At 64.7% G+C, this 55,449-nt stretch carries 54 protein-coding genes, 2 tRNA genes and 1 pseudogene (1 of these 57 only partly in view); 28 read left to right on the forward strand and 29 right to left on the reverse strand.

Annotated elements, in window-relative coordinates:
* From AC58D2_RS06775 to AC58D2_RS06795, 5 genes and pseudogenes are all read left to right on the forward strand, one after another.
* Window positions 1–124 (forward strand): annotated as a pseudogene (locus AC58D2_RS06775) (IS5 family transposase); the annotation flags it as partial.
* 5 nt (window positions 125–129) lie between these two features.
* Window positions 130–354 carry a hypothetical protein gene (locus AC58D2_RS06780; protein WP_494228073.1) on the forward strand — a complete coding sequence of 75 codons (225 nt, stop codon included), beginning with the start codon at window positions 130–132 and terminating at the stop codon, window positions 352–354.
* A 36-nt stretch (window positions 355–390) separates the two neighbouring features.
* On the forward strand, window positions 391–744 hold the full coding sequence (locus AC58D2_RS06785; RefSeq protein ID WP_494228074.1) for a hypothetical protein: 354 nt from the start codon (window positions 391–393) through the stop codon (window positions 742–744).
* Between the two features lie 44 nt (window positions 745–788).
* Complete coding sequence (locus tag AC58D2_RS06790) at window positions 789–1,229, forward strand: hypothetical protein (RefSeq protein ID WP_494228075.1); 441 nt, start codon at window positions 789–791, stop codon at window positions 1,227–1,229.
* Window positions 1,230–1,289: 60 nt separating this feature from the next.
* Window positions 1,290–2,219: a LysR substrate-binding domain-containing protein gene (locus AC58D2_RS06795; protein ID WP_494228076.1), complete on the forward strand. Its 930-nt coding sequence runs from the start codon at window positions 1,290–1,292 to the stop codon at window positions 2,217–2,219.
* On the opposite strand, the gene AC58D2_RS06800 is transcribed toward AC58D2_RS06795, so the two are convergent.
* On the reverse strand, window positions 2,216–2,497 hold the full coding sequence (locus AC58D2_RS06800) for a helix-turn-helix domain-containing protein (protein WP_494228077.1): 282 nt from the start codon (window positions 2,495–2,497) through the stop codon (window positions 2,216–2,218). The two genes, AC58D2_RS06795 and AC58D2_RS06800, sit on opposite strands and share 4 nt — an antisense overlap.
* Window positions 2,498–2,625: 128 nt before the next feature.
* On the opposite strand from AC58D2_RS06800, the gene AC58D2_RS06805 reads away from it, so the two are divergent.
* The gene (locus AC58D2_RS06805) at window positions 2,626–2,811 is read left to right on the forward strand and encodes a hypothetical protein (protein ID WP_497388604.1); all 186 of its coding nucleotides are present in this window, start codon (window positions 2,626–2,628) and stop codon (window positions 2,809–2,811) included.
* On the opposite strand, the gene AC58D2_RS06810 is transcribed toward AC58D2_RS06805, so the two are convergent.
* From AC58D2_RS06810 to trbB, 10 genes are read right to left on the reverse strand one after another with little or no spacing between them, the layout of a single operon-like run.
* Window positions 2,783–3,919, reverse strand: coding sequence for a TraB/TrbI/VirB10 family type IV secretion system protein (locus AC58D2_RS06810; protein WP_497388606.1), 1,137 nt, complete (start codon window positions 3,917–3,919; stop codon window positions 2,783–2,785). The genes AC58D2_RS06805 and AC58D2_RS06810 overlap by 29 nt on opposite strands.
* The gene (gene trbG, locus AC58D2_RS06815; protein WP_497388608.1) at window positions 3,916–4,746 is read right to left on the reverse strand and encodes a P-type conjugative transfer protein TrbG; all 831 of its coding nucleotides are present in this window, start codon (window positions 4,744–4,746) and stop codon (window positions 3,916–3,918) included. The genes AC58D2_RS06810 and trbG overlap by 4 nt, the downstream gene beginning before the upstream one ends.
* Window positions 4,747–4,748: 2 nt before the next feature.
* Window positions 4,749–5,432 carry a conjugal transfer protein TrbF gene (gene trbF, locus AC58D2_RS06820; protein WP_497389299.1) on the reverse strand — a complete coding sequence of 228 codons (684 nt, stop codon included), beginning with the start codon at window positions 5,430–5,432 and terminating at the stop codon, window positions 4,749–4,751.
* Between the two features lie 2 nt (window positions 5,433–5,434).
* Window positions 5,435–6,733, reverse strand: coding sequence for a P-type conjugative transfer protein TrbL (trbL, locus tag AC58D2_RS06825; RefSeq protein ID WP_497388610.1), 1,299 nt, complete (start codon window positions 6,731–6,733; stop codon window positions 5,435–5,437).
* A gap of 4 nt (window positions 6,734–6,737) precedes the next feature.
* Entirely contained in the window at window positions 6,738–7,151 is a 414-nt protein-coding gene (gene trbK-alt / locus AC58D2_RS06830) for a putative entry exclusion protein TrbK-alt (protein ID WP_497388612.1), read from the reverse strand.
* A complete protein-coding gene (gene trbJ, locus AC58D2_RS06835; RefSeq protein WP_497389301.1) occupies window positions 7,063–7,806 on the reverse strand; it encodes a P-type conjugative transfer protein TrbJ in 744 nt (247 codons plus the stop codon). Before trbJ ends, trbK-alt begins: the two co-directional genes overlap by 89 nt.
* Before the next feature lie 2 nt (window positions 7,807–7,808).
* Window positions 7,809–10,271 carry a conjugal transfer protein TrbE gene (gene trbE / locus AC58D2_RS06840; protein ID WP_497388614.1) on the reverse strand — a complete coding sequence of 821 codons (2,463 nt, stop codon included), beginning with the start codon at window positions 10,269–10,271 and terminating at the stop codon, window positions 7,809–7,811.
* 5 nt (window positions 10,272–10,276) lie between these two features.
* Entirely contained in the window at window positions 10,277–10,543 is a 267-nt protein-coding gene (locus tag AC58D2_RS06845; protein WP_497388616.1) for a VirB3 family type IV secretion system protein, read from the reverse strand.
* The gene (locus AC58D2_RS06850; RefSeq protein ID WP_497388618.1) at window positions 10,543–10,854 is read right to left on the reverse strand and encodes a TrbC/VirB2 family type IV secretion system protein; all 312 of its coding nucleotides are present in this window, start codon (window positions 10,852–10,854) and stop codon (window positions 10,543–10,545) included. Before AC58D2_RS06850 ends, AC58D2_RS06845 begins: the two co-directional genes overlap by 1 nt.
* Window positions 10,851–11,780, reverse strand: a complete 930-nt coding sequence (gene trbB, locus AC58D2_RS06855; RefSeq protein WP_497389303.1) for a P-type conjugative transfer ATPase TrbB — start codon at window positions 11,778–11,780, stop codon at window positions 10,851–10,853. The genes AC58D2_RS06850 and trbB overlap by 4 nt, the downstream gene beginning before the upstream one ends.
* Window positions 11,781–12,086: 306 nt before the next feature.
* Between trbB and AC58D2_RS06860 the strand changes: the two genes are divergently transcribed.
* Both AC58D2_RS06860 and AC58D2_RS06865 read left to right on the forward strand, forming a co-directional pair.
* The gene (locus AC58D2_RS06860; protein WP_497388620.1) at window positions 12,087–13,259 is read left to right on the forward strand and encodes a hypothetical protein; all 1,173 of its coding nucleotides are present in this window, start codon (window positions 12,087–12,089) and stop codon (window positions 13,257–13,259) included.
* Window positions 13,243–16,905, forward strand: a complete 3,663-nt coding sequence (locus AC58D2_RS06865) for an ORC-CDC6 family AAA ATPase (protein ID WP_497388622.1) — start codon at window positions 13,243–13,245, stop codon at window positions 16,903–16,905. Before AC58D2_RS06860 ends, AC58D2_RS06865 begins: the two co-directional genes overlap by 17 nt.
* 178 nt (window positions 16,906–17,083) lie before the next feature.
* Here the strand turns inward: AC58D2_RS06865 and AC58D2_RS06870 are convergent, their stop codons facing one another.
* The 5 genes from AC58D2_RS06870 to AC58D2_RS06890 form a co-directional block, all read right to left on the reverse strand.
* A complete protein-coding gene (locus AC58D2_RS06870) occupies window positions 17,084–18,841 on the reverse strand; it encodes a response regulator receiver domain (RefSeq protein WP_497388624.1) in 1,758 nt (585 codons plus the stop codon).
* Entirely contained in the window at window positions 18,831–21,812 is a 2,982-nt protein-coding gene (locus AC58D2_RS06875; protein WP_497388626.1) for an ATP-binding protein, read from the reverse strand. Before AC58D2_RS06875 ends, AC58D2_RS06870 begins: the two co-directional genes overlap by 11 nt.
* On the reverse strand, window positions 21,809–23,479 hold the full coding sequence (gene vsr / locus AC58D2_RS06880; protein WP_497388628.1) for a DNA mismatch endonuclease Vsr: 1,671 nt from the start codon (window positions 23,477–23,479) through the stop codon (window positions 21,809–21,811). The genes AC58D2_RS06875 and vsr overlap by 4 nt, the downstream gene beginning before the upstream one ends.
* Window positions 23,476–24,825 (reverse strand): tyrosine-type recombinase/integrase, encoded by a 1,350-nt coding sequence (locus tag AC58D2_RS06885; protein ID WP_497388630.1) that lies wholly within the window; start codon window positions 24,823–24,825, stop codon window positions 23,476–23,478. Before AC58D2_RS06885 ends, vsr begins: the two co-directional genes overlap by 4 nt.
* A 256-nt stretch (window positions 24,826–25,081) precedes the next feature.
* Complete coding sequence (locus tag AC58D2_RS06890) at window positions 25,082–25,858, reverse strand: transglutaminase-like domain-containing protein (RefSeq protein WP_497388632.1); 777 nt, start codon at window positions 25,856–25,858, stop codon at window positions 25,082–25,084.
* A gap of 145 nt (window positions 25,859–26,003) precedes the next feature.
* On the opposite strand from AC58D2_RS06890, the gene AC58D2_RS06895 reads away from it, so the two are divergent.
* Complete coding sequence (locus AC58D2_RS06895; RefSeq protein ID WP_497388634.1) at window positions 26,004–27,257, forward strand: TCR/Tet family MFS transporter; 1,254 nt, start codon at window positions 26,004–26,006, stop codon at window positions 27,255–27,257.
* On the opposite strand, the gene AC58D2_RS06900 is transcribed toward AC58D2_RS06895, so the two are convergent.
* Entirely contained in the window at window positions 27,230–27,991 is a 762-nt protein-coding gene (locus tag AC58D2_RS06900; protein ID WP_497388636.1) for a competence/damage-inducible protein A, read from the reverse strand. The two genes, AC58D2_RS06895 and AC58D2_RS06900, sit on opposite strands and share 28 nt — an antisense overlap.
* Window positions 27,992–28,096: 105 nt before the next feature.
* Here AC58D2_RS06900 and AC58D2_RS06905 point away from each other — a divergent pair, with 105 nt between their 5' ends.
* Entirely contained in the window at window positions 28,097–28,726 is a 630-nt protein-coding gene (locus tag AC58D2_RS06905) for a glutathione S-transferase family protein (RefSeq protein WP_497388638.1), read from the forward strand.
* Between the two features lie 147 nt (window positions 28,727–28,873).
* On the opposite strand, the gene AC58D2_RS06910 is transcribed toward AC58D2_RS06905, so the two are convergent.
* Window positions 28,874–29,608 (reverse strand): Bax inhibitor-1/YccA family protein, encoded by a 735-nt coding sequence (locus tag AC58D2_RS06910; RefSeq protein ID WP_497388640.1) that lies wholly within the window; start codon window positions 29,606–29,608, stop codon window positions 28,874–28,876.
* Between the two features lie 138 nt (window positions 29,609–29,746).
* On the opposite strand from AC58D2_RS06910, the gene thpR reads away from it, so the two are divergent.
* A complete protein-coding gene (gene thpR / locus AC58D2_RS06915; protein ID WP_497388642.1) occupies window positions 29,747–30,361 on the forward strand; it encodes an RNA 2',3'-cyclic phosphodiesterase in 615 nt (204 codons plus the stop codon).
* Here the strand turns inward: thpR and AC58D2_RS06920 are convergent.
* Window positions 30,271–30,777, reverse strand: coding sequence for a low molecular weight protein-tyrosine-phosphatase (locus AC58D2_RS06920; RefSeq protein ID WP_497388644.1), 507 nt, complete (start codon window positions 30,775–30,777; stop codon window positions 30,271–30,273). The genes thpR and AC58D2_RS06920 overlap by 91 nt on opposite strands.
* 87 nt (window positions 30,778–30,864) lie before the next feature.
* Between AC58D2_RS06920 and AC58D2_RS06925 the strand changes: the two genes are divergently transcribed.
* The gene (locus AC58D2_RS06925) at window positions 30,865–32,475 is read left to right on the forward strand and encodes a spinster family MFS transporter (RefSeq protein WP_497388646.1); all 1,611 of its coding nucleotides are present in this window, start codon (window positions 30,865–30,867) and stop codon (window positions 32,473–32,475) included.
* A gap of 17 nt (window positions 32,476–32,492) precedes the next feature.
* On the opposite strand, the gene AC58D2_RS06930 is transcribed toward AC58D2_RS06925, so the two are convergent.
* From AC58D2_RS06930 to AC58D2_RS06950, 5 genes are all read right to left on the reverse strand, one after another.
* Window positions 32,493–33,059 carry a superoxide dismutase family protein gene (locus AC58D2_RS06930; protein ID WP_497388648.1) on the reverse strand — a complete coding sequence of 189 codons (567 nt, stop codon included), beginning with the start codon at window positions 33,057–33,059 and terminating at the stop codon, window positions 32,493–32,495.
* Between the two features lie 186 nt (window positions 33,060–33,245).
* On the reverse strand, window positions 33,246–33,671 hold the full coding sequence (locus AC58D2_RS06935) for an ExbD/TolR family protein (RefSeq protein WP_497388650.1): 426 nt from the start codon (window positions 33,669–33,671) through the stop codon (window positions 33,246–33,248).
* A 35-nt stretch (window positions 33,672–33,706) separates the two neighbouring features.
* Window positions 33,707–34,225, reverse strand: coding sequence for an ExbD/TolR family protein (locus AC58D2_RS06940; protein WP_497388652.1), 519 nt, complete (start codon window positions 34,223–34,225; stop codon window positions 33,707–33,709).
* A gap of 114 nt (window positions 34,226–34,339) precedes the next feature.
* Window positions 34,340–35,152, reverse strand: coding sequence for a MotA/TolQ/ExbB proton channel family protein (locus AC58D2_RS06945; protein ID WP_497388654.1), 813 nt, complete (start codon window positions 35,150–35,152; stop codon window positions 34,340–34,342).
* 72 nt (window positions 35,153–35,224) lie between these two features.
* Window positions 35,225–35,878, reverse strand: coding sequence for an energy transducer TonB (locus AC58D2_RS06950; RefSeq protein WP_497388656.1), 654 nt, complete (start codon window positions 35,876–35,878; stop codon window positions 35,225–35,227).
* 339 nt (window positions 35,879–36,217) lie between these two features.
* Here AC58D2_RS06950 and AC58D2_RS06955 point away from each other — a divergent pair, with 339 nt between their 5' ends.
* Window positions 36,218–37,033: a hypothetical protein gene (locus AC58D2_RS06955; protein WP_497388658.1), complete on the forward strand. Its 816-nt coding sequence runs from the start codon at window positions 36,218–36,220 to the stop codon at window positions 37,031–37,033.
* Between the two features lie 142 nt (window positions 37,034–37,175).
* On the forward strand, window positions 37,176–38,507 hold the full coding sequence (locus tag AC58D2_RS06960; protein ID WP_497388660.1) for a homoserine dehydrogenase: 1,332 nt from the start codon (window positions 37,176–37,178) through the stop codon (window positions 38,505–38,507).
* Here the strand turns inward: AC58D2_RS06960 and AC58D2_RS06965 are convergent.
* The gene (locus AC58D2_RS06965) at window positions 38,504–38,887 is read right to left on the reverse strand and encodes a hypothetical protein (protein ID WP_497388662.1); all 384 of its coding nucleotides are present in this window, start codon (window positions 38,885–38,887) and stop codon (window positions 38,504–38,506) included. The two genes, AC58D2_RS06960 and AC58D2_RS06965, sit on opposite strands and share 4 nt — an antisense overlap.
* A 123-nt stretch (window positions 38,888–39,010) precedes the next feature.
* On the opposite strand from AC58D2_RS06965, the gene glpX reads away from it, so the two are divergent.
* Window positions 39,011–39,982, forward strand: coding sequence for a class II fructose-bisphosphatase (gene glpX, locus AC58D2_RS06970; RefSeq protein ID WP_497388664.1), 972 nt, complete (start codon window positions 39,011–39,013; stop codon window positions 39,980–39,982).
* 25 nt (window positions 39,983–40,007) lie between these two features.
* Here the strand turns inward: glpX and AC58D2_RS06975 are convergent, their stop codons facing one another.
* Window positions 40,008–40,499, reverse strand: coding sequence for a flavodoxin family protein (locus tag AC58D2_RS06975; RefSeq protein WP_497388666.1), 492 nt, complete (start codon window positions 40,497–40,499; stop codon window positions 40,008–40,010).
* A gap of 92 nt (window positions 40,500–40,591) precedes the next feature.
* Between AC58D2_RS06975 and AC58D2_RS06980 the strand changes: the two genes are divergently transcribed.
* The 6 genes from AC58D2_RS06980 (at window position 40,592) to AC58D2_RS07005 (ending at window position 46,694) form a co-directional block, all read left to right on the forward strand.
* On the forward strand, window positions 40,592–42,553 hold the full coding sequence (locus AC58D2_RS06980) for an alkyl/aryl-sulfatase (protein ID WP_497388668.1): 1,962 nt from the start codon (window positions 40,592–40,594) through the stop codon (window positions 42,551–42,553).
* A gap of 25 nt (window positions 42,554–42,578) precedes the next feature.
* Complete coding sequence (locus AC58D2_RS06985; RefSeq protein WP_497388670.1) at window positions 42,579–43,109, forward strand: PH domain-containing protein; 531 nt, start codon at window positions 42,579–42,581, stop codon at window positions 43,107–43,109.
* The gene (locus AC58D2_RS06990) at window positions 43,106–44,668 is read left to right on the forward strand and encodes a PH domain-containing protein (RefSeq protein ID WP_497388672.1); all 1,563 of its coding nucleotides are present in this window, start codon (window positions 43,106–43,108) and stop codon (window positions 44,666–44,668) included. The genes AC58D2_RS06985 and AC58D2_RS06990 overlap by 4 nt, the downstream gene beginning before the upstream one ends.
* Entirely contained in the window at window positions 44,665–46,434 is a 1,770-nt protein-coding gene (recJ, locus tag AC58D2_RS06995; protein ID WP_497388674.1) for a single-stranded-DNA-specific exonuclease RecJ, read from the forward strand. Before AC58D2_RS06990 ends, recJ begins: the two co-directional genes overlap by 4 nt.
* A gap of 92 nt (window positions 46,435–46,526) precedes the next feature.
* A tRNA-Glu gene (locus tag AC58D2_RS07000) sits at window positions 46,527–46,602 on the forward strand.
* Between the two features lie 16 nt (window positions 46,603–46,618).
* A tRNA-Glu gene (locus AC58D2_RS07005) sits at window positions 46,619–46,694 on the forward strand.
* A 95-nt stretch (window positions 46,695–46,789) separates the two neighbouring features.
* Here AC58D2_RS07005 and AC58D2_RS07010 read toward each other — a convergent pair.
* Window positions 46,790–47,461 carry a response regulator transcription factor gene (locus tag AC58D2_RS07010; protein ID WP_497388676.1) on the reverse strand — a complete coding sequence of 224 codons (672 nt, stop codon included), beginning with the start codon at window positions 47,459–47,461 and terminating at the stop codon, window positions 46,790–46,792.
* Between the two features lie 271 nt (window positions 47,462–47,732).
* Between AC58D2_RS07010 and AC58D2_RS07015 the strand changes: the two genes are divergently transcribed.
* From AC58D2_RS07015 to AC58D2_RS07045, 7 genes are all read left to right on the forward strand, one after another.
* A complete protein-coding gene (locus AC58D2_RS07015; protein ID WP_497388678.1) occupies window positions 47,733–48,194 on the forward strand; it encodes a curli assembly protein CsgF in 462 nt (153 codons plus the stop codon).
* A complete protein-coding gene (locus tag AC58D2_RS07020) occupies window positions 48,191–49,291 on the forward strand; it encodes a CsgG/HfaB family protein (RefSeq protein ID WP_497388680.1) in 1,101 nt (366 codons plus the stop codon). Before AC58D2_RS07015 ends, AC58D2_RS07020 begins: the two co-directional genes overlap by 4 nt.
* Window positions 49,292–49,594: 303 nt before the next feature.
* Window positions 49,595–51,010: a hypothetical protein gene (locus tag AC58D2_RS07025; RefSeq protein WP_497388682.1), complete on the forward strand. Its 1,416-nt coding sequence runs from the start codon at window positions 49,595–49,597 to the stop codon at window positions 51,008–51,010.
* A gap of 59 nt (window positions 51,011–51,069) precedes the next feature.
* Entirely contained in the window at window positions 51,070–51,690 is a 621-nt protein-coding gene (locus tag AC58D2_RS07030; protein WP_497388684.1) for a hypothetical protein, read from the forward strand.
* A complete protein-coding gene (locus tag AC58D2_RS07035; protein ID WP_497388686.1) occupies window positions 51,687–52,142 on the forward strand; it encodes a hypothetical protein in 456 nt (151 codons plus the stop codon). The genes AC58D2_RS07030 and AC58D2_RS07035 overlap by 4 nt, the downstream gene beginning before the upstream one ends.
* Window positions 52,143–52,222: 80 nt before the next feature.
* A complete protein-coding gene (locus tag AC58D2_RS07040) occupies window positions 52,223–52,507 on the forward strand; it encodes a hypothetical protein (protein ID WP_497388688.1) in 285 nt (94 codons plus the stop codon).
* Between the two features lie 123 nt (window positions 52,508–52,630).
* Window positions 52,631–53,284 carry a response regulator transcription factor gene (locus tag AC58D2_RS07045; protein WP_497388690.1) on the forward strand — a complete coding sequence of 218 codons (654 nt, stop codon included), beginning with the start codon at window positions 52,631–52,633 and terminating at the stop codon, window positions 53,282–53,284.
* 169 nt (window positions 53,285–53,453) lie between these two features.
* Here AC58D2_RS07045 and AC58D2_RS07050 read toward each other — a convergent pair whose 3' ends face one another.
* Both AC58D2_RS07050 and AC58D2_RS07055 read right to left on the reverse strand, forming a co-directional pair.
* Window positions 53,454–54,509, reverse strand: coding sequence for an ACP S-malonyltransferase (locus AC58D2_RS07050; protein WP_497388692.1), 1,056 nt, complete (start codon window positions 54,507–54,509; stop codon window positions 53,454–53,456).
* Window positions 54,506–55,449, reverse strand: the 3' end of a protein-coding gene (locus tag AC58D2_RS07055; protein WP_497388694.1) for a thiamine pyrophosphate-dependent enzyme. Its footprint extends 1,258 nt past the window's final position; 944 of the gene's 2,202 nt are visible here — the last part of the coding sequence; its start codon lies off the right edge, out of view; the stop codon is at window positions 54,506–54,508. Before AC58D2_RS07055 ends, AC58D2_RS07050 begins: the two co-directional genes overlap by 4 nt.

Genomic DNA, 55,449 nt, shown 5'->3' on the forward strand with positions numbered 1-55,449 from the left:
GTTCAACAAACTCAAGAATTGGCGCAGGGTCGCCACCCGCTACGACAAAACCAAGGAATCCTACCTCGGCTTCGTCGCGCTCGCCTCAGTTAAACTCTGGATACCCTTTGTCCACGAAGCCTAGTAGCCATGCCCGACCTAGCGGACAGTGAAGGTGCGTTGGTAGAGGACGCGTTCTCAGCCAGCGCTCGGAATCGATACAATCTCAGCACCCTGCAGAGAATTGGTTTGATCGTTGCCATTGCTTTTGGCGCGGTGGCGCTGGCTGGCGCGCTGCTGGTTGGCGCCGAGGCGATCACTCGCATCTTTGTGGATTATGAGATCGACATTTCCGATCCCCCCTACCGCAATTAGCCGCCTTCCTTGCCGGAGGGCGGCGAGGAGACACTGATGTTGAAGCAAAGGAAAAATGCATTCCACACCATCCAGCCTCTGTTCCAGGCGGCCGAAAACGCAACCGATCGCGCTGCGGCGGACAACGCGACCTGCATCGCCGAGATGCTGCGCGTCCGCATCGAGGCCAATCTTCCCCTCGCGGCGGGCACCGAGATGCTCGACAAGCTGGTCGAAGCGCTGACCGCCAATGTCAGTGCGCGCAAGGCCTTCATCGAAGCCCATGCGCTCACGCCGCAATTGATCAAGGAACTGGGCCTCGAGCGGATGTTCGGCGACATCTCTCCCTGCCCTCCGACCCGCCACGCCAATGGCAGTGCCGATGTCGTTCCGATCGCTTCGGCCGCCTGACGACAGGAGCCCGTCCCGCCTCGCACCTGGCTCGCAGGACATAGATGCTGCGCATCACGATCTTCGTTGCGTTGCTGATTTTGACCTGCGGCTACGCGCTGTGGCGGGGCGGAGCGCCCGAACGTGCTGTCGGGACGGCTCTGCTCGCCGCGACTATAGCGTCAGCCATGGTGCGCGCCGACGTCGATCACCGGTTCGTCGAAATGGAAACGGGTCTGCTTATCGTCGACGGGCTTTTGCTGATCGTGCTTGTTATGGTCGCATCGCGGGCCGACCGTGGCTGGCCGCTTCTCGTCGCCGGTCTCCATCTCGTGACCGTCGGCGCCCATGTCACCAAACTCGTGGAACCCGGCATGATCCCGGTGACCTATGCCTTGCTGATTGCCTTGTGGAGCTACCCCATGTTGATCGCGCTCGGAATCGGAACATGGCGACATCACTGCCGCATCCGTCGTTATGGCGCCGACCGCGATTGGTGCGACTGACCAGATTGAACATCAAGGTAGCCGACCGGGCGCTTTGACAGTCGGAACGGGAAGACACTCATGTCTCGCCGCAATCCCGATCGCGGGCGCTCGGCACGGCCTGCGCTGCACCGGTTCGATACCTTCCTCAGGGTGGTCGAAACCCGCAGCTTTACCGATGTCGCCCACCAACTCGGTATCAGCCCGTCGGCCATCGCCCAGAGCATCGCGAGGCTGGAGGATTTCTTCGGAGGAGAACTTTTCGTCCGCAATCGGCGGGCGCCGCTTGATCTCACTCCCATGGGCAAGGCGATACTGCCCGGCGCGCGCATGATCGTCGACATCGTCGATCGTCAGATGGCCAATGCGGCGGCTGTTGCAACCAGCCGGTCGGGCTCGCTCACCCTCGGTTTCTACCCTGGCGTAGCGTCCGGACCGCTGCGCGACGGCCTTGCCGACTTCATGGCCGAATGTCCGAATGTCAAACTGCAGTTCGTCGAGGCGCCACCCGGCACATTGTACCGCCATCTCAACGATCGCACCATCGATGTCATCTTCTCCGCCTTCGTGCCCGACACCGATACGCCGACACTGGTAAGGGAGTCGCTATGGCGCGAGCAACTCCATGCCGTGCTCCCGAAAGGACATCCGGCGGCCGCCAGGGATTATTGTGGTTGGGCGGATATCACGGCTTCGCCGATCATCTTACGCACCCATCAGGGTGAACTGGCGGGTTATCGTGCCCTTCTCCAACGGATCGGCAATCGTCCACTCAACTGCGAACAGCATGATGTGTCGCGGGGCGTTCTCTTCGAAATGGTCGCGCTCGGACTCGGCGTCACCATTTCGTTTGAATCGGCCCTCGTCGATCGTCCCGGCGTCATTACCCGACCAATCGTGGACCAAGACTCCGCCGTCGCGATAGAAGCAATATGGTTCGCCAGCGACGCCAATCCCATTCGGCATCGGCTGGTCCGCCATATCCGCGAACGCGCTAACTTCACAATCTAACCGTTCGAGTGCCGTAGCTTGCGCTTGCTCGTCTGGTTTTTGACCACTTTCAGATGGAAGGGGCGGCTTGGGTCGTCTCCAACATCCTCGCCCGGATCGACGCTTTCGACAGTCAGATTGGGGAGCAACAGATACCAGGACTCGATTTCAAGAACCCCGGCGAGTTTGTCGATCATCTCCAAGGTCGCGCTGCTCGTCCCGCTCTTGAGGTTTGAGAGATGGGACCGGGTGACATCGGCATCGATCGCAAGATTTTCCTGCGTATAACCTTTCGCCACGCGAACGAGCTCAAGATTGCGCGCAAAAATCGAAGCAGAATCCATCCTGCATGCGCACACCGAGTGGCCCAAATTAACCACCCAATATACTGGACGTTAAATAGGGGAGAGGCTATGATCTCGCGCCTATGACTATGTTTCCTGACGACCCCGCCAAGCGTTACGTCGAGGCCGAGCGGCTGATCGGGCTTGCTCGGGCGATGCTCAACGAGCCCGCCGAGCAACTCGCGGTCGATTATCTCGACCATGCCGCTGCGGCGTTGGGCGACCTGCAGCAGCCCGAGATCAGCGCGGTGGATAAGGCTCCAGAATGAGATCGCGGCTGACGAGAACCCGCACTCGTGCGCCGGGCCTGACGGTGATCGTAGGCTGTATCTGAAGCTGCCGCTCGACGATCCGGTCGCCGGCGCGCCCGATCGTCTCGCCCGAACTGTCGCGGATCGCATCGGCGATCGCGTCATCCCTGCCGCTGTCGGCAAGCTCATTTCCGACCCCGAACAAGGTCGAGAGCAAGCCAGCGCGCACGATGCTGCCCCAGTGATTGTCGACCTTGCCCGTCACACCGCTCGCGCCGCTGCCGTCGGTCGCACTCATTCGGTCGAGGTCGATCGAACGGCCATCGGGCAGGATGAGCCGGGTCCAGAGGATATGGGCGCGCGTCTGCCCGTGCGCGTTTCTCGCGTCATAATCGCCGATCAACCGCGCGCCCTGCGGAATCAGCCGAACGCGGCCCGTCACCGTATCGAATACATCTTCGGTAACCTGTGCGATCACCTGCCCGGGCACATCGGATGAGAGTCCTGTGATCAGCGCAGCGGCAATGGTCGACCCGGCGAGAATGGTGTGGGGTTCGGGCGAGGTGCTGAGCCGCGCGGTATGGACAGGAACGTCGCTCGGCACTTTATCCGCACGATCCTTGTCGGGCGGGCCGGAAGGAGCGGACGCGGCAGGATAAGATGCCGTCGGTGGGCGCCGTGTCGGGCCATCGGCGGCGAACAGCTTGGCGCCGCGCGCCGCGTCGGCCTGCTGGCGCTGGCGCTGGGCTTCGGCCTCGGCAGGATCGGGACTAGGCGGGGGATCGACATCGGCGGTCGAAGGGGGTTCGGCTGAATCATCAGGGAGCTTGCTTGAGGGCGGCCCCATATTCGCTGCCGCCCATAAGGCTGGATCACCATAATTTTTTGGCGCATCGCCAAGAACCTCGGCGCCCTGCCGCGGTGCGACCGATACCGCTTCGGATCTCGTTTGCTCGCGGCGGTCGGACAGGCTCCACGCGAGCGTGCCGGCGATCGCGAACGCGCCGGCGGTGGTCAGCGTGACCAGCGCCTTGCGCGACAGGCGGCGTGGTTTCGGTGTCGGCGCTCGGGTCGCGATTGGCCGCTGGGTCGCGGGCTGATCGCGAGTGTCGTCACGGCCGTTCATGGCCGATGGCTCCGCGCGGCGATGCGCTCGATCCGCACCGTCTGGGGCCTCTTGGTGCCGAGCCGGAGTTCGGCGGCCGCGAACAACCGATCGACGATCATATAGCGACCCGACACGCGATAGTTGACGAGTTCGGCCTTGCCGCCCGCCCCGATCAAGAAAAGCGGCGGCAGTTCGCTCTGCGCGATGGTCGCGGGGAAGAGAATATAGGTCTTGGCGCCATCGTCGAAGACCTGGGTCGGCCGCCAGTCGGGTCCGTCGCCCTTTAGCCGATAGCCAAATTCGAGCCGTGCGGGGTCGAGGCCGCTTGCAACCTGTGTTTCAGCAATGCGAGCCGCCGCGTCGGTTCGTGCTTTGAGCGCGATCAGCTCATCCTGCGGATAGGACCAGGCGACGCTCGCCATATAGGTCGAGGCGGTCGACCGGAGCTCGACGATATAGGTGCGCCGGTCGGTGTTGATCACGAGATTCGTGACGAGCCCCGGCTCAGTCGGCTTCACCAGAATCTGCGTCCGGCGGCTGCTTCCGCTGCCGCTCGCAGCCTCGCCGATCACCCAGCGCACCGTGTCGCCCGCCGCGACCGCGCCGGTGTCGGACAGGCTCTCGCCTTGCTGAAGCTGGATCGTCGTCACCCGGCCTAACGCGGCAGTAACTTGATAGAGGCTTCCCGGCGCATAGGCGAAGACCTGCGTCGCGCCCTGCCAGCCCGCCGTACGCGGCGCGACGCGCGCCCTATCGGTTGCGGCTGCGACAGACGTCGGCGCTTTGACCTGCGCGAGTGCGGGTACCGCGAGCAGGAAGGAGGAACAGAGTAGAAAGGCGCGCATGATCATTCTCCAAGGTCCTGGGACCAGTTGATGGCGTGGACATAGAGCCCGAGCGGATTGCGGCTGAGCGTCTGCGCATCGCTTGGGCTGCGCTGCGCGATCGTGAGGATCGCCGACCAGTGCGTCGTGCCGGCGAGCCCCCCGCGCACATAGCGGCGTTCGTCCCAGGCGATGCGGAAACTGTCGGCCGAGGCGCGTACGACCTGCCGGACATCGACCGACACCTGGGTTTCGGCGAGATCGGCGAAGGGATCGCTGGCCCGCGCATAATCGTTGAGCGCGATGGCGCCCTGCTCCGTCACATAGTCATAGGCGCTCGCCAGATTTTGCCGGAGCACGACCGGATCGGCGGGACGGGTGCGGACATGTTCGATGAACCGCGCCAGATGCCATGCGATCTGCGGATCGGTCGGCCGATAGTCGGCGGCGGCCGGCGCGACGCTGCGCGCTGCGCCGAGCCGATCGACCTCGACGACATAAGGAACGATCTTCGCGCCGAAGCGCAAACGCAGATTGTCGGTGACCGACAGCGCGAGGAGTGCCCCCATGCCGAATGCCATCAGCCGCCAGCTATAGGCCTGCGCGCGCGCCGAGCCGATGCGCTCGTCCCAGACCTGGCCGGCGCGTTGATAGGGGGTCTCGGGAACAGGCTCGCGGCCGAAGCGCGACGAGGGACGGCGAAAGATATTCATGAGCGATCCTCCAGCGAAATATGCGCAGCACCCCCGCCATGATCGGACGAGCGCAGGCTGTGCGCGGCGAGCATCGTCCCCTGCTGCACCATCTGGCGCCGGCGCAGCGCGTTGGCCCAGGCCGGTGCCTCGGCCTGCGGAGCGGCCGCGGGTGCCGGAGAGTTGTCGCCACCGACCAGCAGTTCAGGCTCGCCGACGCCCGATGAAGCCGATGCCAGCGCCGGGCCAGATGCTACACCTCCCGTGGGCGCGCCCGCCGGAAGGGGAGCGGCGGGCGCGCCGCCCGTCGGCGCCTGGGGCTTGCTGCCGGGAGCGGGCGCCGGCGCCGGGGGCGAGCCGCCGCTGGAGCGCGCGGCGGACCGGGAGGAGAGCGAACCGGCGGCGCGGGTGCCGCTGCGGGTGGCGAGGCTCGCCGCGCCCGCGACTCCCGCGCCCGCCGCGGCGCCGACGCCGCTCGCGACGAGCGCGGTGCCGACCGCGGCGCCCGCGCCGAGCTGCGGGCCGCCCGAAATCAGCCCGGCAGCGATGCCGGGGCCGAAGATCGACAGGCCGAGCAGGGTCAGGCTTGCGAGCGCCAAGCTGCCGACCTCTTCGAGCGTCGGCCGCGTGCCGCCGAGTTCGGTCACGAACTCGTCGAAAATCGTCGAGCCGATGCCGATGATGATCGCGAGCACGAGTATCTTGACGCCGGTGGCCATGACATTGCCGAGCACGCGCTCGGCGAGGAAGGCGGTGCGGCCGAACAGGCCGAAGGGAACCAGAATGAAACCCGCAAGCGTGACCAGCTTGAACTCGATCAACGTCACGAAAATCTGGATTGCGATGATGAAGAAGGCGAGCAGCACCAGCGCCCAGGCGACGAGCAACATCGCGATCTCGGCGAAATTGACAAACAGGCCGACCGGCCCCGCAAGTTCCGACGCCTGTTCGAGCAGCGGCCGCCCCGCATCGATGCCGATCTGCGCGATGCGCCCGGGATGGAGCAGATCTTCCGCGCTTCCCGAGCCGGCGGCCTTGAGGCCGATCCCCGAAAAGCTGAGATAAATGATCTTCGCGAGCGCATTCCAGTTGCTGATCAGGAACGCGAAGAAGCCGACCTGCAGCGTCTTCTTGACCAGCCGCGCGATGATGTCCTCGTCGCCGCCCCAGGTCCAGAAGAGGAAGGCGAGCGTCACATCGATGACGATCAGCGCGCTCGCGAGAAAACCGACGTCGCCGCCGATCAGCCCGAAACCCGAATCGATATAGCGGCCGAACAGGTCGAGGAAACGGTCGATGACGCCGGGATTCTGCACCGCCTCACTCCCTTCCTTGTCGGCCCGTTGGGTTCGACAATGGCAGTCCGAAGAAGTGCCTGCGATTAGCCTCCCAAGCAGCATGACATTCGGCGCCTGCCGTCTCGGCGCTCGCCGTGCGGCAGCGCGCGAGGGTGTCGGCAAGCGCTTCAGGCGAAATATAGGGCGCGGGCGGCGCGTCGGTGACCGCGTAGCGTGCCGGCGTCACCGGCTCGCGCATCGCGATCAGCGCGCCCGTGACGAGGCCTGCGCCGGCGAACGCAAGGGCAAGCGCGCCCGACCCACTGGGGATTCGGCCGCGTCTTGCCGGCCGCGGATGATCATGCGGCTCAGTCATGGAAGATCGAGACGCTGCGCGGGGTGTAGGGGCTGCGCTCTCCGCGGAAGCGGCGGCCCGCCTCGCGCGCTTGGTGCTCATCGGCTGCGGCGCGCGCGGCCTCGATCGCCGCCGCCCGGCCCTGCGCCGCGACGAGCGCTGTGAGGTCGGCCAACTGCCGCGTCTGCAGCGCGACGAGCTGGTTGCCCGCCTGCGCCGCCTGCAGCGCGCCGACCGCATCCTGGCTCGCGCCGACCAGTGTGTCCAACTGCGCGCGCGTATCGCCCATATTGGTGACGATGGTCGCCTGCGTCTTAAGCGCGTCCTGGAAGGCCGCAACCGCGTCGCGCCAGCGATTGTCGGCATTTTCGACGAGCCGGCCGTGGCTCGTGCTGGCGAGCGACCCTGCCGGATAGCGCTGGTCGAACACCCGGTCGATGTCGCGAACATTGTACGCGATTTGCTGCGCCTCGCCGATAAGCTGGCGCGTGCGGTCCATCGACTGCTGCAGTTCGCTAAGCGTCGAGGTCGGCAGTGACGTCAGGTTGCGCGCCTGACCCAACAGCATCGCGGCTTCATTCTGCAGCGAGGTGATCTGATTGTTGATCTGTTGCAGCGCGCGCGCCGCGCTCAGCAGATTCTGCGAATAGTTGGTCGGATCATAGACGGTGATCTGTGCGGCCGCGGGCGGCGCGGCGATCAGCATCAGCGCCGCGGCGCCGGTCAGCAGCGGACGCAGGACAGGGGAACAGGGCATCATCATATCTCCTCTTCTTGGGGGGCGGGGGACGGGTTGCGCTCGGCGGCGACGATATCGGCAGCCCAGCCGAGACCGCGGTGGCGCAGCCAGGCTTCGGCGAAGCGCTCGGCGCCATGCGCGTCGACGAGCGTGGAGATCGCGTTCATGTCGGTTCGCGACGAAGCGGCGGTGAAGGCGAGCGTGAGCGGGCCGAGGCCGAGATCGAAGAGGCGGTTGCCGAGCGCCGACTGGCAATAATAGTCGCGCTTGGGCGACGCGCTCGCGATGATCTCGATCTGCCGGTCGTTGAGCCCGAAGCGGCGATAGATGCCCGCGATCTGCGGCTCGAGCGCGCGCTCATTGGCGAGGAAGATGCGCGTCGGGCAGCTTTCGATGATCGCGGGGGCGATTCTACTCCCCTCGATGTCGGCAAGGCTCTGCGTCGCGAAGACGACAGACGCATTTTTCTTGCGGAGCGTCTTCAGCCATTCCTTGAGCTGCCGGCCGAACATCTCGTCGTCGAGCGCGAGCCAGCCCTCGTCGATCAGGATCAGCGTCGGGTGCCCGTCGAGCCGCCGCCCGATCCGGTGGAAGAGATAGGCGAGCACCGCGGGCGCCGCCGGCGTACCGACGAGTCCTTCCGTCTCGAAGGCCTGCGCGTCGCTCGTCCCGAACCCCTCGCCCTCGGCGTCGAGCAGCCGGCCATAGGGACCGGCGAGCGTATAGGGTGCAAGCGCGCGCTTGAGCCCCGAGGCCTGGACGAGCACCGACAGGCCGGTGAGCGTGCGCTGCTGGACCGGCGCATCGGCAAGACTGCCGAGCGCGGTCCAGAGATGCTCCTTGACCTCGGGCGTAATCGCGAAGCCTTCGCGCGCGAGGATCGCGGCGAGCCAGTCGGCGGCCCAGGCACGCTCGTCGGGTGAGTCGATGCGAGCGAGCGGCTGCAATGCGACCGGCGGTGCGTCGCCGCCGAGGCTGCCGCCGAGGTCATGCCATTCGCCGCCGACCCCGAGCGTCGCGGCGCGGATCGAGCCGCCATGGTCGAAGGCGAAGATTTGTGCATCTTTATAGCGGCGGAACTGCAATGCCATGAAGGCGAGCAGCACGCTCTTGCCCGCGCCGGTCGGCCCAACGACGAGGCTGTGCCCGACGTCGCCGACATGGAGCGAAAAGCGGAACGGGGTCGTGCCCTCGGTGCGCGCGTGGAACAGCGGCGGCCCGCCGAGATGTTCGTCGCGTTCCTGCCCGGCCCATACCGCCGACACCGGCATGATGTGCGCGAGGTTGAGCGTCGAGACCGGCGGCTGGCGGACGTTGGCGTAGGCATTGCCGGGGATTGAGCCGAGCCAGGCTTCGACCGCGTTGAGCGTCTCGGCAAGGCACGCGAAATCACGCCCGCGCACGATCTTCTCGATGGCCTGGAGCTTGAGATCGGCGTCGCGCGCCGTCTCGCCCAAGACGGTGATCGCGGTGGTGACATAGCAATAGCCGGCGATGTCAGCGCCGAGATCCTGCAGCGCCGCATCGGCTTCGCCCGCCTTGTTCGCCGCGTCGCTGTCGACGAGCACGCTCGCCTCGTTGGTGAGCACCTCCTTGATGATCGCGCCGAGGCTCTTGCGCTTGGCGAACCACAGGCGGCGAATGCGGCCGAGCATCTTCTGTGCCGCGATCTTGTCCATACAAATGGCGCGCGTCGTCCAGCGATAGCCGAAGCCGAGCCGGTTGAGCTCGTCGAGCATCCCCGGCACGGTCGAGGACGGAAAGCCGGTAATGGTGAGACAGCGCAGATGCTTCTGCCCAAGCTGCGGCGCGAGGCCGCCGACCAGCGTCTCGTCGGCGAGCAGCGCGTCGAGATGCATCGGCGTCTCGGGCAGCGCGATACGCTGTTCGTGCGTCGAAATCGTCGAGTGGAGATAGGTCAGCGTCTCTTGCGGATCGAGCCACGCCGCCTCGGGCATCACGCCGTCGATCATGTCGAAGAGCCGCGCGGTGTCGCGCTCGAAGTCGGACACATGGTCGGCCGCGGTGGCGCCTACCTGTTCGCCGCCTTCGAAGAGGAGCGACCCGGCCTTCGACGTGTCGTCGGCGGGCGGCAGCCACTGCAGCGTCAGATAATAGCGGCTCGTGAAATTGGCGGGAGCGACATCACCCCCTTCAAACTGGGCGCGCCGTTCCTCGTCGATTAACCCCGATACCGGATCGACGAACCCCTCCGAGACCGGATAGCCGGGTGACGCCTTGCGCTGCGCCTCGACATAGATCGCCCAGCCGGTGTCGAGGCGTTTCAGGGCGCTATTCAGCCGCGCCGAGGTCGCGATGAGCTCGGACCCGGTCGCGCTGTCGAGGTCGGGACCGCGAAAGCGCAGCGTGCGCTGGAAGCTCCCGTCCTTGTTCAGGATCACGCCGGGCGCGATCATCGCCGCCCAGGGCAGGAAGTCGGCGAGCCGTGTCGGGCTTTTGGCATGTTCGCGCAGGAACATCATTGGGATCAGCTTTCGAAAATTGTGGGGAGCGCGACATGGCGGCGCGCGACGGGAAGAATCTGCGCGTCGCGGCGTGCGGCGAAGACGCATAGGCCGTGGCCGACGAGTGCGATCAAGATCCCGGCGATCCATAAGCGGAGGCCGATGCCGACCGCGGCGGCGAGCGTGCCGTTGAAGATCGCGAGCGCCCGCGGCGCGCCGGCGAGCAGGATCGGCTCGGCGAGCGCCCGGTGCACCGGCGCCGCGAATCCGGGAAGATTCTCCTCGCCCATCAGACGAGCGCTCCGCCGCCGAAGCTGAAGAAGCTGAGGAAGAAGGAGGAGGCCGCGAACGCCACCGACAGGCCGAAGACGATCTGGATCAGCCGCCGGAAGCCGCCCGCGGTGTCGCCGAACGCCAGCGTCAGCCCGGTGATGACGATGATGATCACGCCGATCACCCGCGCGACCGGACCTTGCACCGAATCCACGATCGACTGGAGCGGCGTCTCCCACGGCATGCCCGAGCCGCCGGCCCAGGCGGGCGCGGCATAGAGGACGGCGAGACCGGCGATGGCGGCAAGGCGAAGCGGACGGGGCATCATGCAGGGGCTCCTTGGGTCTGGAGAATGGGAAGCAGGCGGTAACCGCCGTCGGGAGCGAGCCCCTCGACGCGGACGAATTCGGACAGACGCCGCTCGGCACCGCGGCCCGTGAGCACTGCGATCACGTCGATCGTCTCGGCGATCAGTGGGCGCGGCACATGCGCGATCGCTTCGAGGATCAGTTGCTCGAGACGGTGTAGTGCCGCGCTGGCGCTTCCGGCATGGATCGTGCCGATGCCGCCGGGGTGGCCGGTGCCCCAGGCCTTCAGGAGGTCGAGAGCCTCGGGGCCGCGCACCTCGCCGACCGGAATCCGGTCGGGGCGCAGGCGCAGGCTCGAGCGGACAAGGTCGGTCATGGTGACGCCGGGCGCGGTGCGCAGGGCGACGACATTGGCGGCATCACAGCGCAGTTCGCGCGTGTCTTCGATCAGGATGATACGGTCGGCGCTGTCGGCCGCGATGGCGAGCAGCGCGTTGGTGAGCGTCGTCTTGCCCGTCGAGGTGCCGCCGGCGACGAGGATATTGGCGCGATCTTTAACTGCATTGCCGAGATAAGCCGCGGCGGTCGCGGTCATTATGCCGGCCGCGACATAGTCGGCGAGCGCCAGCGGCAGGCTCGCCGGGCGGCGGATCGAGAAGATCGGCGCCGTGACGACGGGCGGCAGCAGCCCTTCGAAGCGCTCGCCGCTTGTCGGAAGCTCGGCCGAGACGCGCGGGAGTCCGCGATGCGCTTCGGCGCCGACATGATGCGCGACGAGCCGGATGATGCGTTCGGCCTGCGCCGCGGTCAGCGTCTCGCCCGTATCGGCCATGCCGGCATCGAGCCGATCGACCCACAGACGGCCGTCGGCGTTGAGCATGACCTCGGAAACGGTCGGCTCGTCGAGCCAGGTGGCGATAGCAGGGCCGAGCGCGCTGCGCAGCATCGAGGTGCTGCGCGCATGGACGATAGCCGAGGACTGGGTCACTGATCTGTCTCCGCATTCGGGCGCCGCATCGGCGGCGTCGGAGACAGGTAAAGAATGCGAAAATTGGCCGGTTACAACAGCAGTTTGACGGCGTCGTATGATAGGCGACGTCCGGATAGACAAAGATGTTATCGGGCTTCCGCCCACAAGGCGATCCGGCTAGTTCGTGGTAAAGCCTTTCGTCCGAATCGCAGCTGCGCACTCTGCCAGTCGGGAGCTTACCGGCACGGGCATAGAAGCGGACAACAGCGAGCCTGATGCGTTATGGACGAGGAGGATTTCGATAGATGGATCGCTAGAGCGCGGTCCGGCGACCTTTCGGACGACGAGGTCGCCGCGCTCGCCGAAACTCTGGCGGCGTCCGGCCAACGCTGGGAAATGATCGAGCGAAGTGCTGATCTAGCTTCTACCGGCGGTCCGGGCTCGCTTTCAACCTTATGGGCGCCCGCCGTCCTCGCCGCCTCCGGGTACACTGTACCGAAGCTGGGCGTCCCTGGACGTCCGGCGGGAGGCGTGGATGCGCTTGCCCAAATCCCTGGTTACCGCGTTGACCTGAACCATATTGAGGCGAAAGCGGTTCTCGACGATTGCGGCTATGTTCATTTTCTGGCGGGAAATCAGTTTGCTCCCGCCGATGCAGCTATGTTCGCATATCGGCAACGGGTGGGTGCCCAAGCAATTCCCGCACTCGCCATCGCCAGTCTCTTGGCTAAGAAACTTGCCATGGGCATACGGCTGGTTGGGTTGGAAGTGCGGGCCGCCCCTCACGGCAACTTCGGTCGGGATGTGGCCGCCGCACGGCAAAATGCGCTCCGATTCTGCGAGGTGGCTGATCGTCTCAATCTGCACCCTTTGTGCATAGTGACGGACGGCAACCGACCTCAACAACCCTATATTGGCCGAGGGGAAGCCATATTGGCGTTGGCGCGTCTGTTGAAAAACGAAGGTTGCTCGTGGCTGATCGAGCATGCATCCGCGTGTCGTGAATGGGCATCGGCATTGATCGCGTCACCCGCCGCCGCTCAACCTAACGCTGCGGAATCATTCCTCGCCAACTTAAGAGCTCAGGGTGGTTCCGCGGAAGGCTTTCAGGCAAAGGCATCCGCGGTCGCCGCCGCTCACACAAAATCTGTTGAGGCATCTCGGGACGGTATCATTGAATACGACGTGCGGGCTTTGCGTGATGCGATTTTGGCTTCTCGATTGCCGGACGAGGGAACGACATTCGACGATTCCGTCGGTCTTATTCTCCTTGCCCGGCCCGGCACCTTCGTCAAATCAGGCGAGTCTCTGATTTCGGTTCGCTGTGATGACGAACGTTGGCCAACATTAAGGTACGCTTTGGCTGGCGCGATAAAGATTGCGAATGGTGACCAAGGCGATACGCCGATTAGATTCAATCGAGCTCTGGAGATAATCGGTGTCGGAAATCGGTAAATTTTGTTGCTTCACTTGTCCCGATTATGACCAAACCGAAAAACGGCTCGACGATCTTTGCCCGGAATGCGGCCGGGAATATGGCTTTCCCTTAACGCGGACACCGGATGAAATCGGTGATTTTGACGTCGAGCGTCCACTTGGTCGCGGGTTCTACGCGGCTACGTTCGTGGCGAAGCCCAAGTCGGGGCTGAATCGTTCGCTGCGCGTGCTTAAGGTGACGCCCACCGGCCTCTATCAGAAGTTCGACAAGGATTTTGCGAAGGAAACCGAGCTGCACGCGCAGGTTGCGGACGGCGCAGACCATGTCGTTGCAGTTGAACAAATGTTTGATTGCGAGATCGCCTTCGGCGAGATTTCGTTGCCCTGTCATGTCGCCGTGCTCCAATTCGTCGAAGGTGATACGTTAGGGAAATATCTATCGGGTGCGCGTCCGCTGTCGGCGGCGCAGGCTGCCCAGATCGCGTGCGATCTCTTCAGAATGAAGGAAGAGTTCGAGCGACTCAAAGTTCATCACAACGATCTGCACGCCGCCAACATTATTGTTCAGGACCTGCCGCCGGGACGTAGGCGGGCGGATGCGATCGAACCCGATATCCGTGCCGTCGCCATAGACCTGGGTTCAGTCGCGGAGGACCGCCGCTCGGGAGGCATCTATTTGGGCGATCTACATTGGATTGGCCGCCATATTCATGGAATGGCTGACCGACTGCTGGCTGGCGGAGACGCTGCCCCCGATCTCGACAAGAGAATTGGGCTGAAGCTTCATGGCATTGCGCAAGGTCTGGCCGCTGCCACCGAGAACCAGCGCACGCCTACCGCCGACGACGTGATTGCCGGAATCCGTGAGCAGTATCGACGTACCGCTGAACCTTGGCGGCCTTGGCGCAATCAGACCGTACTCCGAACATTTGCCGAATCCTATAACGCCCAGACGCTTGACGCTTGGTATGTGCCGCAACTCATCGTCGATCCGGAAGGGGCATGGCTAAAGAAGGTCGGCGCGCCCGGTCCGCTCGTTATGACGGGAATGCGGGGATGCGGCAAAACCATGTTGCTTCATTCGTTGCAATTTCATGCCAGAGCGGCCGTCCTACCCAAAGAAACGGATGAGGATGCGCTGCGTCGGGTGACCGAAGACGGATACGTCGGATTGTTCGTATCCGCCCAACGCCTCATCCCTGTCGATCCTCGTGCAGAGCGGCCTTCCACCGAGGAATTGTTTGCCCGCCTTCTTGTCGCCTATGCTGCACAGGGCGCGCGGGCGATGGCGCACCTCCAAGATCTCAATAACGAAGCTCTCTCTCTCGACGCGAGTGCGGGGTTGGTGCGGGCGGTGTCGGATTCCCTTGCCCCTCGTCCGGAAATTGGACCCGCGACCACCGTGGAGCAATTGGAGCGCGCGATGAGCGACCTGCTTGTTCGCGTAAGTCGTAGCGATTCCGGATTGCGTTTGGCGACAAATCCCAACACAGCTTTCCCGCTGCTCGCAGAAGCCCTTAGGAGAGCGGCAGCGATCTGGAACGACGCGCAGATACTCTTCCTCCTCGACGATGTGTCGACGCGCTATCTCGATTCCGATCGGGTAGAGGATCTTCTTTCTGCGCTTCTCTTCCAGCATGCGCATTGCGCATTCAAACTGACCTCCGAGACGCAGACCATTTTCCTCAGCCTGAAGTCGCCCGGCCAAGTTCATCCGGCTGCCGCTGGCCGAGACTTCAACACGTTTGATCTGGGTGCCGAAGTTCAGACTCGCCTCAAGGATCGCACGGGCAAGACGTTCGTCACCAAAATTCTCGACGCCCGAGCCCGGCTGTTTCCCGGTCACCCCAGCCAAAGTTCGGCTGATGTCCTCGGCGATGTCGATCTTGAATCGATAGCTCGAACGATCGCTGAGACACAGACCCGGTCGCGGGAACGCAAGCGGCTCTATCACGGTCTGCGTGCGCTTGCCGGCGTATGCGTGGGCGACATCGGTGCCGTCATTCAAATCTACCAGGAAATTCTGACGGGCCATCGATCAGGCCTGCCTGTTCCGCCCGAAAGACAGCATCAAGTTTATCAGGATTTCTGTGCTCGACACCTCTACAGCCTCGATCGCCGGGGCAGCGACCTTAAAACCGTCGCACTTCAGTTTGCCGAAGCGTCTCACCAGCTGCTGATGGAATCCGGCAAAGGCAAGCCGACAGGGCGAATTCGGCAATACACGTCCTTGTACGTTCGAGTGACCTCCGGCGAAATGCAGGCGCAGATGAACCGACTGCGTGATCTCGTCGACGCAGGCGTGTTCGTCTTCACCGGCGGAACCGCAAGGACGAAAACGCACGACTCCGATCCGGTACAGCAATTCAAGCTGACCTTCCGCAAGCTGTACGGGCTGGCGAATTTCATCGGCCTATCCGACCGTGATCGATTCGAATTGTCCGGAGAGGATCTCGAGCGCTGGCTGGCCGAACCGGAAGCAGGCCGCGAGGTTCTTTTGCGTAATTTATCGACTGGCCAATATGAGGACGATGAGGAAGTCGCCGACGAGGAAAGCGAGCAAGAAGTGCGCAGGTTCGAACCCGCTCCGCGCGCAGGTGCCGTCCAAATGGACCTTCTTGATCAACTCGTTCCAGATGCGAAGAGCAGCGCGGAGGACGGTTTGTCGATCGTGCTTCCTCCGGCTCCTTCGGTTGGCGAACTGACGATCGATAGTCTGAAATGCATGCCGGTCGATGATCTCGTCGTCGGATTGGGCTTCGAAGACCGCACGCTCGAGTCCTTCAAGCGATTGCTACCTTTGGTAAAGGTACGCCGCATTATTGCCGTGCGATATGAAAACGACGGACACACTGATATGATGCGTCGCGTCGCAAAAGAACACGGGATCACGATCGAGGAAGTCTCGTATGCCTCGGTCGCTGGTGGACAGCTTCCAGAACTAAGCGGCCGAACAATGATCGACGTTAGCGGATTGGCCAAGCCGGCGCTTTTCTCGTCCGTTAGGGCCGGGCTGGGTAAATCCGACGAGCTTCTCGTCGCGTACACCGGCGCGCTCGAATACTATCCGCTCGAAGCGGATCTGAAGACCGTCATGGATGCCTACAGCGCATCCGATCATCATCTCCTGCTGACCGCGCTGCGCGACGTTTTGACGGGCGAGACCGGGCCGTATCAGTCGGTGCCTCTCCTTTCCGCCGAAACGGACGGAACGCGATTGCGCGCGCTGTCGGCCTTCGCTTCTCCCCGGCACGAACGCCTCCTCCACCTTTTGGCCGAACGCGAATATGATGCGGTACAGGTGATCACCGACATAGCCGATACGTCGCGGGCTCGAGTGGGCGGTATCGCCGCGGGGGTCGCGCTTGAGGACACGCCGGGCGGAATCGTCGCATCGGCCGACGCCAGCGATCTCGCCGAGTTGGTTGCCATATTGTCTCGCCAGCACGAGGGGTGGTTTGTGCGAGGCGGACTAGATTATGAAATCGGCCTGACCGGAAACAAGATGCAGGCGACGGCGGCAGCCATCGTTTCGGCGGCTTTTCCGGTCAGTCAGGTATGGTACGTGAAGCCGCAGGCATTCGATCAACCCCGCTTCACAAAAGGTGTTGGTCCATCCCGCTATTTTAAGGTCGTTCGCAAAATTCGAGGCGATGAAAGCTGAATATCAATGCTGACGACGCCCAACACTACGATGATTGCGGCCGAACCAGGGTTATTGTCGGTGCCTCCCCCAGTCCGTTGCTTCGGCCTCGCGTTTCGCCCTGCTACCATGTATAGAAGCCATGATGCTTCCGGCCAGGCTACCACGAGAGGCTCGATCGAGATCGAACAAGCTGCCCTCAGACGAAATCGAGTCCAATCCGGGTCATCGAGACGCCCAGCTTCTGCAGCAGGTTCAGCGCATATTCGTAGCGCAATTGCGACACAACCTGTGCCGAATGCAACCTCGATACTAGGCGGGTAGCTCCGGCTTGCGTTACCGAGACTCGAAAGCTGAAATCGTCGCCCAGCAGCCCCCGCTTTTCGGCGTAAAGCGTTCGCCAGATTGGTGGTGCCGCGTCCTTTCCTGGAGGATTAAAGCGGAAAGTCGCCACCTCACCGTCCAAAGTGAGAAAGACAAACAGATTCGAATTGACATCGTGATTGCGTTCGGACGGTACCGGGAAAAGTTTTACGGCCATGAACGGCAGGCGATCACCGAACCCCTCATTACGGACCTCGCCTTGGCCCGGAACGAGATCGCAGGCGGGGGACAGGCAAATCCAATGTCCGCCATCCATCGCAAACACGTGGCCGGTCGTTAGGTGCCACCCTTCCGGCGCCTTGCTGCACACGAACGCGTTATGCTCGCGCTCCGCCTTCTTCTTTGACTGGTCCTTGCTCAAATCGACGCTGAAATGCTGCTGGCACCGCGCATCGACGTCTTCGCCCGCAGCTCCCACCTCCGCCGCTATCAGCGCGCTGGCGAACTTCTCCACTCGTCGATGAATAGTATTCAGCAATTGATCCGAATGTCGCGCTACGCTCTCCGCAATTCGCCAACGGCGCTCGTCGCCTTCAGATCGCAGAAGTCGGGCATACCAATGCGCCAAGGCATGTTGCCGCTCGAGCGCTTCGGTCTGCGCCACAACACCGTACTCGTCCATTTCCGCGCGTAGCTTCGCCATGAACAATCGAGATGGTGCAGGATTCCATGATTCCAGCGCCTTCTGGAGTTCGACGAATAGATCGTCCTCATCGGGCTTGGATGAAAAGGCGATGAAGACCGATTCCGCCTTTATCCACTTCACCGCCGACTTCGACCACTTCAGCCCGGCGGCTGAGGTGCCGTTCAGCAACGCTCGCAATGGCGTCTCCGCATCGGCCAGCAGTCGTCGCAGCATGAGCTTCCGACTGTCGTTGTCCCAATTCGCGTCGTCGGCCAAACCAGCAAAGGCGATATAGGGTTGTTCCTTTTTCCCCATCGTTCGCAAATAGGTGTCGGGATGGAGCCTGGCATGCAGGTACTGATCGATGGTCACCGCGTCGCGTAACGCAGCGAGAATCCCTTCGTCCGCATCCTCCCTCTCAGCGATGAGCTGGTCGACCTTCTCCCTCTCCTCGTCGGACAGCTCCGATTCCATCGGCCCAAGCAATCCGAGGATAATCTCACGATACGCCTTGTCGAGGTCCTCGCTCGTATGAACTACGACCAGATTGAAGTGATCGTTCGCGATTAGCCCGCGAAGGATTTCGATCGCGCGCTCGCCGTCGCCGCGCCGGGTCTTGTCCAGCTCGTAGTCGAGCACCAGCAGGTCCGACTGATGCAGATGCGAAGCTACCTTGGCATCGCCACGCGTATCCACGTTTGCACCGTCGTGAATATCAACGAGGAGCGGGCGTTCGGGTTTCCGAAATCCGTCGATCACGCGCTTGATGCGTTCCGGATTCCGATACCATGTCTTGTTCGTCGCGGGCGGATCGCCGCCGCCCTTCTTCGTTATTTCCTGATCCAGAATTTCGTCCAGCGTCGGATAGTCGTCGTCGACGATAAGGACCGATCGGATCGGTTTGACGAACGCCTCCGCGATAAACTCCGCATAATGTTCATTCGCCATCGAATTCCGCCCCCCTGAACTCGATCCCGAACGTCGCACCGGAAAGTGGCAGCTCATCCGACGACGCCATGTAGCGTATGCGGTGCCCGCCGGCGGCGAGGTTCGCGCGCGAGAGATACAGCCCGACGCCCCGGCCTCCGCGGGCCTTGCGGGTAAAGAATAGGCTGAAAAGACTATCGACGTCCTCGGCGTCTACGCCCGGGCCGCTGTCCGACACGATTACGGTTCCATCGATCACGTCGAGAACGATACGCCTGTCCTCGCGCTCCGACGTCCCGACCCAATACAGACTGTTGTTCACCAGATTGATGAAAACTGGATAGAGGCGCGACTGCTGATCGAAGACCCTGAAGGATTTGAAGGCGTCGCTGGCGGTCAGCGTGATGCGGTTGTTCGACAGCTGGAGTTTGAAGAACTCCTCCAGATAATCGGCGATTTCCCGCCCCGTGATCCAGCGCTGGATCTTCTGGCCCGCCAGCCGCAGGGGCGACAGAAAGCGCAGCTGATCCGTCAGCCCCTCATACCCGAACTCAATGTCCTTCGCCGCCTTGCCGTCGCGGACCTCCGCCGGCAAGCGGCGCAGTGCGGCGCCGATGATGTCGTCGTAGGACTGCAGCTCGTGACCGACGATTTCCACCGCGATGCCTAACTGCGCGAGGCTGTTCAGCCGGTCGAGCTCCGCGCGCATGTCTCCCGCTTCCTCCATCCCGAACGCGGCGAGATGTTCGAGATCTATGCTTTCCTTCAGACTTTCCAGCGCACCGATATAAGGAAGGAACAGATCCTCGTTCTCCTGGTCGATGCGAACCTTCTCCTGCTCCATCAGCTTCGCGGCTTCGGCAAAAGACAGTTCTCCGCGATCGAACCGCGCCAGGAGCGGACTCGCCTCCGCATGGAAATGCTTGTTTCTGTCCGCGATCAGGTCCCTCACGCGCTCGAACTCTGCGCGCTGCAGTCCCTCGATCGCCTTCTTCCATTGCTGGATTCGATGCGCAATCTGGGATGAATGCCGCGCCAGCTGTCTTTCGAGCAGCTCGCGCGGCTGGGTGGGATTGATCGCTTCGATTTGTTGTTCGATTTCCGTAGCAGCGGTCTCGATCAGCGCGGTCGCCGACCGCATCGCATCCCGGTAGTCGGCATATTTGTCCTCAAGCGAGCCGAGATTCTTCGGCACGCCAGGCAGGCGGAAGTCCGCGACCTTGTCCTTGTAGCTCTCGAACGTCGCTTGGGCGTCGGCGATGCCGCCTTCGTCCGAAATATCGAGATGCTGCGCGAAATCCTCGAGCTCCCTGACTAGGGCTGGCAACTCCTTCACATACGCATCGAGCTTGGATCGGAACTCCTTGCGCTGTCGCTGGCGCAGCTTGTTGCGCTCGTTCTTTGCCCGCTCCGCCTTGTTCGACGCCTTGACCTGCGGAAGCACTTCGCCTCGAATCGACGAAGCAGAGCCGAAATAGCGCCTGGCTGATTGGCTCAGGATGTTGGCGACGATCAGTTTGAGCGTCTTGGCGGCGCGATTGTCCAGCAGGCCTTCGCGACCCGCCTTGTCCTTCAGGTTTGGGTTGGCGCTTCGCGTGATCGCAAGACGACCGAACATCTGGCGATGATTCCAGAATTCGCGGCCCGCATTCTTGCTCCGCCGCGACTCGATTTCGAAAAAGTCGTTGTCGGTCCTGCCGTAGGGAAGGACGCGCAGACCGTCGCGAAAGATCATGAAGCCGGAGTAGCGTTCGGCCAATTCCTGATACCGTTGGAACTCCAGCTTGGGCAACGTCGTGTTTGCCGAGACGAACTCCATCGATGCAATGTACATGTCGAATGGACCGACTTCGGTATCGGCGCGCGTGGGGATTGCCAGATCACGCGGCGGTTCGATCCGACAGGTTTCCTCGATCCATTGCCCGAACGCCTTGACCCGACCAACGAAGACGCCGTCCGCATCGATCGTGCCGACAATCTGATGCTCCAGTCCGTCGAGTAGCCTGCGATCGAATTGCTTCTCGCTGCCGACCACCAACTCCGGCACGTCGCCGTGCCACGTTCTCACCGCGTAGGCGAAATCGAGATCCACAGCCCGGGCTTCGGGATTCTTAGGATCGACAAAGGGATCGACGAAACTCGAAAGGGTTTCGAAAAAGCGGTCGCGTGCAGCGCGCGCCGAGGAATCGGCAATCTCCGTTTCGAGCTGAACCCGAAGATCGTAGTTGATGTCCGACACCAGAAGCGCTGTCCCGTGCTCGGATTCGCCCGACCAAACCGGCCATTCGGCGATATGACGCGCTTCGAAGTGCAGACTCTCGATCGCCGAGCGGATTGCCGACGAAGGCGCGCCGATCTTGTTGCTGATGCCTTCGGCCTGCTCCTCTTCATAGAGACGGTCGTAGGCGGCCCACGCAGTTTCCAGACGAACTGACCGCTCCCGATCCTCCGGATCCCCCAGATTTCCCGCCAGTCCCTCAGTCAGGTCCGGAATCAGGTCCAGCAGTTCCGCCTTGGCCGCAAATTCGACGACGGGAATGTGGATGTCCGATAAATTCAGGAACGGATTTTCGAACAGGCGCCAATCGACGAGAGCGGCGACGAAGGGATGATCTCGGCGCTTGGACACCAACAGCAGGATTGGCCCTAAGTTAGCGCAGGATAGACGCCCGATCCCCTTCTGACCTTGGCGCGGGCGTAGATAGAGACCGTTCCGGTCCTCGAGCGGCGTGCGTTCGCTCGTGGCCTTGGATTCAGTTCCCACCACCAGCCAGCGGTTGACGAACTCGTCGCGGTTCATCCCGTGGCCATCGTCGCCGACGACCGCGACCGGCGTCTCGCCGTCGAATATGTCGAGCGTCACGTTCCGCGCGTAAGCGTCGAAAGCGTTCTTCCAGAGTTCGGATATCGCCGTCGGCGTATCCGCGATCTGCTCGCGGCCAAGGTGATCGACCGTCCGAGCCTTGGTCTGGAAGGCGACGCTGGTGATCATACGATTTCGAGTTCACCGGGAACGATGGAACGTTCGATTGGAATCTCTTGCTCCTCGACGATGCGGCCGCGGCGTAGCAACGGCAACAGATGCGTGATCAGCTGTCGTCCGAGTTCTACTGGAACGGCGTTGCCCACCTGCTTGCCCGCGGCCATCAGGCCGCCGCCGAATACGAAATCGTCGGGAAAGGTCTGAATTCTCGCCGCTTGCCGAACGGTAATGCCGTGATGTTGGACCGGATGTACGAAGCGGCCCTTCGAAGGGTTGATGCAGGCCGTCGTCATCGTCGGCGCTGGCTGTCGGGGGTCGATCCGCCCGTAGACGTCCTTGTGTCCGTTGTGAGTCCGGTGGCACGGAAGCACGCGGCCCGAGTCCTTGCGGCTGCCGCCGTTCGCCGGCGTCTTGCGAAACGCTTCTATGAGTTCTTCACTATGCGCCATATGAACGTCGTTTTCGTCGTCTGCTGGTGCATCGGCGAAGGCGGAAGCGCAATTCACCCAGGGCAACAGATCGGGATTGCTCCGCCGCGCGGTCTCGTTACCGTGCGTGGGCGGGGGCGGCCATGCTAGGTCTGATGCGTCCAATCCGCTGCGGATTCCCAGAATGAAGACGCGCTTGCGCCGCTGGCCGATCCCGTAATTGCGGGCGTCGACCACAATCGCATCGCGCACGTCGTATCCCGCAAGCGCGCCTTCCCGGTAGAAACGTTCCAACGCCGCCGCGTGCCTGTCCCAAAGCATCCCCGGCACGTTCTCCATCAGAAAAGCGCTAGGAGAAAAAGCCCTAACGAAGTCGAAATAGGTGTGAATTAGATCGTTCCGATGATCGTCGACGCCAGCGTCGTTGATCCGATGCGTAGAGAAACCCTGGCACGGCGGACCGCCCAACATCAGATCGCACTGATCTCCGTCGGGAAAAGCATCCCGAAACGCCTTGCACGCGTCGATTTGGGTAATGTCGTCCGTCAGAAGCTTCGGCGCCAACTGGCCCTTACAGAAATTGTCGCGGTAGGTGCCGATCGCATGCTTATCGTTCTCAACTGCCAGTCGAATTCGCAGGCCCGCTTGTTGCGCGGCCAAGGTGAATCCACCGGCGCCGGAGAACAAATCCGCGCAGTTCAACATGATTTCGGTATCTCTTTGGCGCGCGACCGCGCCGTTCTTCTCACGCGAACCATTTGTTGAAGCATGCCCCCTTTGCCTACCCTTATTGATGAGCCCTGCCTTTTTGTCGAGCACGGACCGCCGCGCCGCGACCGCACCTTCCAACTTCGCAGTCAAGCGAGACGCAACCAGCTCCTTGGAGCGCGTTTCGCATTCCCATATGACCAGCACATTCCAGCCAGCCGCCACGAGTTCCCTAATCGCACGCGCGTCGCGCTGCTTGTTCTGCTCGAACTTTTCCTCCCATTTCTCCCGGTTCGTCGCCGGAATGCTAGCCCGACGACAGCCAGGATGACGGTGCCAAAAGCATCCGTGCACGAATATCGCAAGGCGATGTCGCGCGAGCACCAGATCGGGCCGACCGGGCAAATCCGCCCGGTGAAGGCGAAAGCGATAGCCGAGTCCGTGCGCTACCCTCCTCACTACGAGTTCCGGCTTCGTATCCTTCGATCCGACCCTCGCCATCAGAGCACTGCGCTCGGCCGCCGACAGCCGATCGGTCATGCCGGAGCGCCTGCAGTTCGGAGCGCGACCTCATCCCTCCGCCGCGAATTCGGATGAGCGGTGACTCCCCGCTCGGGCGGCCTGATCTTGGAAATATCCGCGAGGCGCTCCTTTGGTTCTTCGTCGAGCAACGCGCAAATCTCCGTCGACACCCGCTCGGCAGCCATCTTCACGGCCTCATCGATATGGACATATCGCCCCGTGACCGACCCCGCCGCATGACCCAACATGGCTGCGATCGTGAGTTCTGAGTAACCGAGCTCGCCGGCAATGCTGCCGAACGTGTGCCGAAGCGTATGCGGCGTCACGTCCGACCACCCCAGTCGCTGGCAAATACGACCGAGCACCCCGTCCGCCGCTACGAAATGGGCCTGGCCGCCGTCTGAAGGAAAGACATATGGACAGTCCTCGCGAATCGGCTGATCGGACAAGACGCGCTGCGCGGGCCGACCGATGACTCTGATTTGCGCTCCCGACTTGGTGTCGCCGAAGGCTATGAAGCCTTCATCGGCGACCCAATCACGCTCGACGCTTTGCGCTTCGTTGAGCCGCAGGCCACTGAGCGCCAATAATCTCACGATGGCCAGACCGACCGGGTGTTCGCAGCTCGCTACCTCGCGAAGTGCTCGCCCGAGCTCGCGGATCTCATCCCGGCTAAGTCGCCGCGTTTTCCTGCGATCAGGATACTTGCGCACGCCCAATGCGGGGTTTTCTTCGATCAGGCCGGCACGCTTCGCGTGGGCGAAGATGCTGTGGAGCGTGGTCACGGAGCGTGACGCCACCCCTTTACCTCCGCGCGTCGCGCCGCCCCGGCCGTCGCCACGGGGCTTGGCCGTCTTTCCCGCAGCAATGTCGTGTTGCATTGCCTCGATGTCCGGCAGTCGCAGCGCCGCTACCTTGCGCCGACCGATCAGCGGGCGAATGTGCGTCTCGATGCGGCTGCGGTCCATACCGAGAGTCGACGCCTTGATGGGCGTGCGCTTCCGGCCGAGCAATCGGCCGGACTCTGCTTCGATCAAATACCAATCGCACAACTGCCCCACGGTGACGGCGTCGCTCGCGGCCCGTTTCTCGTCCGCGGGATCCAGTCCGCGGGCCACATCGCCCAACTTGATGCGTGCGTCGTCTCGTGCCTGTTCGAGCGTCATGACCCCAAAACGGCCCAAGACCAAGCGGCGCTTTCGTTTCTCCGAATTCCTGTACTGGAGGACAAACGACTTCGTACCTGCGCCTTCGATCTTGCACCCGAAGCCGCGCAGTTCTCCATCCCAAAGGAAGATCGCCTTTCCGGGCACCGGTCTCGCGTCCACAATCATCTTCTTGGTCAGACGTCCGGGGCTGGACATGGATCTCTCCTTCGATCGACAATCTAGCGGCCAGAGCTCTCGTACCCAAGCCAAAAGCTGCGTATCCAATTCATATCCACCAGAAATCGAATAATCGGTGGCTCTCGGATACATAAAGGACTGTCGCAGCCTCTACAACATCCTATAAGTTCACGACTTATCGAAATTTATCGCAAGTTCGCGAATCAACGGGTGGGGACTGAAATGGCCTTGCCAAGGTTGGGGTCGAGGGTTCGAATCCCTTCGCCCGCTCCAGTCACTCTCTTTCGACGACAACGCGCTGATCGATCAGCTCCGCCGCGCCATAAGCGGTCAGGAAACTCACGTCGGCGGCATCGCGGCCCACGCCGATGACCGCCATCTCGCTTGCCTGCGCCATTCCGGTCGGATCGACCAGATGCCAGCCGCCCTCCAGATAAACCTCGGCGACGGCATGGAAATCCTGCGGTTCGACATCGGGCGCGTAGACACTGGCGATCCGCGCGGGCATTTCAGCCGCACGGGCGAGTGCGATCAGGACATGGGCATAGTCGCGGCAGACGCCGCAACGAAGCGCAAAGCTGTCGAGCGCGGTGGTGTCGGCATCGCTGGTCCCCGCGACATAAGCGAAGCTTTCCTCGATCCAGGCCGCCATCGCCGCGACCTTCGCGCCGCCCGCCAGCTCTCCGAACCGTCCCTTCACAAAGGCATCGAACTTGTTCGACGGGCAATAGCGCGATTCGTTGAGATAAGGGATCGCGTCCGCCGGAAGCTGCCAGAGCGGCACGGCCGCCCTTGCGCGATAGTCGGGGCGCGACGGTTCGATCGCGACCGTCGCGGCATATTGCAGCGTCAGCCGCGCTTCGGGTCGCAGCCAGATCCGTTCGCCGACCCGCTCGGGCGCGGCCACACGGGCGAGGACGGCGAGCCCGCCGGTATCGAGTCGCGATTCGGCGACGCGCTGGCCCGGCAGGCGTGCCGCCTCGACCTGAATCATCAGATCGGTCGGCTCGGGAAGGCGATAGTCGAGGAAGACGGAGATCCGCATCGTCATATCTTCACTACGCACAAATGTCCGCACGGTGGCGCGGAGAAAGGAAAAAATTGGCCCGAAGAAAAAATCTTGCCGCTGGCCGGACACGGCGCTCTAAGGCGCGGCGGGACGCATCGCGCGCCCTCGCAAGCGAACAGGGCCCATCATGACCGCATCGCGCACCCTGCCCTTCATTATCGCGACGATCTTTATCGACGCGATCGGCTTCGGCATCATCATGCCGGTCCTGCCCCAACTCGTGATGGAGGTCGGGCGCATAGACCTTCCCCGCGCGATCGAGATCGGCGCATGGATCGGGCTGGTCATGGCGGTCGCGACATTTCTCGCGTCGCCGCTGCTCGGCAACCTGTCCGACGCCGTCGGGCGTCGGCGCGTACTGCTCCTCTCGCTCGCCGGGCTCACCGCCGACTATGCCCTGCTCGCGATCGTCGGTACGCTGCCCTGGCTTTTCCTGGCGCGCGCGCTGTCGGGCGTTTTCGGCGGCAGTTTCGCGGCCGCGCAGGCGGCGATCGCCGACGTGACACGCCCCGAGGAGCGGGCGCGCAACTTCGGCTTCGTCGGTGCGGCCTTTGGCGTCGGCTTCGTGGTCGGCCCGGCCGTCGGCGGCTTTCTGGGAGAAATCGGGCCGCGCGCGCCCTTCGTCGCCGCGGCGTTGCTGGCGGCGACGAATATGGTCTACGGCGCCTGCATCTTCCCCGAAACCTTGCCGCGGGAGCGCCGCCGCGCCTTCGACTGGCGGCGCGCAAATCCGCTCGGCGCGTGGACGACGATGCGCGCCCTGCCGGGAATGGGCGGGGTCGCCGGTGTGCTTGTCCTCTGGCAGATCGCGAGCCTCGTCTATCCGATGACGTGGAGCTTTTACTGCATCGCGCAACTCGGATGGTCGCCGGCAATGATCGGCGCGAGCCTTGCTTTCGTCGGCGTGGCGATCGCTCTGGGGCAGACCTTCGTCGTCGGCCCGATGGTGGCGCGATTCGGCGAACGCGACGCGGCGACGATCGGGCTGGCGGTTGCGGTTTCGGTGTTCGTCGGCTTCGCCTTTGTGACGACGACGTGGGGCGCCTTCCTGTTGCTGGTCCCCGTCGCGTTCCAATCGCCCGTCCAGCCGTCGCTGATGGCAATGATGTCGCGCCGCGCCGACGCCGATAGCCAGGGCGAGGTGCAGGGGATCACCGCGATGACGATGGGGTTGGGACAGATCGCCGCACCGGCGCTGCTTACCGGCACGATGGCCTGGTTCACCGGCGCGGGTGCACCGGTGCATTTCCCCGGCGCCGCCTTCCTGGTCGCCGCGCTGTTCGGGCTGCTCGCGATCGGATTCCTGCGCCGGTTGCCACGCGCCGCTCCCGCGAACGACGGGGACGGTCCCGATCAGATGCCGCCGTCGGTCACCGCGTAGCCGGCCGCCTGCAGCCCGGCCGTCACGGCAGCAACACACGCCGCCACCGCGGCCGGGTCGGTCGAGCGGATCACGAAATTGGCGCCGGTGCGCCCCTCGCGGAAAAAGGGGTAGCTGCCGATCGCGACCCCGACATGATCCCTCTCCCCCTGCCGCAGCAGTTCGGCGACTTCGCTTTCGGGAGCCCAGGCACCGATGGTATGGGCAACGAGCGGCGCCCCTCCTTCAAGCTCGCCGGTCAACGCGTCGAGCATGCCGGCGGTGATGTGCGGCACCCCTGCCATCAGGAACAGATTGCCGAGCCGGATGCCCGGTGCACCCGACATACGGTTCGGAATCAGGTCGGCGCCATCGGGCACGCGGGCCATGCGCAGCCGCGCCTCGGTCAATTCGCTACCGCGCGCGCTGTAATAGCGTTCGAGGATCGCGCGCGCTTGCGGATGGATCACCACGCCGACGCCGAGCGCGCTGGCCACCGCATCGACGGTGATGTCATCATGCGTGGGGCCGATGCCGCCGGTCGTGAACAGATAATCGTAGCGCGTACGAAGCGCGTTCAGCGCATCGACGATCTCCTGCTCTATGTCGGGAACGATCCGCACCTCGCGCAGCCGGATGCCCTGCACGTCGAGCCAGGTCGCAATTTGCGCGACATTCTTGTCCTGCGTACGGCCCGAGAGAATCTCGTCGCCGATCACCAGCACGGCGGCGGTCCAGATGCGTTCGTCGCTCATCCCTTTGCCTTACCCCGCTATGGTGACAAAACAAGTCCGCTGGCGCGCAAAGATTGTTCCTGATATGTTCCATAAATCGCGATTCGCAACCCAGGGAGACGGACGATGGCCGACACGTTGATTTTCTATACCAACCCCATGTCGCGCGGACAGATCGTCCGCTGGATGCTCGAGGAAGTCGGGGCGCCCTATGAACCGCGCATCCTCGATTACGGAACGACGATGAAGGAGCCCGCCTACCTGGCGATCAACCCGATGGGCAAGGTTCCCGCGATCGTCCACAACGGCACGGTTGTCACCGAATGCGCGGCGATCTGCGCCTACCTTGCCGACGCCTTTCCCGACGCGAAGCTCGCGCCCTCCACGACGGACCGCGCCGATTATTATCGCTGGCTCTTCTTTACCGCGGGGCCCGTCGAGCAGGCGATCACCGCAAAGCATTTCGGCGTCGAACCCGACGCCGATCAACAGCGTATGGCGGGGTTCGGCTCGCTCGCCGCTGCGCTCGACACGCTCGAAAGCGCGGTTGCGGGCAAGGCCTTCGTCGCGGGGGATCGCTTCAGTGCCGCCGATGTCTATGTCGGCAGTCAGATCGACTGGGGACTGCAGTTCGGCACAATCGCGCCGCGCCCGGCGTTCAACGCCTATGTCGAGCCGCTGCGCGAGCGCGCCGCCTATAAAAGGGCGAAGGAAATCGACAATGGCCTGATGGCCGCGATGCAGGCCGCGACCTGACCGGCAGGTCGCGGCGACCGATCCTCCGTCGCGCCGCGCCAGGGAGGGATTCATAGCGGCTACCGATCTCCGGCGGTCGTCGTCCGCCATATAAAAAGCCCGGCGAATCGCTTCGCCGGGCTCTCCGAATGCGGATTGTTCCTCGCCTCAGTTTCGGGCGCTGCCCATCAGGCGAAGCAGGAACATGAACATGTTGATGAAGTCGAGATAGAGGTTCAGCGCCCCCATCACGACCGACTTGCCCACGAAATCGGTTCCGCGGACATGGAAGTACATGCTCTTGATCTTCTGCGTGTCATAAGCGGTGAGACCCGCGAACACGAGCACGCCGATCACGCTGATCGCGAGGCTGAGCGCGCTGGACTGCACGAACATGTTGATGACCATCGCGACCAGAATGCCGACCACGCCCATGATCAGGAAGGTGCCAAGACCCGACAGATCCTTTTTGGTCGTGTAGCCATAGAGGCTGAGACCAAGGAAGGCCGCGGCGGTCGCGAAGAAGGTCGTTGCGATCGAGGTTCCCGTATAGACGAAAAAGATCGACGCCATCGACAGGCCCATGACGACCGAAAAGGCCCAGAACAGGCCTTGTGCCGCCGCGGTGGACAGGCGGTTGATGCCGAAGCTGAGCACCATCACAAAGGCCAGCGGGGCCAGCATGATCACCCATTTGGCGATTCCCGGACCGAACAGCAGCGCCGGCGCGCCCGCCCAGTTCGAAAAGAGCAGCGCAACGATACCGGTCAGCAGCACGCCCGACGCCATATAATTATAGACCGACAGCATGTACGACCGCAGGCCGGCATCGACGGCCCCGTCCGCCGTCGGGGCGGCTCCGAAACCGGACGCCGCCATATTGGGGTCGTTCCAATTAGCCATTTCAAATCTCCATCACCGGCCAGAACATACCGGCCGTAAAGACAATATCGGTGTTTTGCCGGCCGCTTTCAAGCGAAACCGGACGGCGGCGTACAGCGGACTGGAATCGCGCGGCCGCATCCCTATGCTGGCGTCGCCATGTCCACGCACCGCCTGTTCGTCGCCCTGCGGCCGCCACGCGCGGTGCGCGCCCAATTGACCGCGATCATGCACGGCATCGCGGCGGCGCGCTGGCAGAGCGACGAACAGCTCCATCTGACGCTGCGCTTCATCGGCGAGGTCGACCGCCACAGCGCCGAAGATATCGCGGCGGCGCTCGGCACGCTGCACGGCCGCGCGATCACGGCGCGGATCGCCGGAATCGGGGCATTCGAGCGGAAGGGGCGGCCGCACATGGTGTGGGCGGGGGTCGAGCCCGCCGAACCGGTCGCGGCGCTGCACCGCAAGGTGGGCCAGTGCCTGGCGCGCGTCGGCATCGCGCCCGAAACGCGGACCTTCGTTCCGCATATAACCCTCGCAAGGCTGAACCGCGCATCCGGCCCGGTTGCGCCCTTTCTGGCGCTGAACGGCGATCTGTCCGGCGCGCCTTTCACGTTCGATCACGTCATATTGTACGAGAGCGAGCTCGCGCATGGCGGATCACGCTATCATCCCGTCGCGCGTTATTCGCTGACGCCATATTCGGACAGCAAGGCCGCGGCGACCGCGCTGACGTCGTCCCATGTTGCCGCGAAACCCTTGTCGTCGCCATAATAGGGGTCGGTCACGCTCTCCCCCGCGCGCCCGGGGACGAGGTCGAGCATCAACAGCAGCCGCGCGGTCGCATCGGCGGGAGCGATCGCGCGCGCGTCGCGCAAATTGGCGTCGTCAGCGGCGAGGATCAGGTCGAAGCGCCGGAAATCCTCGGCCGTCAGTTGGCGCGCGCGCAGGCCACCGATGTCTACCCCGCGCCGCTGCGCCTCTGCCTGGGCGCGGACGTCGGGCGGGTGGCCGACATGCCAGTCGCCGGTTCCTGCCGAATCGAGCGTCGCCGCGAGCCCCCCACGCTCGAAAGCGGCGCGTGCCGCACCTTCGGCGAGCGGCGAGCGACAAATATTGCCGAGGCACAGGAAAAGAATGGCGGGCCCGCGCGCCGTAGCGGCATCGGGGATCGGAAAATCGTCGGTCAAAAGTTGAATCCTCTTTCAACTTGCGCAGGCGCCGCGCTCTGCTAGCCAAGGGGCAACAGCGATAACGGGTCAGGGAGAGGCTTGCCAATGGCCGATAGCGAAACTGCAGCAATGCCGGTGCCGGAGAGCGGCGCGGATCCGGTCGCCGCGACGCGGGCCACGCCCTATGCCTGGTATGCGCTCGGCATCCTCTTTCTTGTCTATGTCCTCAATTTCATCGATCGGCAGATCATCACGATCCTTGCCCCCGATCTGAAGCGCGATCTGGGGCTCAACGACGCCGATATCGGCTTTCTGTACGGCACCGCCTTTGCGGTCTTCTATGCCCTGTTCGGAGTGCCGCTGGGCCGGCTCGCCGACGCGTGGCACCGCGTCCGCTTACTGACCGTCGGCCTGTCGGTCTGGTCGGCGATGACGGCGCTTTCGGGCCTTGCGACCGGAAAGCTGCAACTGTCGGCGGCACGGATGGGGGTCGGCGTCGGCGAGGCGACCGCGGGGCCCGCCGCCTATTCGCTGATTTCGGACCTGTTCCCGAAGAACATGCGTGCGACGGCTCTCGCGATCTATTCGGCAGGCCTCTATTTCGGCGGGGGCATTTCGCTGATGATCGGAGGCTTCATTGTCGAAGGCTGGAACCGCGCCTATCCAGACGGCGGTCCGCTCGGGCTCGTCGGCTGGCAGGCGGCTTTCATGGCGGTCGGCATCCCCGGCCTGTTGCTCGCGGCGTGGGTCGCGACGCTGAGAGAGCCGGTGCGCGGGCTGGTCGACGGCGTGCCGACCGAGCCATCGCCGACACCCTTCAAGGGCTTTTTCGAAGAACTCTATGCGATCATCCCGCCCTTCACCCTGCTCGCCGCCCTGTCGCGCGGCGGCCGGGCGCTGGCGATCAATGCCGGGGCTGCGGTCCTGCTGACGCTGGGCGCTCTGGCGATGATCGGCGTCACCGGCGCGACGCTGCAATGGGCATGTATCGCGTTCGGCTATTATGCGGGCTTCTCGTGGGCGACGTCCCTCCGAAGCCGCGACGCGCCGACCTTTCACCTGATCTGGGGGTCGAGGGCCTTCATCACGACGATCCTCGGCTATGGCACCGTCGCCTTCATGTCCTATGCGTCGAGCGCCTTCGCCCCCGTCTACGCGCTCGAAGTGCTGGGCGAGGACGCCGCGACCGTGGGCTTCTGGGTCGGCGGCATGGGCGCGCTCGCAGGCTTCCTCGGCGTCATCCTCGGCGGGCGCATGTCCGACTGGCTGCGCCAGCGCAACGAGGCGGGACGCCTGCTGGTCGTCGCGTTCGGGCTGCTCGCGCCGATCGCGCCGATCGTCGTGGCCTTTACGACACGATCCGAACCGGGAAGCGCCGACTTCATCCGCTTCACCGCCTTCGCCTCGCTCGCCGGCCTGCTCGCATCGAGTGCGCTTGGCGCCGCGGCCGCGACGACACAGGATCTGGTCCTGCCGCGAATGCGCGGTACCGCGACCGCGACCTTCTTCCTCTCGACGACGCTGGTCGGTCTTGCGCTTGGCCCCTATATGGCGGGGCAGGTGTCGGCGATGACGCAAAGCCTGTCGACCGGCGTGCTGTCGACGCTGGCCATCGTCCCGTTCGGGCTGGCGATGCTGTGGATCGCCTATCGCAGCGTGCCCGCTGCGGCGGCCCATGTCGTCGACCGGGCGCGCACCGCTGGCGAGACGATCTGACGGCGGCTTCCGACGCGTTATTCGGCGACCGGGGCGGCGAACACACCGCACGCGACACGGCCACCGCTGTTGCCGCTGGGGTCGGTGCGCATGTCGTCGGGTCCGGCGTGAATCACAAAGGCCGCGCCGTCGGCGTCGAGAATGCCGTTCGCGCCTGATAGCGGCGTGCCGACGAGCTGGATCGACGCATGGCCGATCATCCCCTCTTCGACGACGAGATTGGGCAGATCGCCGTGATGCGCACCCATCGGATTGTCGCGGCCGTGCTGGGCGCCGGTCGGATTCCAGTGCCCGCCCGCGCTGGTGAAATCGGGCGGCGTGCACTGGCCCGTGGTATGGATGTGCATGCCATAGGTGCCGGGGGCGAAACCACGCGCGACCACCTCGACGCGCAGCCCCGTTCCGTCCTTGAAGATATCGACCCGCCCCCGGTCGGCGCCGGCGGCGTCGTGCAGCTGGGCCGTCGCATCCGCAACGGGCAAGGTCGTGGGCGTCGTCCCGCCCAGGGTCGAGCAACCGGCGAGCGCGAGCGCGCCTACGGCAGTCCAGGCGAGCGAGGTAGTCCGAAGCGTTGCGATCGTCATAGTCTGCCCTCCTGTTGCGTAACGAACCCGGCCGCGCGCAGCCGCACGAACGATCGGGACATGATGGCCTGCTTTGCGCCGCGTTCCAAGATTTAAGTCGGGACCCGGCGCCGGCCTTCATGCCCCATGAAAAAGGGGCCGCGAATCGCTTCGCGGCCCCCGTTCGTCCTGTTTCCAGATCAGCGATCAGAAAACGCGGGCATATTGCTCGTTGCCGACGAAACCAAGCTTGCCGACGCCGCTGCGCTTGATCACCGCCATGACATTGTCGACGACGAAATAGCGCGCGAGCGGGTCGGGCTGCACCTGCAGCTCGGGCTCGACCGGCAGCGCCTTGGTCTGCTCGAGATATTGCGCGAGCTGCGCCAGGTCGACCGCCGAGCCGTTCCAGGTGATCGTCCCGTTCGCCAGGATCATCACCTTGTTCTTTTCCGGATCGACATTGTTCTTTGCGTCGTTCGGAACCGGCAGGTCGATCTTCACCGCGTGGGTCTGGACCGGGATGGTGATGATGAACATGATGAGGAGCACGAGCATGACGTCGATCAGCGGCGTCGTGTTCATTTCCATCATCGGTTCATTATCGTCCCGATCGCCAACTGCCATGGCCATAGGATTATTCCTTCATTCCTAAGCGGACCGACGCCTTAGAGGCGGCCCAGCGTACCCGAACCAGGCGCGGGTTCGGAAATGAACCCGATCTTCTGGAAACCGGCATATTGCATCGTATAGATCACCCCGCCGATGCACTGGTACGGCGTGTTGATGTCGCCGCGGATGTGCACTTCGGGGAAGTTCTCTTCGGTGATATTCTGCGGGCCGCCGATATCCTCGAGCAGCTTTTCCAGCTTGTTCTGCCCCATTTCGAGCAGCTGGCGCGAATCGACCGGAGTCTGGCCCCAGAAAACCTCGCACGCGGTGCTTTCGGGGTTCGGCTGGCCATCGCCGTCGGTGTCGGCGGACCGGACCGAGATGTTCACATTCTCGGGCTTGGTGGTCGTCGGTTCGAAGACCACGTCGGGCAGCTTGAGGTTCACCGTCTCCAACACCACGGGCACCGTGATGAGGAAGATGATGAGCAACACCAGCATAATATCCACGAGCGGCGTCGTGTTGATGTCCGACATCGGGGCATCTTCGCCCTTGTTGCCTGCACTCATCGCCATAGGATTAGCATCCTGTCACAAAATTTCTGTCATGGCCCATGACCGCCGCATCGCGGCGCCCATGTCCGCGGACCCCGCCCGTCCGCGATCCGGACAGGGCGGGAACCCGGAAAATCAGGCCTTCTTCGGCGCAGCAGCCGGAGCAGCCTTGGCCGGAGCGGCCGAAAGCATGGCGGGCTTCACCTGACCGCCCGACATGATCGAACCGAGAACGTCGTTCGAGAAGGTCGACAGACGGCGGGCGATCGCCTTGTTGCGGCTCTGAAGCCAGTTGAACGCGAGCACCGCGGGAACCGCCACGATCAGACCGATGGCGGTCATGATGAGCGCTTCACCGACCGGACCGGCAACGGTGTCGATCGAGGCCTGGCCCGATGCACCGATCTTCACGAGGGCGCGAAGAATACCGATAACGGTACCGAACAGACCCACGAACGGAGCGGTCGAACCGACCGTCGCGAGGAACGCGAGGCCACCGTTCAGCTTCGAGTTGATGTGGTTCTGCGAACGCTCGAGCGTGCCATGCATCCAGTCGTGCGCTTCGACGGGATCGGTGAGCTTGTTATGCTCTTCGTTCGCACGCAGACCGTCTTCGACAACCTGACGATAGGCGCTGTTCTTTTCCAGCTTCGCCGCACCGTCGGCGAGCGTGGGCGCGCGCCAGAAATTGGCGTCGACGGCCTTGCCCTGGCCGATGACCTTGTTCTGCTCGAACAATTTGGTGAACAGGATGTAGAGCGTGCCGATGAACATGACCAGCAGCACCAGGAAGGTGACCTGCGACACGATACCGCCCTCGCACAGCGCCGGAACGAGACCATAGGGGTTCTCGCCTTCGCTCTTCACGCACATCGATGCGGGCATGAGGGTCATGCCGACATCGTGGCCACCCGCCGCAGCAGCGGCATTTGCGATCAGATTAAACATATTGGAAATTCCCTCTCAAAATAATCGTAAGATCAAAAACCGTGAATGTGGGAACCGCGGGTTCCGGGCCGATTACTTCGGAATCTGCCAGCGGATGCGGTTACTGTAGCTGCCCGTCGTCGGATTGCCCGCCTTGTCCTTTGCCGGCGCGAACCGGGCGCGGCGCGTGATCAGCTTGCAAGTCTCCGCATCCAGATCGGAGTGCCCGCTCGACGAGGTAATGTCGCACGAGGTAACGCGGCCATCGGTACCGACGGTGACGCGGAAACCGGTCGTGCCTTCACGCTCTTCGCGCATCGCGCGCGCCGGATAGTCGTCGTTGGTCGCCCAACGCCCCGGGTTGCCCTTCGGCGAAGCACCGGCGCTGAGATCGGGGGCCGGCGGCGCGGGGGGCGCAGGCGGCACATAGATCGGCGGCGGCGGCGCCGGCGGAGCCTTCGGCACCGACTGAACCGTGTTCGTCGTAACCGGCGGCGGAATCGGCGACGGCGGCGTCACGACCGGCGGCGGCGGCGGAAGCTTGTTGTCCGGCGGCGGCGGCGGCGGGGGCTCCTCCGGCGGCGGCGGCTCTTCAACGTCCACCACGTCCAGTTTTTCGGCAATTTTCTTGACGATACTGATGTTCAGACCGTTCACCAGGCCATAGCCCAGCAAAGCAGTGAACAGACCGACCAAGACAACTGCCACTACCCTATTTTTAGGGTCGACATTATCACCATAAGCCATTCAGGGACGACGCTCCTTGCTAGATCATCCTGACACCAAATCCATGCCGACGGGTTCGGTTGCACATTAGCCCGGATGATTTCCGATGCGTTCCGCGAGACCCGGCGGTCAGCTTCCGGTTGTTATGTTCTTCCGGGCGCTTCGTCGGACGTCCTATCGCGGTGGCGACGAGTTCGCAAACCCTTTATCAGCGGTTAATGTGCGGTACCCCATGATGGACCCGAACCGCCGGAACGAGCCCCGCAAGCGACAGAAAGAGACATGATGATGCGAGTCCTCCTCCCCGCCGCCGCCCTCGGCCTTAGCCTTCTAAGCGTTGGAATCCCGAGCGTTTCGGCAATGCAGGCCGACACCACCGCCAAGTCCGGCGGGCAAAATCCCTATAGCTATGCGGACCTCGCGGACCTCGCCGTCGCGTCTCCGATCGTGGTGCGCGCGCAAATAAGGGACAGTGCGATGGTCAAGCCCGAACGGGCGCCGGGGCTCGCAGAGGGTCACAGCCGCTTCTATGTCGAGGCCGAGATCGTCAGCCTGATTCGCGGCTCCGGCCCGCTTGCGAAGCGCATATCCTACCTCGTCGATTTGCCGCTCGATGCGCGCGGAAAGCCGGCAAAGCTCAAGAAGAAACAGCCCGTCCTGCTCTTTGCCCGTCCCGTCGCAGCGGGGGCGGCGGGATCGTCGAGCACCAGCGCCATCCGCCTGGTTGCTCCCGATGCCCAACTCGCCTGGGATCCGGCGATCGAAGCAGAGCTTCGCGCGATCCTCACCGAACTGGTCAAGCCGGGCGCACCGCCGAAAATCACCGGAATTGCCAATGGCTTCCACGTCTCCGGGACCTTGCCCGGCGAGGGAGAGACCCAGCTTTTCCTCGATACCGCGAACGGCGATCCCGTATCGCTGACGATTACGACCAGCGCCAACGGATCGCGCCGCTGGTCGGCCGCTTTCGGCGAGATCGTCGAAGGCGCGGGCGTCCCCGAGCGCGACACGCTCGCATGGTATCGCCTCGCCTGCGGGCTACCGAAAACCCTCCCGCTTTCAAAGCTGGCCGGCACCCCCGCCGAGGATCGGCGCAAGGCGGCGTCGGACTATGCGGTCGTGCTCGGCGCCCTGGGCGAATGCACCCGGACCCGGACCCCGCCGCCGGCCGGTTGACCGGGCCGGAGATGTCGTCGGGCTATACCGTGTGAAAGCATAAATATAGGCGGGTGCAGGCTTGTTTCGCCGCGAAAAGCCGATAGGGGCGCTCGGGACCGGGAATCGCCCCCTTTCTGCCCACCACCGACGGAGAGCCGCCATGTCGCCCCAGCCCGCCCCCACCGCCGCTCGCGCCCCGCTGCGTGTCGCGCTTGCCGGAATCGGCGTCGTCGGGGGCGGTGTCGTCCGCCTGCTCGAAGCGAACCGCGACCTGATCGCACGGCGCGCGGGGCGACCGGTCGAGATCGTCGCCATCTCGGCGCGCGACCGGCAGAAGGATCGCGGCCTCGACCTTTCGGCCTATCGCTGGGAAGACGACATGGGGGCGCTGGTGGCGGCCGACGATATCGACGTCGTCGTCGAAATGGTCGGCGGGGCGGACGGCCCCGCGCTGACCCTGGCACGCCAAACGCTGTCCGCGGGCAAGGCCCTCGTCACCGCGAACAAGGCGATGATTGCGCACCACGGCCTCGACCTCGCGCGCCTTGCCGAACAGGCGGACACGCCGCTCAAATACGAGGCCGCGGTCGCGGGCGGCATCCCGGTCATCAAGGCGATCCGCGAAGGGGCGTCGGCGAACCAGATCGCACGCGTCTATGGCATCCTCAACGGGACGTGCAATTACATCCTCACCCTGATGGAGCGCGATGGCGCCAGCTTCGACGACGCACTCGCCGCCGCGCAGGCCGAAGGCTATGCCGAAGCCGATCCGACCTTCGACATCGAGGGCATCGACGCGGCGCACAAGCTTTCGATCCTCGCCGCGCTATGTTTCGGCGCGCGGCTCGATATCGATGCGGTCGCCGCGGCGGGCATCCGGCATGTCACCGCCGCCGACATCCGCGAGGCCGAAGCACTCGGCCACCGCGTCCGCCTGATCGGCATGGCCGAACGCGACGACGGCGCGAACGGCGGGGGGCTCTATCAGAACGTCCAGCCCTGCCTTGTGCCTTCCGATCATCCGCTCGCCTATGTTCCCGGCGCGCTCAACGCGGTGGTTGCCGAAGGCAATTTCGTCGGGCGCCTCTTTTTCGAGGGCGCCGGGGCGGGGGCGGGGCCTACGGCGTCGGCCATCGTGGCGGACATAATCGACATAGCGCGGGATGAATATGGCCCCGCCTTCGCGATGCCCGTCGATGCGCTCGACCAGGCGCCGCCCGCCGATGCCGGCGCGCGCGTCGGCAAACATTATGTCCGCCTGATCGTCGAGGACCGCATCGGCGTGCTCGCCGAAATCGCGACGGCGATGCGCGATGCGGGCGTATCGATCGAGAGCTTCATCCAGCGCGGCGACGAAGAGGGCGGCGGCGTGGTGATCGCGCTCGTCACCCACGAAGGGCCCGCGCGCGCGATCCACGCGGCGCTGGCGACGCTGCGCGCCTCGCAGCATCTGGTCGGCGAACCGATGCACATGCCGATCCTGGCGCTTTAGGGCGTATCGCCGCCAGGCTGGTCTTCACCGTCAGGCGCGGTGCGCTCCTTAACCAGCTCATAGAGGGGGTTGATTTCGGGACCGGGCGGATAGCGCCCACCGATCGACATCCAGTTATAGGGCAACCGGTCGAGGCTCATCGCCTTGGCCTCGGCGCGCGGCAGCGGCGCTTCGGCTTTTTGCCCCACCCCCGCGATCGCGCGCTGTTCCGGCGTCAGTCGATAGCGGCCGGTGTCGCTGCCGCACACGGTGATCGAACCATCGTCGGCGGGCTTGCACCGCTTGATCGGGTCGACCAGCTCGCGCGTCCGCGCGATCGCCTCTCCGGCCGTGTCGACCGGCCCCTGGACCGCCTGCCCGATCGCGGCGGGCGCCGTCATGCCGGCGGCGCACGCAAGCACCGCCACCGCCCCGAATCGGACGAAGCCTTCTCGACAAGCGGCGCGCGCGACCATATGGGCCACCATGCCGACCGGGCGGCACAAGTAAAGACGGAGAGTGGAATGACGAAGAGCGGCAGCAACCTCGACCGGGTACTCGTGCTGGAAATGGTGCGTGTTACCGAAGCCGCGGCGATCGCTGCCGCGAAGCTGATCGGCCGGGGCGACGAAAAGGCCGCCGATGCCGCCGCCGTCGAGGCGATGCGCAATGCGTTCAACACTCTCTACATGGATGGCACCATCGTCATCGGCGAAGGCGAGCGCGACGAGGCGCCGATGCTCTATATCGGGGAAAAGGTCGGCGATGCGCCCGGCAAGGGTCCGAAGATCGACATCGCGGTCGACCCGCTCGAAGGCACGACGATCACCGCCAAGGCCGGCCCCAACGCGCTCGCGGTACTCGCGATCGCCGAGGAGGGCTGCCTACTCAACGCCCCCGACGTCTATATGGACAAGCTGGCGGTCGGCCCCGGCTATTCGCCCGATATCGTCGATTTCGACAAGAGCGTCCGCGAAAATGTCGAAGCGGTTGCGCGCGAAAAGGGCTGCGCGGCGAGCGACATCATCGTCTGCGTCCTCGATCGCCCGCGCCACGAGGCCGTCATCGCCGAGCTGCGCGAAATCGGATGCGGCGTCGCGCTGATCCCCGACGGCGACGTCGCCGGCGTGATCGCGACGACCAACCCCGAAACCAACATCGACATCTATATGGGGTCGGGCGGCGCCCCCGAAGGCGTGCTCGCCGCTGCGGCGCTGCGCTGCGTCGGCGGCCAGTTCAAGGGCCGCCTGCTGTTCCGCAACGACGACGAGCGGCTGCGCGCCAAGAAATGGGGCATCGAGGATCTCGATCGCGTCTACGACCTTCAGGACCTGGCCAAGGGCGATGTGATCTTCGCCGCGACCGGGGTCACCGACGGGTCGCTGTTGCGCGGGGTCAAGCATCGCCGCGGCGGCGTGCTGACCACCGAAAGCGTGGTGATGCGCGCGTCCTCCGGCACCGTGCGCTGGGTCAAGGGCGAGCATCGGCTGGGGTAACGGGTGTCGGGCGACGGCGCCGGTTTCAGAATATTCCCGCAGCGAGGCCTTCGGCCAGAGCCGCACCAAGGACACGCGCTTCGGCGAGCCGATCCTCGCCGATCGTCTTTTGCGCGAGGATCGCCTCGGGAGTCTGAGCGTCGGTGTTGACGATCACCGGGTCGGCGACGCGCTTGAGGCGCCAGCCCGTCGCGATCCGGTCGAGCTGGCGCTGGGCATTTTCCCCGTCGGACCCCGCGCAGACGATCGTCGCATAGGCCCGCCCCTCGATACGACCGAGGCAGGGGTAATAGCAGCGGTCGAACATCTCCTTCATGGCGCCCGACAAGGCGGCGAGATTTTCGGGACCGACGAACAGATAGCCGGCGGCGGCCCGTAAATTTTCGGGGCCGACATCGTCCGCCGGCATCAGCGCCCCGGCATCGCCCGCGCCTTTTGCCGCGGCTTCGGCGAGCGCGCGGCTGCCACCGGTCCGGCTGTGCCAAATGATAAGAAGCTTGCAATCTGCGCTCGCCATATCCTCTATCCTGTCAGCGCGGCACGCCCGTGGCGAGCGGCTTGCCAAGCCGCAGCGACGGGCGCAAGCCGGAGCGATCAGGGGAGGATGCGATGAAAAGCGCGTGGATGACAATGGCGATGCTTCTGGGCGCGCAAGGCGCCGCAGCGCAGGATGCGGCGAGCGACGCGACCCGCGCCGCCCAGGCCGAGCTTGCGAAGCGGTTGCCGCTGGACGACGCCGAGGATTTCGAGAACGCCTCGCGCGGCAAGATTGCCGAAATCCCCGACGGACTGATCCTGTCCAGGACCGGCAAGGTGATCTGGGATCGCCGGGCCTATGCTTTCCTCGATAGCGAGACCGCGCCGGCGACGGTCAATCCGTCGCTGTGGCGGCAGGCGCGGCTCAATGCGATCCACGGACTGTTCGAGGTCGTCCCCGACAAGATCTGGCAGCTGCGCGGATATGATTTGTCGGTGATGACGGTCATCCGCGGCCAGACCGGATGGATCGTCGTCGACCCGCTGCTGTCCGAAGAGGCGGCGGCGGCGGCGTGGAAATTATTTGCCGACACGGTCGAGGCAAAGCACGGCGAGCGGCCGATCAGGGCGATCATCTTTTCGCACAGTCACAGCGACCATTTCGGCGGCGTCGGCGGGATCGTGACCCCCGAGCAGGTCGCGAAGGACCATATCCGCATCATCGCCCCGTACGGATTTTCGGAAGAGGCCACGTCGGAGAATGTGCTCGCGGGCAATGCGATGAGCCGACGCGCGCTCTATATGTTCGGTTCGATCCTGGCACCCGGCCCGAAGGGACAGGTCGATACCGGACTGGGGCCGCGGCTGTCGGCAGGAACGATCGGGTATATGGAGCCGACCGAGACGGTACCCGCCGCGGGCGCCACCCTGACCATCGACGGGCTGGAATTCGATGCGATGGACGCCGGCGGCACCGAGGCGCCGGCCGAAATGGTCTTCTACATCCCCGCCTACAAGGCCCTGCACACGACCGAGGTCGTGACGCACAATCTCCACAACATCCTGACGTTGCGCGGGGCGCAGGTCCGCGACGCGCTACGCTGGTCGAAGGTCATCGACGCGATGCTGCTCAAATGGGGCGGCACGGCCGAGGTCGCCCTCGGCTCGCACCACTGGCCGACCTGGGGCGCCGACAAGGTCAAGGCACTGTTGACCGACCAGCGCGACGCCTATCGCTATGTCCACGATCGCACGCTGTTCCTTGCCAATCGCGGCGCGACGCTGCACGAACTGGCCGACCAGACCGCCGAAGCGCCGGTGCAGGCCCGCGACTTTTCCACACGCGGCTATTATGGGACCCTCAATCACAATATGAAGGCGACCTATCAGCGCTACTTCGGCTGGTGGGACGGAAACCCCGCCGATTTCAACCCCGTCCCTCCGCAGGAAAGCGCCGCGAAATATGTCGCGCTCGCCGGAGGCGCGGACAAGCTGCTCGCCGCGGGGCGGACGGCGATCGCGGCCGGCGACTATCGCTGGGCAGCCGAGCTGCTGAACAAACTGGTGTTCGCCGACCCCGACAATCCGGCGGGACGCTCGGCCCTCGCGTCGGCTTACGACCAGCTGGGATATCAGGCCGAATCGGGGGCGTGGCGAAACTATTATCTGGCCGCCGCCGCGACGTTGCGCGGGACCGAGGTCGATACCGTGTCGGGCAACGGGCAGAGCCGGTCGTTCATCAGCGCCATCCCGACCGCGGTCTTCTTCGATGCTCTCGCGACGCGCTTCGACGCCGCGAAGGGTCGCGCACTCGCCGGCACCTTCCAGTTCGTCCTTCCCGACAGCAAGGAGACGGTCGCGGTCGTCGTCGAAGGCGGGGTCGAATTCCCGCGCTATGGCGTCACCGAAGCCGCGCCGACCGCGACGATCACCGTCGACCGTGCGACACTGGACAATGTGATGCTGGGCCAGGCGCAATTCCCCGCGCTGTTGCAATCGGGCGCGATCGCGATCGACGGCGACCGCGCGGCATTCCTGTCGTGGTTCGCGCTGCACCCGCCCGCCGACCCGCGCTTCAATGTGGTTGTGCCCTAGGGGGGCTTGAGCCTATCGAGGGGGCATGACCGACACCCTCGCCGCCCACCCCGTCGATCCCTTCGACCCCGACGCACTCAATGCCAGCGAAGGGCTCGATCCGGTCGACCCCGCCTATACGCACGTGCTGAGGATCGCGACGCTGCTCAACCTGCTGCCGGTCGCGATCGGCGCGACGGTGCTCGACCTGCTGGTCATCCGCACGATCGGCGGTCCGTTCGGCCTGCTCACCGTCGCCGCCTGGCTGCTCGGGACCATCGTCGTCGTGACCTTTCCGTCGCGGCGCGTATCGCGCTGGGGGTTCAAGATCGGCGCCGGCAAGCTGCGCGTCGCGCGCGGCTGGCTGTTCCGGGTCGATACGATCGTTCCCTTCGTTCGCGTCCAGCACATCGACGTCGGCCAGGGACCGATCGAACGGCTGTTCGGGCTGTCGCACCTGGTCGTCCACACGTCGGGCACGCATAACAGCACGGTCACGCTGCCGGGGCTGCACGCCGACCTTGCCGCGGCGATGCGCGAAACGATCCGCCGGCATATCCAGACCGATTTCGCATGACGGGCGCCGCCGCCCTGTCCGGCGAGACCGCCCGGGAGGCCGCGCCGGCGTCGCCCGCCGTCGATACCGAATGGCAGCGGTTGCACCCGGCGACGTTGCTGCTTGCGATCGTCAAGCTCGGCCCGCGTTCGGTCAATTTCCTGCCCGCGCTCGCGGCGATCGGGATCGCCGGGAAATGGATCTATGTCGTCCCCGCGCTGGGGCTGTTCCTGCTTTTGTCGCTCGTCTTTGCCTGGCTTGCGTGGCTGCGCTTTCGCTTTGCGGTCGGCGCGAGCGAGATCGTGATCGAAAGCGGCGTGTTCGCGCGCCAGCACCGCACCATACCGTTCGACAGGATTCAGGACGTCAGTATCGAACAAGGGCTCGTCGCGCGCGCGCTCGGCATCGCCAAGGTCGGGTTCGAAACCGGGGCGGGCGGCGGCAAGGCGGACGACGCGCGGCTCGACGCGATCGGGCTCGACGCGGCACAGGCGCTGCGCACGACCATCCGCGCCCATCGCAGCGCGGAGACATCCCCTGCCCCCGCGGCGCACGCGTCGGCGAGCGACGACCGGGCGGTATCCCCGGCAGCCGAAGACCGGCTGCTCTTCGCGATGTCGCCGAAACGGCTGTTGATCGCCGGCCTGTTCAACTTCTCGCTCGCCGCGCTCGCGGTCGTCGGTGCGTCGATGCAGCTGTTCGACAATGTGCTGCCTTTTGATTTCAACATCTTCAACCCGCTCGACTGGATCGACATCGCCGAAGCCTATGGCCTCGACCAATGGGTAATCGCGCACCGCTGGATCGCCGGGGTCGGCGCGGCGATCTCGCTGCTGTTCATCGGCATTGCCAGCGGCATAGCGCTGACGGTCCTTGCCAATTGGGATTTCCGGCTGACGCGCGAGCCGCGCGCGCTGCGCCGCACGCGCGGCCTGACGACGCGCACCGACGTCGCGCTGCCGGTACGGCGAGTGCAGGCCGCGATCGTCGTCACCGGCTGGCTGCGGCGGCGCTTCGACTGGCACGAGCTGCGGCTCCAGAGCCTGGCGAGCGACGGCGAAAAGGAAAAGGATCACCAGGTCGTGCCGTTCGGCACGCTTGCCGAAATCGATCCTGTCCTCGCCGAGGTCGGCATCGCGCGGCCGGCGGACGAGGCGGTGTGGGAGCATAGCCATCGCATCATCGCGCTTGGCGGCTTCGTCGCCGCGGCCATCGCGGGCCTGGCGGGGGGCATCGTCGTCGCGTTCGGTCAGCCCCCGGGCTGGATCGCGGTCGCCATCGCCCCGCTCATCGCCGCCGGCGCGTGGGTCAGCGCGCGCTTTCACGGCTGGACAGAAACCGACGGCGTGGTCGCGATTCGCAGCGGATGGATCAAGCCGAAGATGACGCTGTTGCCCTTTGCCTCGGTGCAGAGCGCCGACCTTCGGACCGACTTCGTGCTGCGGCCGCTGGGCCTCGCGACGCTGGTGTTCGGCGTTCCCGGAGGCAGTTCGCTGGGGAGCCACGAAATCCCGGCGATCCCGCTGGAGACCGCCAAGGCGCTGCGGATGCGAATCCTGGCCGCGGGAGACGACGCGTGACCGGCGCCGCGCTGGGTATCGATCGGTCGATCCTTGGCCAGCCCTGGCACTGGCGCCGCGAAAGCGCCGACATGGGAGGTGATGGGCTGGCGCCCGACGACCTTGTGACCCAATTGCTGCTCGCACGCGGGGTCGCGCGCGACGATATCGAGCGCCAGCGTGCGCCGACGCTGCGCGGCTTCATGCCCGATCCGTCGATCTTTCGCGACATGGACGCCGCCGCGACGCGCCTGGCCGCGGCCGTCGAGGCCAGGGAGGCGATCACGGTCTTCGGCGACTATGACGTCGACGGCGCGACGTCGGCGGCGCTTCTTGTTCGGCTGCTTCGTGCGCTCGACGTGCCCGTCGGCGCTTATATCCCCGACCGCCTGATGGAAGGCTATGGTCCGTCGGGTGCGGCGCTGGTCAAGATCGGCGAAGCAGGCTCGCGACTGGTCGTCACCGTCGATTGCGGGGCGCAGGCGTTCGACGCGATCGCCGAAGCGAAGGCGGCGGGGGTCGAGGTCATCGTCGTCGATCATCACCAATGCGCGACCACGCTTCCGCAAGCCTTTGCCGTGGTAAACCCCAATCGGCTCGACGAAGCACCCGACGCCGCGGTCCACGGCAATCTCGCCGCGGTCGGCGTCGCCTTCCTGCTCGGCGCGGCGTTGCTGCGCACCTTGCGGGCCCGCGGCTTTTTCGGATCGCGCCCCGAGCCGGCGCTGATCGACCTGCTCGACCTTGTCGCATTGGGAACCGTCGCCGACGTCGCGCGCCTGACCGGCTTCAACCGGGCCCTTGTGACGCAGGGGCTGAAGGTCATGGCCCGGCGCGGCAATATCGGCCTGGCGGCGCTGATGGACGCAGCCCGCCTGACCAAGCCGCCGGGCGCAAGCGACATGGGCTTCGCACTGGGCCCGCGGATCAACGCCGGGGGACGTGTCGGAAAATCCGATCTGGGCGTGCGGCTGCTGACGACCAACGACGCGCAGGAAGCAGCCGACATCGCGCAGGAACTCAATCGCCTGAACGAGGAACGCCGGGCCATCGAGGCGGCGGTGCTCGATCAGGCGATCGAGGCGAGCGCGGCATGCGCCAACGCGCCGGTCGCGATCGTCGCGGCGCCCGGCTGGCACCCCGGCGTGATCGGCATCGTCGCGGGGCGCCTGAAGGAGAAGCTCCATCGACCGGCGATCGTCATCGCGCTGGACGACGCGGGTATCGGCAAGGGATCCGGGCGCTCGATCGGCGGTGTCGATCTGGGCGCGGCCATCCTCGCGGCCAAGGAAAGCGGGCTGCTGGTCGCGGGCGGCGGGCACGCTATGGCGGCGGGGCTGACCGTGGAGCGCGGCCGGATCGACGCATTCGGGGCGTTCCTGAACGATCGTCTGGCGGCCGATGTCGAGCGCGCGAGCGGCGGCAAGTCGCTGTTGATCGATGCGGTACTCGCCCCCCGCGGGATCAACCCGCTGTGGTGCGAAGCGATCGAGAGTGCGGGACCCTATGGCGCGGGCTGGCCCGCGCCGCGCGTCGCGACGGGGCCGGTGCGGATCGTCGAATCGGGCGTGGTCGGCACCGACCACCTGCGCCTGATCGTCGCGGGCGACGACGGGGCACGCTTCAAGGCGATCGCGTTCCGCGCCGCGACAAGCGAGCTCGGCCAGACCTTGCTCCACGCGCGCGGCGGGCGTCGCCTCTGGCTTGCGGGGCGCGCGAAACGCGACGATTGGGGCAGCCGTCCCGCCGCCGAACTCCACCTCGAGGATGCCGCCTGGGCAGACTGATGCGTCGCCGCGCAATATTTTTGCGCAGGCCGCGCCTCCATGCGCTTGACCGCACGCGCGGGCCCGTCTAAGGCGCCGCTTCACCGATTGACGGCCCCTTCGTCTAGCGGTCTAGGACGCGGCCCTTTCACGGCTGAAACACGGGTTCGAGTCCCGTAGGGGTCACCATCGCAATCGGCCGAACGGCCCCTTCGTCTAGCGGTCTAGGACGCGGCCCTCTCACGGCTGAAACACGGGTTCGAGTCCCGTAGGGGTCACCATCGCGGTGACATCGGAACGTCGCGAGATCCATGCGTCCGACGCCGCACACCGTCCCCCGAAATCCCACCAGCCGCCCCCCCCTTGGGGCTGGCGATCAGGCAGAGTCTCGCATCGGTTCGAACCGCGGGCGCGGATCGGGGCGCAGGTCCGGTGGCGGGTCAAGCAGTCCGGCCCGAAAGGCGACCTTCAGGATTCCGGCAAGGCTCTGGCAATCGAGCTTTTCCATGATGTTGGCGCGATACACCTCGACCGTCCGCGGACTGATGCCAAGCTCGATCGCGATCATCTTGTTCTGCTGGCCGTTGGCGACAGCCCGCAGCACCTCGAGCTCGCGCGGCGAGAGGCGGCCGAGCAGTTCGATCGCTTCGATGCGCTGAATTTCGACGATCCGGCGGCTGTACAGCGTTTCCAGGGCGTCGCCGATCGCCAACAGGAGAAGTTGGGGATCGGCGGGCTTTTCCATGAAATTGAGCGCGCCGAGCCGAAGCGCCGACACAGCAGTGCTGACATCCGCGTGGCCCGAAAGCATGATCGTGGCCAAGGGGAGCCCGAGTTCGTTCAGCCTTTCCTGCAATTCAATCCCCGACATGCCGGGCATGTCCAGATCGATCACCGCGCACGCCGGTTCGTCTGACTGGATGTTGGCCAGAAATGTCGCCGCGTTGGGCCAGGCGAGAACCCGATATCCATAGGAGCGCAGCAACAGGCGCAGCGAATGCCGCACCCCCGCATCGTCATCGACGATATGCACCAGGTCGCTCTTCACATCGGTCCTCCCCGGTCCAAAGGGCAGTCGTCCGTTTTCGAACGCTGGCGACCCATCTCCTTGTTTCTTTACGATCACGACTAGGTAAACCCCGACCCGTGTGGCCACTATCCGTAGTGATACGGGTAGGCGACTCACCCGGGTCGCCATAGCGTTTCGATGACGCCACGGGCCTTCACGGCCGTGGTCGCCGGTCGGCATGGCCCTCGCGGGCCTGGCCGTCCGAGCCAACAACGGGACGCACGAAAATCGGTAGAGCAAGGAGGGTGTGATGGCTTCATCACGCGAGCGATGCGCCGTGTCGGTCGTCTTGACCGCAATCGCCACATTCGGATTGTCCGGGGCGGCCGTCGCGCAGGACATCGTCTATACGCCGGTCAATCCGTCATTCGGGGGCAATCCGTTCAACTCGGCGCATTTGCTGGGCGTCGCTTCCGCGCAAAACAAGTATAAGGATCCCAATGCGACGACCTCGACCGACCCCGCCCAGCAGTTCCTGCGAACCTTGCAGAGCCGGTTGCTGTCGTCGCTCGCAACACAGATCACCGACATCATTTTTGGCGAGAATGCGCAGGATAGCGGGCTGATCCAGTTCGGCGACCAGGAGATATCCTTTGTTCGCGGGATCGATTCGGTCACTCTGACGATCACCAATAATGCGGACGGCAGCGTCACCGAAATCGTCATTCCGCTGCTGCAGAGCGATACCGACGGGTCGGAGTTGGGCGGATGACGCGCGCGCCCGCCCCGGTCCTTGCCCTTGCCTTGGCCGCGCTGCTGCCTTCGGGGTGCGCAGTGTACGACGGCAAGTCGTGGTCGGAACCGCAACCGGTTCGCCCGACCCCGGCGACCCAAAGCCTGCAGGGTCTGCCCGCGCCGGGGGACAGCATTCCCGTCGCGGTCTACAATTTTTCCGACCAGACGGGACAGTTCAAGCCGACCGATGGGGTCCAGACCCTGTCGCGTGCAGTGACGCAGGGGGCGACATCGATCCTCGTCAAGGCGCTGCAGGAGTCCGGGCAGGGTCGCTGGTTCAAGGTGATCGAACGCGAACGACTCGACAATCTGCTTCGGGAACGCGCGGTCATCCGAGAGATGCGCGCCGCCTATCTGGGCGAAACCAAGCTCAACCGCCAGGCGCTTCCGCCGCTGCTCTTTGCGGGCGTGATCCTGGAAGGCGGGATCATCGGCTATGACACCAATACCAAGAGCGGCGGGATCGGTGCACGCTTCCTGGGGATCGGCGGCAGCACGAAATATCGCGAGGATACGGTCACTCTTTATCTTCGCGCGGTCAGCGTCAAGACGGGCGAAGTCCTGTTGACGGTCAGCGTCCGCAAGTCGATCGCGTCGATCGGGCTGAACGCCGATGCCTTCCGCTATGTCGCTTTCAAGGAACTGCTGGAAGCCGAAGCGGGCGTGGCGACCAACGAGCCCGACGCGCTTGCCCTGCAGCAGGCGATCGAGGCGGCGGTCTATGGCCTGGTCGTCGAGGGCGCGAGCCGGGACCTCTGGTGCATGGCGACGCCGCCCGATTACAGCGAAAATCTGCTGCGCCAATATTTCGCCCGCCGGGACAATATCGATCCTGCCGCCGTCCAGTTCGCCAAGCGCGCCGACGGCAGCACGATAACCGGCGCCTGTACGGCGGGGTATACGCAGGTGCAGGTCCCGACGCCGATGGCGCGCCCCGCGCAGATATCGGCGCGGCCGACCCCGCCCGCCGCCCCGTCGCCGCGAGCCGCGCTCGACTATGCCCAGCCACAACCCGATGTTTCGGCCACGCCCGTGCCCACTGGTCCGCGCGCGAACGAAAAAGAAGGAGGATAGCGAACAGCGCCGGCCAATCCGGCGAAAGATGCGGACCCGTCGACACCCTGATTGGTGTCCTGATGTCGGCGAGTCCGAACCTGGCAAGGTTTACGGGAAACCTGCCGGACGCATGAAGCGACCGACCGTCTTTCTATAACAGCGAGGCGGTTGCTGCAAGGCGGGGCGATAGCAATGCCGCCGGCACTTCATCGTCATTTCTTCCCGTCGGCGACCAGCGGGCCGGCGCTGGCGACGCAATCCATGTCCGGCCGTTGCGAAGCGACAGGGGCAGCCCTTGCCGCAGTTGTAAGGAGCATGACGATGAAAAGGATGATGATGAGCGCAGCATCAGTGCTGGCGCTGGCGATCGCCGGACCGGCGCTCGCGCAATCGGTCAGCACGGTCAACCAGTCGAATGTCGGCAATCTTGCCAACGTCGATCAGACCGGCTCGCTGACCGGCGGCGATTCGACCGTCAACCAGAGCGGCGCCAACAACCAGGCCAATGTGACCCAGGCCGACGACGGCACCGGTTCGACCCCGATCAACCTGTCGGTGATCGACCAGACGGGCGACAACAACCTGGCGAATGTGTCGCAGGACACGTCGACCTTCTCGATCCAGACCGATTCCTATATCGGCCAGTCGGGCAGCAACAACGTAGCCGACGTGACGCAGGTCGACGATTGGCAGTCCTCGACGATCACCCAGTCGAGCGATGGCAACAGCGCGACCGTGATCCAGGGCGACGCCACGCTGGCGCTGACCGATGACAGCTATGGCAACACGAGCAGCATCAACCAGGCCGGCACCGGCGGCCAGATCGCCGAAGTCACCCAGGTCGGGCGTGGCAACAACAGCAGCGTCGACCAGCTCGGCGACGTCGGCGAAGCCTATGTCACGCAGAGCGGACTCGGCAACGGATCGTCGGTGTTGCAGACCGGGACCGACGACGACGCGAACGTCGACCAGAGCGGCGACTTCAACTCGTCGGACATCGTCCAGGATGGCGAAGCGGTCGTCGCCACGGTCTTCCAGTCGGGCAACGGCAACAGCAGCATGGTCGACCAGACGTCGCCCGGCGGAATCCGGCCGATCAATTCGGCGGTCTATGTCGAACAGACCGGCGACGGGAACGATTCGGAAGTCTTCCAGCGCGCGAACGACGGCTATGCCGAGGTTCGCCAGTGGGGGACCAACAGCACGTCGAGCATCCTCAACCACGGCAACCGCTCGGTCGCCTATGTCTGGCAGCTCGCCGGCGACGACAACGACGCCTCGATCGTCCAGCGCGCCGAAGACAGCAACGCCTTCGTCTATCAGACCGGAAGCCGCAACGATGCGAGCATCATCCAGCGCGAGGATAGCCCGCCGACCGAGAATTTCTCGGCCACCATCTATCAATTCGGCGACGACGGCATGTCGTCGATCGACCAGGATGGCGACAATCATGTGGCGGTCAACGAACAGACGGGCAATTTCGACAGCTCGTCGATCACCCAGACCGGAACGGGCAGCTATGCCGGGGTCGGCCAATATGGCGACAACGACAGCTCGACGGTCACGCAGTCCGGAAGCGCGCAATATGCGCTCGTGCTTCAGTACGGATCGGGCAACGGATCGTCGGTCGACCAGAGCGGCAACAACAATGTCGCGAATGTCACCCAGCTGACGAACGGCAATCTCTCGACCGTCCTGCAGTCGGGGTCGTTCAACGTGGCTAACGTCGCGCAGTAACTCCCCCGCCCCGGAGGCCACCCCCGCCTCCGGGGCCCCTTTCGACCCGATGGGAGGGCATGATGCACCCTTTTCGATTCCCGTTGCTCGCCGCAATGACGCTTGGCTGTCCGATCGCCGGCCTTGCGCAAACGGCCGTCATCGACCAGTCGGGCGACGGACATTTTGCCGAGGTGGTTCAAGGCGGTAGCTTCGATCAGCGCGTGTCGGTGCAGCAGATCGGATCCGCGACCGGCGTCGACGTGACGCAGGAGGCACCCGACGCCGAAGCCGACCTGTCGCTGTCCGGCGAAAACCTGACCGCCACCCTGCATCAGGACGGAGAGGCCGAGTCCGGACTGGCGCTGACGATGGAAGGCAGCGACGGCATCGTCGACGCACTCCAGTCGGGCGATCCGGGCGGGAGCAACTTCGCGACCGTCTGGCAGGCCGGATCGGGCAACAGCGCGTCGCTGTCGCAATATGCGAGCGCGGGGATGCCGAATTCCATAAGGCTGATCCAGGACGGCACGGCGAATGTGGCGATCCTGGCACAGACGGGCGAAGGCAATACCCTGGACCTGTCGCAGTTGGGCGCCGACAATTTCGCGGCCATCGACCAGATCGGTTCGGGACTCGGGCTTGGCTTGATTCAAAACGGCGGGGCGTCGATTACCGTCACCCAGACGGGTAGCCCTTGAACGCGATCTTCCTTGTGTTGCTGTGCGCCGCGCAGCCCGTCGACTTGGGCGTGCCCGAGCGGCATCCGGCGAGCGCCGATCAGGTGCTGACGCCGGATGAAGCGCGGACCCGGCGTACCGAACAGGTCGGAACCGCGGAGCCCGCCGACGTGGCGGTCGACCAGTTGCCCGACACCATCGACCTGCCAGGCGACGCGGCCGGGCCCGAAGCCGGTTTGGCGGCCGTTCCGCCCGAACGACCGCGCGATTCGCTCTATCTGGAAGTCGCCAATGCGTGGGAAATGATCCGGCGGCGCGGTCAGCAGCCGACGCCCGAGTTGATCGCCCGCGAGATCGGCCCCGATATGCTCGCCCGATTCCTGAACCAGTTTCCCGGGTCCGAGTCGATGTTCGGCAAGGATTCGGACCGGCTGCCGGTGGCACCGCCGTCGTTGCCGCCCGATGGACGATGAGCGTCGGCCCGCGCGCCCTGCACTTGTTAGCGTCCGCCGCGACGGCGGGCGTCATCCTAGCCTGCATGGAGTCGCCCTCTATGGCCGATACGCCTTCGCCCCCGATCCGCTTGACCGTCGACCGTCACGACGGTCTGGTCGACGTGACTCTCGTCGGTCAGGAGATATCGAAAGACCGGTATCATTATGTGCTCGAGGTAACGGGGGCGTCGCGGTCGCGCCTCGCGGCCAACTATGTCGGGACCCGCGAACGCCAGATCGTCAATCGAACGCGCTTTCCCGACAAGGCGCCTTGGACCCTTTCATTCCGGATCACCGACGCCGAAGACCGGCTGGTCTATAGCCGGGACATTCGCGACCATTGACGCCGGCCCCATCGCGGATCGGCCGGGCTTGCTTCGCCGACGCAGACGATTTCGCTTCGATTCGGCATCAAATCCGAACGACTTTCCCTCGGTCCGAGGGCGCGTCCGCGGCACCATCGACGCATGACGAAATGCGGCGACCATATCCACCTCATCCTTCCCGATACGGTCGAGCGCACCGCCTGCTTTCGTGCGGTCGCGGCCGATACGACGCGCGTGGTACGCAGCTTTGCGAGCGCCGATGCCTGGATCGAATCGGGCGCGGAGACCGACGGCGGCGACGCGGTGCTGCTGTTTCACTGGCACCAGCCCGGATCGACGAGCGGCGCGGCATTGCTCGAACGCATCGCGCATGTTCCCGGCCTGGTCGCCTTCGTCGCGGCCGAACGGTTGAGCATCGCCGACGCACGCGCGGTTCTGCGCGGCGGCGCCCACGACCTGCTTCCCGCACCGCTCGACCCGCGGCTGGTGCGGCGCACGATCGACCGGGCGCTCTGCGATGGGCGGGCGCTCCGCCACAGGCTTGCGGCTCAGCGCGATGCCGAGCAACGGATTGCGATGCTGACACCGCGCGAGCGCGACATCCTCGATTCCATTGCCGCGGGGATGGGCAACAAGGCGATCGCGCGGCGGCTCGAGCTCAGCCCGCGCACCGTCGAAGTCCACCGCGCGAACATCATGCGCCGCGCCGGAGCCGCCAATGTCGCCGAACTCTTGCGGATCGCCTTCGTCGCCGAAGCGATGGCCGGGACGATTTCGATCCAAAATGGTGCTTGATCGCGGCCACGCGCGGCCAGCCCGGCGCGCACGGCCCTATAAGGATATCGAACGGCACACCGCCCCTGTGTTGGTCCCCACGGGCGCCGTCGTTCAACCCGCGCGGCCTTCCCCACCTGGCCGTGCAGCCCACAGGGCCGGCCGGAGATACCCGTCTTCCGGTCGGCCCTTATTCCCCGGCGCCGACAACCCGCTTGCGCTGGTCGGGGCGGCCCATCGCGAGCAGGATGGGATCCTGTGCCTGACGCGCCGCGAAGTCGGCCTTGCACGCCAGCCCCTGCCACCCGATCCCGATCAGCGACTGGGCGATCGCGCCGCCAAGCGTGTCGCCGGGACCCGGCAGGATCAGCACGTCGGGAGCGAATTCCCTGACCGCGACCTGCACCGACAACGCAAAATCATAAGGCGCCAGAATCTGGTGACCGAAGCTGTAGTCCCACATCGCATCAGCATCCGACGAAAAGCGGCGCCAGATATGGCCGCGCCCGTCGACGAGCGGGATCGCCGGCGCGCCGAAAAGCGACGCGGGCAATTCGGCCCTCGCCTTGTCCGAACTGCCGTGCATCAGCGCGGTGTGGAAGGGGCCGTGACCGGCAAGGCGGAGGGGATCGCGGCCCGGCGTGGGCGGCGCCTCCGCAAGCAGCGCGGCGAGCCCGGCCTCGTCTCCCGCCAGCACGAGCATGCCGCACAGTTCGATCGACAGCGCGAGCGCGTGCCCGGCGCGCGCATCGATGTCGGCGACCAGCGCGAACAGCGCCTCGCGCAGCCCGGGCACCGGTCGCCAGTCCTCGTCGACGACCTGAAGCAGCACCTGTCCGCCGGGTCCGTGGGTCTGGCTGTTGAGCCCCATCGCATTCGCGATGCGAAACCCGTCGGACACCGACACAGCGCCGCCGAGCGCGAGCGCGCTGTACCAGCCCATCGAATTGCCGGCGACGGCGACCACGTCATAGGCATCGCGGTCGATACTGAGATAATCGAGCGCCGTCGCCGCATAGATCAGCGGCGCCGCGACGTCTCCGCGCATATGGGTCGCGACGCTGAACCGTTCGGCACCGTCGAGTTCGCTGACCGTCGGCTGGCCGCGAGCCCGGCGTTGCGCATCGAAGTCGGCGATCAGATCGGCGAAGCGAGCGCCGTGCAGCCGCGCGATGCTCCCCAGTTCGGCCTTGCCATAGGTGCCGCGACCCGGAGCCACGACGAGTGCGGTCCGGCGCGCGCTCATGCGAGCAACTCCCGTGCGGCGTCATAGATCGAATCGCGGCTCGGCAGGGTCAGCGTCGCCGCCTTGCCGAGCGGAATGAAGCTGTCATCGGCGGCGATCCGCGCGACCTTTCGTCCCGGCAGGCGCTCGGCGAACAGGGCCATCAGGGCCTCGCTCTGCGAACCGGTGATGCGGCATTCGTCGACGATGAGGATGCGCTTCGCATCGCCGACTGCCGCGAGCAGCTTCTCCTCGTCGACCGGGCCGAGCCAGCGCAGGTCGATCACCCGCGTCTTCACACCGTCGTCCGCGAGTCGCCGTTCGGCCTGGCGCGACAGGTAATAGCCGTTGCCATAGGTGACGATCGCGAGGTCGGATCCGTCGCCGTGAACGCCGACATCGCCCAATCGGATCGGCGTCCCCGCGCCCGGATCCTCGTAGACGCTGGTCCACAACCCATCGCCCTCTTCGTGCAGGTCGCGGGTCATGTACAGCGCGATCGGTTCGACGAAGACGACAACGCGCTGTTCCTCGCGGGCAAGGCGGACGCATTCGCGCAGCATCGCCACCGCATCGCGCCCGTTGGACGGCACCGCGAGGATGACGCCGGGAATATCGCGAAAGACGGCAAGACTATTGTCGTTGTGAAAATGGCCGCCGAAGCCCTTTTGATACCCCAGCCCGGCGATACGGATGACCATCGGATTGGTGTATTGGCCGTTCGAAAAGAAGCTCAAGGTCGCCGCTTCGCCGCGAATCTGGTCCTCGGCATTGTGGACATAGGCGAGGAACTGGATTTCGGGCATCGGGACGAACCCGTTGTGTGCCAGGCCGATCGCAAGGCCCAGGATCGATTGTTCGTCCAGCAACGTGTTGACCACGCGCGCCGACCCGAAGCGCTGGTGGAGCTTGGCGGTGACGTTATACACCCCGCCCTTTGGTCCGACATCCTCGCCGGCGA

Source organism: Sphingopyxis sp. CR5 (genome assembly GCF_059693785.1).

Excerpts from the sequence above, each read along its gene's own strand:
- AC58D2_RS06780 (WP_494228073.1), top strand. The coding sequence starts at position 130 with ATGCCCGACCTAGCGGACAGTGAAGGTGCGTTGGTAGAGGACGCGTTC.
- AC58D2_RS06785 (WP_494228074.1), top strand. The coding sequence starts at position 391 with ATGTTGAAGCAAAGGAAAAATGCATTCCACACCATCCAGCCTCTGTTC.
- AC58D2_RS06790 (WP_494228075.1), top strand. The coding sequence starts at position 789 with ATGCTGCGCATCACGATCTTCGTTGCGTTGCTGATTTTGACCTGCGGC.
- AC58D2_RS06795 (WP_494228076.1), top strand. The coding sequence starts at position 1,290 with ATGTCTCGCCGCAATCCCGATCGCGGGCGCTCGGCACGGCCTGCGCTG.
- AC58D2_RS06805 (WP_497388604.1), top strand. The coding sequence starts at position 2,626 with ATGACTATGTTTCCTGACGACCCCGCCAAGCGTTACGTCGAGGCCGAG.
- AC58D2_RS06810 (WP_497388606.1), bottom strand. The coding sequence starts at position 3,919 with ATGAACGGCCGTGACGACACTCGCGATCAGCCCGCGACCCAGCGGCCA.
- trbG (WP_497388608.1), bottom strand. The coding sequence starts at position 4,746 with ATGCGCGCCTTTCTACTCTGTTCCTCCTTCCTGCTCGCGGTACCCGCA.
- trbK-alt (WP_497388612.1), bottom strand. The coding sequence starts at position 7,151 with ATGAGCACCAAGCGCGCGAGGCGGGCCGCCGCTTCCGCGGAGAGCGCA.
- trbJ (WP_497389301.1), bottom strand. The coding sequence starts at position 7,806 with ATGCCCTGTTCCCCTGTCCTGCGTCCGCTGCTGACCGGCGCCGCGGCG.
- trbE (WP_497388614.1), bottom strand. The coding sequence starts at position 10,271 with ATGATGTTCCTGCGCGAACATGCCAAAAGCCCGACACGGCTCGCCGAC.
- AC58D2_RS06845 (WP_497388616.1), bottom strand. The coding sequence starts at position 10,543 with ATGGGCGAGGAGAATCTTCCCGGATTCGCGGCGCCGGTGCACCGGGCG.
- AC58D2_RS06850 (WP_497388618.1), bottom strand. The coding sequence starts at position 10,854 with ATGATGCCCCGTCCGCTTCGCCTTGCCGCCATCGCCGGTCTCGCCGTC.
- trbB (WP_497389303.1), bottom strand. The coding sequence starts at position 11,780 with ATGCTGCGCAGCGCGCTCGGCCCTGCTATCGCCACCTGGCTCGACGAG.
- AC58D2_RS06860 (WP_497388620.1), top strand. The coding sequence starts at position 12,087 with ATGGACGAGGAGGATTTCGATAGATGGATCGCTAGAGCGCGGTCCGGC.
- AC58D2_RS06870 (WP_497388624.1), bottom strand. The coding sequence starts at position 18,841 with ATGGCGAATGAACATTATGCGGAGTTTATCGCGGAGGCGTTCGTCAAA.
- AC58D2_RS06875 (WP_497388626.1), bottom strand. The coding sequence starts at position 21,812 with ATGATCACCAGCGTCGCCTTCCAGACCAAGGCTCGGACGGTCGATCAC.
- vsr (WP_497388628.1), bottom strand. The coding sequence starts at position 23,479 with ATGACCGATCGGCTGTCGGCGGCCGAGCGCAGTGCTCTGATGGCGAGG.
- AC58D2_RS06885 (WP_497388630.1), bottom strand. The coding sequence starts at position 24,825 with ATGTCCAGCCCCGGACGTCTGACCAAGAAGATGATTGTGGACGCGAGA.
- AC58D2_RS06890 (WP_497388632.1), bottom strand. The coding sequence starts at position 25,858 with ATGACGATGCGGATCTCCGTCTTCCTCGACTATCGCCTTCCCGAGCCG.
- AC58D2_RS06895 (WP_497388634.1), top strand. The coding sequence starts at position 26,004 with ATGACCGCATCGCGCACCCTGCCCTTCATTATCGCGACGATCTTTATC.
- AC58D2_RS06900 (WP_497388636.1), bottom strand. The coding sequence starts at position 27,991 with ATGAGCGACGAACGCATCTGGACCGCCGCCGTGCTGGTGATCGGCGAC.
- AC58D2_RS06905 (WP_497388638.1), top strand. The coding sequence starts at position 28,097 with ATGGCCGACACGTTGATTTTCTATACCAACCCCATGTCGCGCGGACAG.
- AC58D2_RS06910 (WP_497388640.1), bottom strand. The coding sequence starts at position 29,608 with ATGGCTAATTGGAACGACCCCAATATGGCGGCGTCCGGTTTCGGAGCC.
- thpR (WP_497388642.1), top strand. The coding sequence starts at position 29,747 with ATGTCCACGCACCGCCTGTTCGTCGCCCTGCGGCCGCCACGCGCGGTG.
- AC58D2_RS06925 (WP_497388646.1), top strand. The coding sequence starts at position 30,865 with ATGGCCGATAGCGAAACTGCAGCAATGCCGGTGCCGGAGAGCGGCGCG.
- AC58D2_RS06930 (WP_497388648.1), bottom strand. The coding sequence starts at position 33,059 with ATGACGATCGCAACGCTTCGGACTACCTCGCTCGCCTGGACTGCCGTA.
- AC58D2_RS06935 (WP_497388650.1), bottom strand. The coding sequence starts at position 33,671 with ATGGCCATGGCAGTTGGCGATCGGGACGATAATGAACCGATGATGGAA.
- AC58D2_RS06940 (WP_497388652.1), bottom strand. The coding sequence starts at position 34,225 with ATGGCGATGAGTGCAGGCAACAAGGGCGAAGATGCCCCGATGTCGGAC.
- AC58D2_RS06945 (WP_497388654.1), bottom strand. The coding sequence starts at position 35,152 with ATGTTTAATCTGATCGCAAATGCCGCTGCTGCGGCGGGTGGCCACGAT.
- AC58D2_RS06950 (WP_497388656.1), bottom strand. The coding sequence starts at position 35,878 with ATGGCTTATGGTGATAATGTCGACCCTAAAAATAGGGTAGTGGCAGTT.
- AC58D2_RS06955 (WP_497388658.1), top strand. The coding sequence starts at position 36,218 with ATGCAGGCCGACACCACCGCCAAGTCCGGCGGGCAAAATCCCTATAGC.
- AC58D2_RS06960 (WP_497388660.1), top strand. The coding sequence starts at position 37,176 with ATGTCGCCCCAGCCCGCCCCCACCGCCGCTCGCGCCCCGCTGCGTGTC.
- AC58D2_RS06965 (WP_497388662.1), bottom strand. The coding sequence starts at position 38,887 with ATGACGGCGCCCGCCGCGATCGGGCAGGCGGTCCAGGGGCCGGTCGAC.
- glpX (WP_497388664.1), top strand. The coding sequence starts at position 39,011 with ATGACGAAGAGCGGCAGCAACCTCGACCGGGTACTCGTGCTGGAAATG.
- AC58D2_RS06975 (WP_497388666.1), bottom strand. The coding sequence starts at position 40,499 with ATGGCGAGCGCAGATTGCAAGCTTCTTATCATTTGGCACAGCCGGACC.
- AC58D2_RS06980 (WP_497388668.1), top strand. The coding sequence starts at position 40,592 with ATGAAAAGCGCGTGGATGACAATGGCGATGCTTCTGGGCGCGCAAGGC.
- AC58D2_RS06985 (WP_497388670.1), top strand. The coding sequence starts at position 42,579 with ATGACCGACACCCTCGCCGCCCACCCCGTCGATCCCTTCGACCCCGAC.
- AC58D2_RS06990 (WP_497388672.1), top strand. The coding sequence starts at position 43,106 with ATGACGGGCGCCGCCGCCCTGTCCGGCGAGACCGCCCGGGAGGCCGCG.
- AC58D2_RS07015 (WP_497388678.1), top strand. The coding sequence starts at position 47,733 with ATGGCTTCATCACGCGAGCGATGCGCCGTGTCGGTCGTCTTGACCGCA.
- AC58D2_RS07020 (WP_497388680.1), top strand. The coding sequence starts at position 48,191 with ATGACGCGCGCGCCCGCCCCGGTCCTTGCCCTTGCCTTGGCCGCGCTG.
- AC58D2_RS07025 (WP_497388682.1), top strand. The coding sequence starts at position 49,595 with ATGAAAAGGATGATGATGAGCGCAGCATCAGTGCTGGCGCTGGCGATC.
- AC58D2_RS07030 (WP_497388684.1), top strand. The coding sequence starts at position 51,070 with ATGATGCACCCTTTTCGATTCCCGTTGCTCGCCGCAATGACGCTTGGC.
- AC58D2_RS07040 (WP_497388688.1), top strand. The coding sequence starts at position 52,223 with ATGGCCGATACGCCTTCGCCCCCGATCCGCTTGACCGTCGACCGTCAC.
- AC58D2_RS07045 (WP_497388690.1), top strand. The coding sequence starts at position 52,631 with ATGACGAAATGCGGCGACCATATCCACCTCATCCTTCCCGATACGGTC.
- AC58D2_RS07050 (WP_497388692.1), bottom strand. The coding sequence starts at position 54,509 with ATGAGCGCGCGCCGGACCGCACTCGTCGTGGCTCCGGGTCGCGGCACC.